Consider the following 47588-nt stretch of genomic DNA (forward strand, 5'->3'; position numbering starts at 1 on the left):
TCTCCACCTGGGCGCGGCCCACTTCTCATTCGTCCTTCACCGACGGTTTTGCCGGGCGCCTAACACCCACACCCCCCCCCCCAAACCCGCGGCCCGCCCCCCCCGGGCCCCCCCCCCCCGACTGCACAAGTACTGCGGGGTTCTGCACTCAGCCCTTGTCGGACTTGAGGGCCTCCATCGCCCGCTCGGTCACATCGGTGACCTTGCCGAGCGCGGAGATGGTGACCACCAGGTTCTGGGCCCGGTAGTAGTCGATGATCGGCTCGGTCTGCGTGTGGTAGACCTCCAGCCGGGTACGCACCGTCTCCTCGGTGTCGTCGTCCCGCTGGTACAGCTCGCCGCCGCAGACGTCGCAGACGCCCTCGGTCTTCGGCGGGTTGTACGTCACGTGGAAGACGTGGGAGCCCTCGTTCCGGCAGATCCGGCGGCCGGCGATGCGCTTGACCACCTCGTCCTCGGGGACCTCCAGGTCCAGGACCGCGTCGAGCTTGGTGCCCTCGTCCTTGAGCATGGCGTCAAGAGCCTCGGCCTGACCCACGTTGCGCGGGAAGCCGTCCAGCAGGAAGCCGTTCTCGGCGTCCGGCTGGGACATGCGGTCCTTGGCCATCCCGATGGTGACCTCGTCCGGAACCAACTGACCTGCGTCCATGAAGGCGCGGGCCCGCTTGCCAAGGTCGGTGCCCTGGCTGATGTTGGCGCGGAAGAGATCGCCCGTGGAGATCTGCGGAATCGACAGGTTCTTGGCAAGGTACGCAGCCTGCGTTCCCTTGCCGGCACCGGGCGGCCCGACGAGGACGATTCGCATCAGCGGAGGAACCCTTCGTAATTGCGCTGCTGGAGCTGGCTCTCGATCTGCTTCACGGTCTCCAGCCCCACACCCACGATGATCAGGATGCTCGTCCCGCCGAACGGGAAGTTGGCGTTCGCACCGCCGAAGCCTGCCAACGCCATCGTCGGCACAAGAGCGATCAGACCCAAGTACAGCGAGCCCGGCCAAGTGATCCTGTTGAGCACGTAGCTCAGGTACTCGGCAGTAGGTCGACCAGCCCGGATACCCGGGATGAACCCACCATACTTCTTCATGTTGTCGGCGACTTCCTCGGGGTTGAACGAAATCGCCACATAGAAGAAGGCGAAGAAGACGATCAACAGGAAGTACGCCGTGATGTAGTACGGGTGGTCGCCCTTGACGAAGTTGTCCTTGATCCAGGTCGCCCAGCCCGCGGTGGAGTTGGAGAACTGGACGATCAGGGCGGGGATGTAGAGCAGCGAAGAAGCGAAGATGACGGGGATCACACCCGCCTGATTCACCTTCAGCGGAATGTACGTCGAGGTACCGCCGTACGACCTGCGGCCGATCATGCGCTTCGCGTACTGCACCGGAATACGGCGCTGGGCCTGCTCGACGAAGACGACGAGGCCCACCATCACGAAGCCGATCAGGATGACGGTGCCGAACTCGATCCAGCCGTCGGCCAGCTTGCCGCTGGTCTTGATGGCCCACAGGGCGCCGGGGAAGCTGGCGGCGATCGAGATGAACATCAGGATCGACATGCCGTTGCCGATGCCGCGGTCGGTGATGAGCTCACCGAGCCACATGACGGCCGCGGTGCCCGCGGTCATCGTGATGACCATCACGATGGTCGTGAAGATCGACTGGTTCGGCACGATCTGGTCGGCGACCGGGCAGCCGCTGAACAGCGCGCCACTGGTGGCGGTGGCCACCAGGCCGGTGCCCTGGAGGATGGCGAGCGCGACGGTCAGATAACGCGTGTACTGCGTGATCTTGGCCTGGCCGGACTGCCCCTCCTTCTTGAGCGCCTCTAGTCGGGGGATGACCACGGTCAGCAGCTGAAGAATGATGCTGGCCGTGATGTACGGCATGATGCCGAGCGCGAAGATCGTGATCTGCAGCAGTGCACCACCGCTGAACATGTTCACCAGGCCGAAGAGGCTGTTGTTGCCCTTGCTGGCCTGATCAACACAGGTCTGGACGTTCTCGTAGCTCACTCCCGGTACCGGGATGTGTGCCCCGAGCCGGTAGAGCACGATGATGCCGAGCGTGAAGAGCAGCTTCTTGCGCAGGTCGGGCGTCTTGAACGCCCGGGCGAACGCGGTGAGCACGGTGCCTCCTGCGACCCCCGCGCAATGCGTAGAGGTGACGGTCTTGAGGATCGACGAATACGTAAAAGTCAAAGTCCCCGGGGCGGGTGCCCAGGGGGGTACCACACAACAACGCACGCCACCTTACCGGCGACCATGCCCCCCTAGGAACGACCAACCGGGGATGCCCCATATGAGAGGCATCCCCGGTCGGATGTTCAGGCCATCGAGTTGTCTCAGACGAGCTCGGTGACGGTGCCGCCGGCGGCGGCAATCTTCTCCTTGGCGGAGCCGGAGACGGCGTCAACCGAAACCTGCAGTGCCACGGAGATCTCGCCCTGTCCGAGGACCTTGACGAGGTGGTTGTTGCGCACCGCACCCTTGGCGACCAGGTCGGCCACGGTGACCTCTCCACCCTCGGGGTAGAGCGTCGCGAGCTTGTCCAGGTTCACGACCTGGTACTCGGTGCGGAACGGGTTCTTGAAGCCCTTGAGCTTCGGGAGACGCATGTGGAGGGGCATCTGCCCACCCTCGAAGCGCTCCGGAACCTGGTAACGGGCCTTGGTGCCCTTGGTGCCACGACCGGCGGTCTTACCCTTGGACGCCTCACCACGACCCACACGGGTCTTGGCGGTCTTGGCGCCCGGGGCGGGCCGGAGGTCATGGGCCTTCAGCGGCTTGTTCTCCGCCATGTCAGTCGACCTCCTCGACCGTCACGAGGTGGCGGACGGTGTGCACCATTCCGCGGAACTCGGGGCGGTCCTCCTTGACAACCACGTCGTGCAGGCGCTTGAGCCCGAGCGAACGCAGGGTGTCGCGGTGGTTCTGCTTGCTGCCGATGTACGACTTCGTCTGCGTGATCTTGAGGCGAGCCATTACGCACCCGCTCCCGCACGTGCACGAAGCAGAGCCGCGGGGGCGACGTCCTCAAGGGGCAGACCGCGGCGGGCCGCGATCTCCTCGGGACGCTGCAGACCCTTGAGGGCCTCCACGGTCGCGTGCACGATGTTGATCGCGTTGTCGGAGCCGAGCGACTTCGACAGGATGTCGTGAACGCCGGCGCACTCCAGAACGGCGCGCACCGGGCCACCGGCGATAACACCGGTACCGGGGGAAGCAGGCTTCAGCAGGACGACGCCCGCAGCCTTCTCGCCCTGGATCGGGTGAGGAATGGTGCCCTGGATGCGCGGAACCTTGAAGAAGTTCTTCTTGGCTTCCTCGACACCCTTGGCGATGGCCGCGGGAACTTCCTTGGCCTTGCCGTAACCGACACCGACGGTGCCGTCACCATCGCCCACCACGACCAGCGCGGTGAAGCTGAAGCGACGACCACCCTTCACAACCTTGGCGACGCGGTTGATCGCGACAACGCGCTCAACGTACGCGGTCTTCTCGGCGGCAGCTGCGCCGCCGTCACGGCCCTTCCGGTCCCGCCGCTCGCCGCCACCGGCACCGCTTCCGCGGCGCTGGGGTCCAGCCATTGGATTTACCTCTCTCTGTTACGTCCGCTGTGCGTAGGAACCGGGCTCAGAACTTCAGACCGGCTTCACGGGCGGCGTCAGCCAGAGCGGCAATCCGCCCGGCGTACTGGTTACCACCGCGGTCAAACACGACGGCCTCGACGCCTGCGGCCTTGGCACGCTCAGCGACCAGGGCGCCGACCTGCTTGGCCTGGGTGCTCTTGTCGCCCTCGCCACCACGGATGGAGACGTCCAGGGTCGACGCCGACGCGAGCGTGTGGCCCGCGATGTCGTCGATGACCTGAGCCACCATGTGGCGGTTGGACCGCGTCACGACCAAGCGCGGACGCTCCGGCGAACCGGAGATGTGCTTGCGGACGCGGATGTGGCGACGCTTGAGGGCGGCACGCTTGTAGGCGTCGCCCTTGGCGATCTTCACGCCGTATGCCATGGCTACTTACCAGCCTTTCCGACCTTGCGGCGGATGACCTCGCCGGCGTACTTGACGCCCTTGGCCTTGTACGGGTCAGGCTTCCGCAGCTTGCGGATCTTGGCCGCGGTCTCGCCGACCTTCTGCTTGTCGATGCCCTCGACGGAGAACTTCGTGGGGGACTCCACCTTGAAGGTGATGCCCTCCGGGGCCTCGATCAGGATCGGGTGGCTGTAGCCCAGGGCGAACTCCAGGTTGGAGCCCTTCGCCTGGACGCGGTAACCGACACCACTGATCTCGAGCGCCTTGGTGTATCCCTGGGTCACACCGGTGATCATGTTCGCCACCAGCGTGCGGGACAGGCCGTGAAGGGCCTTGTTCTGACGCTCGTCGTTCGGGCGGGCGACGTTCAGGACGCCGTCCTCACCCTTGGTGACCTCGATCGGCGACGCGACGGTGTGCGAGAGGGTGCCCTTGGGCCCCTTCACCGCGACCGTGCGGCCATCGATGGTGACGTCCACACCGGCGGGAACCTGGATGGGGAGCTTGCCGATTCGCGACATGAGCTATTCCTCCGTTCCCGACTACCAGACGTAGGCGAGGACTTCCCCACCTACGCCCTTCTTGCTGGCCTGCTGGCCGGTCAGGAGACCGTGGGACGTGGAGATGATCGCCACGCCCAGGCCGCCGAGGACCTTCGGCAGGTTGGTGGACTTTGCGTATACACGCAGACCCGGCTTCGAGATTCGCTTGATGCCGGCGATCGAGCGCTCGCGGTTCGGGCCGAACTTCAGCTCAAGGATGAGGTTCTTACCGACCTCTGCGTCCTCGACCTTCCAGCCGGTGATGAAGCCCTCCTGCTGGAGGATCTCCGCGATGTGCGACTTGATCTTGCTGTGCGGCATCACGACGTCGTCGTGGTACGCCGAGTTCGCGTTACGCAGACGCGTGAGCATGTCTGCGATGGGATCAGTCATGGTCATGAATTGGCCTTCGGCCTCTCTCGCCGGGGTTTCCTGTATGCGCCATCCCTCTCCCCACTCAGTGGCGGGACGGGTGCGGTGCGGGGACCTACGGCGTAGTAAGTCGGTCTTGGGCGGCAGGCGCCCAACCCCACAAGCCTACGGCATGTGAGGGCGGGCTCCTGCCGACCAGATGCTTACCGAGAGCTTCCGTCAATTCCCAACGCCCAAAGGGCGAAGGAGAATTACCAGGAGCTCTTGGTCACGCCCGGCAGCTCGCCACGGTGAGCCATCTCACGAAGGCACACGCGGCACAGGCCGAACTTGCGGTAGACGGAGTGGGGCCGGCCGCAGCGCTGGCAGCGGGTGTACCCGCGGACGCCGAACTTCGGCTTACGGGCGGCCTTAGCGATCAGAGCCTTCTTCGCCACGGTCAGTTCTCCTTGAACGGGAAGCCGAGGTGACGAAGGAGGGCACGACCCTCGTCGTCATTGGTCGCCGTGGTGACCACGGTGATGTCCATGCCCCGGACCCGGTCGATCTTGTCCTGGTCGATCTCGTGGAACATGACCTGCTCCGTGAGACCGAAGGTGTAGTTGCCACGGCCGTCGAACTGCTTCGGCGACAGACCACGGAAGTCACGGATACGCGGCAGCGCGAGCGACAGCGTACGGTCCAGGAACTCCCACATGCGGTCACCGCGGAGGGTGACGTGGCAGCCGATCGGCTGACCCTCGCGCAGCTTGAACTGCGCGATGGACTTGCGGGCCTTGGTGACGGCCGGCTTCTGGCCGGTGATCGTGGTGAGGTCGCGCACGGCGCCGTCGATCAGCTTGGAGTCGCGGGCGGCGTCGCCCACACCCATGTTGACCACGATCTTGACCAGGCCGGGGACCTGCATGACGTTCTCGTACGAGAACTCCTCACGCAGCTTGCCGGCGATTTCCTCGCGGTACTTCGTCTTCAGACGCGGAGTGGTGGTGGTAGCCATCAGATGTCCTCACCCGTCCGCTTGGCAACGCGGATCTTGTTGCCTTCGTCGTCGAAGCGGTAACCGACGCGCGTGACGACCTTGTTGCCGTCCTTCTCCACGACGAGCTGAACGTTGCTCACGTGGATGGGGGCCTCGGTCGTGACAATGCCACCGGTCTGCGAACCGCGAGCGGTCTGGCCGGCCTTGGTGTGCTTCTTGACCCGGTTGACACCCTCGACGAGGACGCGGTCCTGAGCGGGGTAGGCCACGATGACCTTGCCCTGCTTGCCCTTGTCCTTACCGGTGATGACCTGAACCAGGTCGCCCTTCTTGATCTTCATGCTTACAGCACCTCCGGCGCGAGCGAGATGATCTTCATGAACTTCTTCTCGCGCAGTTCCCGGCCCACCGGGCCGAAGATGCGGGTGCCGCGGGGGTCACCGTCGTTCTTCAGAATGACGGCGGCGTTCTCGTCGAAGCGGATGTACGAGCCATCCTGACGGCGACGCTCCTTGACGGTGCGAACGATGACGGCCTTGACGACGTCACCCTTCTTCACGTTGCCACCGGGGATCGCGTCCTTGACGGTGGCGACGATGACGTCACCGATGCCCGCGTAGCGGCGACCCGAACCACCGAGAACACGGATGGTGAGGATTTCCTTCGCACCCGTGTTGTCGGCGACGCGAAGTCGCGACTCCTGCTGGATCACGTCTATCTCCTGATCGTCTGCCGGTTCCCGGCGGGGGCCGCTCCGTCACCGGAACGAGCCCCCGCCGAGCCTGGCGGAACTTGCCTGAGGGGAATGCCCCTCAGGAATTACTTGGCCTTCTCGAGGATCTCGACGACGCGCCACCGCTTCGTGGCGGACAGCGGCCGGGTCTCCATCAGGAGGACGCGGTCGCCGACGCCGGCGGCGTTCTGCTCGTCGTGCGCCTTGAGCTTGTTCGTACGGCGGATGACCTTGCCGTACAGCGCGTGCTTGACACGGTCCTCGACAGCGACGACGACGGTCTTGTCCATCTTGTCGCTGACGACCAGACCCTCACGGGTCTTGCGGAAACCGCGGTCGGTGTTCGTCTCAGTCACAGTCTTCTCGCTCATCAGGCGCTCTCCACCGTCTCGATGCCCAGCTCGCGCTCGCGCATCAGGGTGTAGATCCGGGCGATGTCCTTACGGACGGACTTGAGCCGACCGTGGTTCTCGAGCTGCCCGGTCGCCGCCTGGAAGCGGAGGTTGAACAGCTCTTCCTTGGCCTCGCGGAGCTTGTTGAGGAGCTCCTCGCCGCCCAGTTCGCGCAGCTCGGACGCCTTGGTACCGGCCGACATCACGACTCACCTGCCTCGCGCCGAACGATCCGGCACTTCATCGGAAGCTTGTGAGCAGCGCGGGTGAGCGCCTCACGAGCAATCTTCTCGTTCGGGTAGGACAGCTCGAACATCACCCGACCGGGCTTGACGTTCGCGATCCACCACTCGGGAGAACCCTTACCGGAACCCATGCGGGTCTCGGCCGGCTTCTTCGTCAGGGGGCGGTCCGGGTAGATGTTGATCCAGACCTTGCCGCCACGCTTGATGTGGCGGGTCATCGCGATACGAGCTGCCTCGATCTGGCGGTTCGTCACGTACGCCGGGGTCAGCGCCTGGATGCCGTACTCGCCGAACGCAACCTGCGTGCCACCCTTGGACATACCGCTGCGCTTCGGGTGGTGCTGCTTGCGGTGCTTGACCCTACGGGGGATCAGCATTTCGGTCAGGCCTCCGTTCCGGTGCTCTCGGCAGCCGGAGCGGCAGCGGCGGGAGCCTCGGCCTTGGGGGCCTCGGCAGCCGGAGCCGACTGCTGCTGCGGCTTGCGACCGCGGCCGCCACGCTCGCCACCGCGGCCACCACGGCCGGCCGGGCGGTCAGCGCCGCCACGGGCCGGGCGGTTGCCGGCGCGGGCAGCGGCGTTCTCGGCGCGGACCTCGGCGATGTTCTTGACGTCGCCCTTGTAGATCCAGACCTTCACGCCGATGCGGCCGAAGGTCGTCTTGGCCTCGAAGAAGCCGTAGTCGACGTTCGCGCGGAGCGTGTGCAGGGGCACACGGCCCTCGCGGTAGAACTCCGAGCGGGACATCTCGGCGCCGCCGAGGCGGCCACCGCACTGGATCTTGATGCCCTTGGCGCCGGCCTTCATCGAGGACTGCATGCTCTTACGCATGGCCCGACGGAAGGAGACGCGGGAGGAGAGCTGCTCGGCGACGGCCTGGGCCACCAGCTGAGCGTCCACCTCGGGGTTCTTGACCTCAAGGATGTTCAGCTGGACCTGCTTGCCGGTCAGCTTCTCCAGCTCGCCACGGATGCGGTCGGCCTCGGCGCCGCGGCGGCCGATGACGATGCCCGGGCGGGCGGTGTGGATGTCAACGCGGACGCGGTCGCGGGTGCGCTCGATCTCGACCTTCGAGATGCCGGCCCGCTCCATGCCCTTCGTCATCATGCGACGAATGGCGACGTCTTCCTTGACGTAGTCCTTGTACAGCTTGTCGGCGTACCAACGGGACTTGAAGTCCGTGGTAATGCCGAGCCGGAACCCGTGCGGGTTTACCTTCTGGCCCATTACCGGGTTCCTTCCTTGCTGCTGACGACCACGGTGATGTGGCTGGTCCGCTTACGGATCCGGTAGGCACGGCCCTGAGCACGCGGACGGAACCGCTTCAGGGTCGGGCCCTCGTCCACGTACGCCTCGCTGATGACCAGCGAAGAGGCGTCGGTGTGGTCGTAGTTGTGTGCAGCGTTGGCAATGGCGCTGTCCAGCACCTTGCCAACCGGCACGCTCGCGGCCTGCGGGGCGAAACGCAGGACCGCCTGAGCCTCCGTGGCATCCATGCCACGGATGAGGTCCACCACGCGGCGGGCCTTCATGGGCGTGACGCGGATGTACCGCGCCTGGGCCCTGGCTTCCATGGTTGTCCCTTCGGTGTAAGTCATAGTCAGTCACCCCGCGTTAGCGGCGCTTCGACTTCCGGTCGTCCTTGACGTGGCCGCGGAAGGTGCGAGTCGGCGAGAACTCGCCGAGCTTGTGGCCGACCATCGACTCGGTGACGAACACCGGGACGTGGATCTTGCCGTTGTGCACCGCGATGGTGTGACCCAGCATGGCCGGGACGATCATCGAGCGACGGGACCAGGTCTTGATGACGTTCTTGGTGCCTGCCTCGTTCTGTACGTCCACCTTCTTGATGAGGTGGCCGTCGACGAAGGGCCCCTTCTTGAGACTGCGCGGCATCTAAACCCGCTCCTAGCGCTTCTTGTTCGTCTTGCGGCGGCGGACGATGTACTTGTTCGATGCCTTCTTCGGCGAACGAGTACGACCCTCCTTCTGACCCCACGGCGAGACCGGGTGACGACCACCGGAGGTCTTGCCTTCACCACCACCGTGCGGGTGGTCAACCGGGTTCATCGCGACACCGCGGACGGTCGGGCGAACGCCCTTCCAGCGCATGCGGCCGGCCTTGCCCCAGTTGATGTTCGACTGCTCGGCGTTGCCGACCTCGCCGATGGTGGCGCGGCAGCGGGCGTCGACCAGGCGGATCTCACCCGACGGCATACGAAGGTGGGCCATGGTGCCCTCCTTCGCCAGCAGCTGCACGGAGGCACCCGCGGAACGGGCGAACTTCGCGCCGCCGCCGGGCCGCAGCTCGATGGCGTGGATGGTCGTACCGACCGGGATGTTGCGCAGCGCCAGGTTGTTGCCGGGCTTGATGTCGGCGGCCGGGCCGTTCTCGACACGGTCGCCCTGCGTCAGGCCACGCGGCGCGATGATGTAGCGCTTCTCGCCGTCCGCGTAGTGCAGGAGCGCGATGCGCGCGGTGCGGTTCGGGTCGTACTCGATGTGCGCGACCTTGGCCGGCACGCCGTCCTTGTCGTGACGACGGAAGTCGATCACTCGGTAGGCGCGCTTGTGGCCACCGCCCTGGTGGCGAACGGTCACACGACCGGCGTTGTTACGGCCGCCCTTGCTGTGCAGGGGGCGGACCAGCGACTTCTCCGGCGTGGACCGCGTGATCTCGACAAAGTCGGCGACGCTGGAGCCACGACGGCCCGGGGTCGTCGGCTTGTACTTGCGGATACCCATTTCTCAGTCCTCGTCCGATTCCGGACGACTCGACCTCCGTCAGGAGGTCGGGCCGCCGAAGATGTCGATACGGTCGCCCTCGGCGAGGGTCACGATGGCGCGCTTGGTGTCAGCGCGCTTGCCGAAACCGGTCTTGGTGCGCTTGCGCTTACCCTGCCGGTTGATCGTGTTGACCCCGGTGACCTTGACCGAGAAGACCGCTTCCACGGCCTGCTTGATCTGGGTCTTGTTGGAGCCGGGCGCGACGATGAACGTGTACTTGTTCTCGTCGAGCAGCGCGTAGCTCTTCTCGGAAACGACCGGCTTGACGAGAACGTCGCGCGGGTCCGAGTAGGTCTTGCTGGTAACGGTCGCCTCGCTCATCAGGCGTCGCTCCCTTCGGTCTCAGCGGTCTGGGGGCCAGACACGAAGGACTCGAGGGCGGCCTGGGTGAAGACCACGTCGTCAGAGACGATCACGTCGTACGTGTTCAGCTGGCCCGGCTCCAGGATGTGCACCTGGGGCAGGTTGCGGGCGGACAGCCACGCGGCCTCGTCGGCACGGTCGACGACCAGGAGCAGGTTCTTGCGCTCCGAGATCTTGCCGAACAGCGTCTTGGCGGCCTTCGTGGAGACAGCTCCGTCGACCACGCCGGTGACGACGTGGATGCGGGAGTGACGGGCCCGGTCGGAGAGGGCACCGCGCAGGGCGGCGGCCTTCATCTTCTTCGGGGTCCGCTGCGAGTAGTCACGCGGCTGCGGGCCGTGGACGACGCCACCGCCGGCGAACTGCGGCGCACGGGTCGAACCCTGGCGCGCGCGGCCGGTGCCCTTCTGGCGGTACGGCTTGCGGCCACCACCACGGACTTCGCCGCGGGTCTTGGTCTTGTGCGTGCCCTGACGGGCAGCTGCCAGCTGTGCGACGACGACCTGGTGGATCAGCGGAACGCTGGTCTTCGCGTCGAAGATCTCCGCGGGGAGCTCGACGGTACCGGCCTTGTCGCCTGCCGGCGAAAGGATGTCAATGGTGCTCATTACCTCAAGCCCCCTTGGCCGCGGTACGGACCAGGACGAGGCCGCCGTTCGGACCGGGGACTGCGCCCTTGATGAGGAGCAGACCCTTCTCCGCGTCAACCGCGTGGATGGTCAGGTTCTGGGTGGTGACACGCTCGTTGCCCATGCGACCCGCCATGCGCATGCCCTTGAAGACACGGCCGGGGGTGGCACAGCCACCGATGGAGCCGGGCATACGGTGCACACGGTGGGCACCGTGGGACGCCTTGCCACCCTTGAAGTTGTGACGCTTCATCACACCGGCGAAGCCCTTGCCCTTGCTCTTGCCCGTGACGTCGACCTTGACGCCGGACTCGAACACCTCGGCAGTGACCTCCTGGCCCAGCGTGTACTCGCTGGCGTCAGGGGTGCGGAGCTCCACCAGGTGGCGGCGCGGGGTCACGTCGGCCTTGGCGAAGTGGCCCTTGAGGGGCTTGTTCACCTTGCGGGGGTCGATCTCGCCGAAGGCGATCTGGACTGCCTCGTAGCCGTCGTTGTCGTTGGTGCGGACCTGGGTGACGACGCAGGGCCCGGCCTTGACGACGGTCACCGGGACGACCCGGTTGTTCTCGTCCCAGACCTGGGTCATGCCGAGCTTCTCGCCCAGGACGCCCTTAATGTTCTTAGCCATCTCGCGCGTCACCTCAGAGCTTGATCTCGATGTCGACGCCCGCCGGCAGGTCGAGACGCATCAGCGAGTCAACCGTCTTCGGCGTGGGGTCGAGGATGTCGATGAGGCGCTTGTGCGTGCGCATCTCGAAGTGCTCGCGCGAGTCCTTGTACTTGTGCGGCGACTTGATGACGCAGTACACGTTCTTCTCAGTGGGCAGCGGCACCGGGCCCGCGACCGACGCACCAGTGCGGGTCACCGTCTCGACGATCTTCTTCGCCGAGGAGTCGATGACCTCGTGGTCGTAGGCCTTGAGCCGGATGCGGATCTTCTGTCCCGCCATGGCTACTAGTAGTCCTGTCTCTCATAACGCTCTGGAACCCGGGGGTTCTAATGACTCCACCTCCGACCCACGCGGTCGGGCGTGTCGCATCCCCTCTACGCAGATCTCCCGAAGGATTTCCCAACCAAGGGGGTGCGGGCCCGAGGACCGCAGGACCGGGGGCGAAACACCCACCGGGTGCCTGGCCGGTGCCCCACTGACGCTTCCCGGAAGATTCCCGTACGTCCGACCCGCAAAGGGGTCGACGAGTACTGTGGGACTCGCTTCCGGTCCTCCCGGCGGGAGGCGCGCAGCATTGACACTCAACCGAGCAACCTGGTCAGTGTGCCATACGGGGCCTGAGCCTGGCCAATCGGGCCGAGGATCTTACCTCGCGTGGTCGCTCGGTCAAACGCGGGCGCGCAGCGGGAGCCGTGCCGGGCGGTCCCCACCCTAATTCGGTCGAGCGGTCCGCACCGCCGTGCCTACAGTGACCGGCCGGGCAAGCCGTCGTCACCAGGGGCATCGATCATGCGTACGCACTATCCGCGCACCGCCCATCTGCCCTGGTCCCCCGGGGCCACCTCGGACGACGTGCGGATCGCGGACCTCTCCGGGCTGACCGGCCGCGAGGTCGTGGTCACCGAGAAGCTGGACGGCGAGAACACCACGCTCTACGCCGACGGGCTGCACGCCCGCTCCCTGGACTCGGCGCACCACCCCTCGCGGGGCTGGGTGAAGGCGCTCCAGGGCCGGGTCGGGGCGCGGATCCCCGAGGGGTGGCGGCTCTGCGGCGAGAACATGTTCGCGCGCCACTCGATCCCCTACGAGGAGCTGGAGAGCTTCTTCTACGGCTTCTCCGTCTGGGACGGGGAACACTGCCTGGACTGGGACCGGACCGTGGCGTTCCTGCGGGACCTGGGGATACCGGTGCCGCCGGTGCTGTGGCGCGGCGTGTTCGACGCCCGCGCGGAGAAGGCGCTGCGGGCGCTGAAGCCCGACACCGGCCGGCAGGAGGGATACGTCGTGCGGCCCGCGGACGGTTTTGCCGCGGCGGACTTCCGGCGCCTGGTGGCCAAGTGGGTGCGGCCCGGACACGTGCGGACCGATACGCACTGGATGCACGCCGCCGTCGTGGCGAACGGGCTGGGCCCGGCCGCCGCCCTGTGGGCCGTACGGTCCGGCGCCCCGGTCGACGCGGCCGGGCTGTCCGCCGCCACCGGGACGGACGCGGGGGATGCCGGGGCCGCCGCCGCGATGTGCGACGCCCTCGACGCGGCCGGCCGGACGGGCGAGGACCGGCTGACCGGGGTGCTCTCCGCGCTGCTGCACCGGTCCCGGCGCGCCGGGCTCGCGCCCGCGCTGGCTCCGGCGCTGGGGATGCCGCTCGCCCGCCGCGTCGCGGACCTCGTCGGACTGCACCCCGCGCTGCACCGCCCGTACCCGGACGAGGAGCGCCGCACCGGACTGGTCCGGATGTCCTTCGCCGCCGATCTGCCGCTGCTGCACGCGCTGGCCGCCACGGTGGCGGACACCGCCGAGGCGCACGAGCAGGTGGAGTGGTCGGCGCTGCACGCGGAGGGCGTGCGCGAACCGGCCGGGCTGCGGGAGGCGTTCGCGGATCTGGAACCGGACGCCGCCGACCGCTGCCTGGCGCAGGCCCGTGAGGCGTACGCCCTGGGCCGGGTCACCACCGCCGAGGAGGCCGTCGCCGCGACCTGGCGCTGGCGGGCCGGGGACTTCCCGCGCCTGGTCCACCTGGTGGGCCCGTCCGGCAGCGGCAAGAGCACCTTCGCCCGCACCCTGCCCGGCACCGACACGTACCTCTCGCTCGACGACCTGCGCTCCGCCCGGGGTTCGCGCGCCGACCAGAAGACCAACGGGGACGTGCTGCGCGAGGGGCTCGACCGGCTGGACGCCGCGCTCGCGACGGGCGCCACGGTCGTCTGGGACGCCACCTCGCTCAACGCCCACCAGCGCTCCCTGGTGCACGCGGTGGCCCGGCGCAGGGACGCGTTGCTCACCCATGCCGTGGCGCTGGTGGACGAGGCGGAGCTGATCCGCCGCAACGGGTGCCGCAGCCACCCCGTACCACCCGAGGTGCTCACCTCTCAGCTGCACAGATTCGTACCCCCGTACCCCGGCCAGGCGCACCGCACCTGGTACATCGGCGCGGGCGGAACCGTGGAGGACCGGGCGTAGGACCTTCCGTCCGGACCGGGCCGGGCTCGCGGGGCCCGCGCTCAGGCCCCGTGCTCCGTCCTGTTCCGTCCTGCTCCGAACGAAAGGCCCCTGATGCGTACCAGCGAGGAGATCTACCACCGGGTCCGCTGGGACGCCCGGTTCGACCCGGCGCGCTTCGTGCTGGGCGTGGCGCAGCGCGGGGCCGTGCCCAAGCGGGTGCCGCTGCCCCGCTTCACGCCCGGCGGGGACATCCCCTGGCACCGGGTGCTGTTCTTCGAGGCGGACGGCGAGGTGGTGTGGGACCGGTCCTCGGGCGTGGACCGGATCGACGCCACGGACGCCGGGCGGATACGCGCCCCGCGCCGGCTGCCGTCCCCGTACTTCATCTCCCGTACGCCGCACGCGTTCTCCGCTCCGGAGGCCGCCTGGACGCCGGTGCCCGAGGACCCTCCGGCGCCCGCGCCGGTCGCCCCGCTGACGCTGCTGACCTGGAACACCCTCTGGGACCGCTACGACAGCGACCGCATCGACACCGCCCGGCGCCGACCGCTCCTGCTCGACGCGCTGCGCGCCGCGGACGCCGATGTGATCGCCCTCCAGGAGGCCGAACCGGCGCTGCTCACCCTGCTGCTGGCGGCGCCCTGGGTCCGCGAGGACTACACGTTCTGGGCCGACCCGGCGGGCCGGGACGTCGCCGACTGCGGTCTGCTGCTGCTCAGCCGGGTGCCGGTGCGCGAGGCGGGCCTGCACGCCCTCGGCCCGCACAAGGCGGTCGCGGCGGTCGTCGTGGACGGGCCGGACGGACCGGTCACGGTCGCGGCGACCCATCTCAGCAGCGACCACTCGGCCGACGGCGCCGACCGGCGCGATGCCGAACTGGCCGATCTGGCAACGGGGTTGGCGGCGGTCGAGGGTGATGTGACACTGCTCGGCGACTTCAACGACGGCGGGGACACCCCGCAGGACCGGCTGGGGATGACGGACGCCTGGAGCCGGGTGCACGGCGCGGACGACCGGACACCCACCTTCGACCCGTCGGTCAATCCGCTGGCCGCGGTCTCGTCCCTGACCGGGCGGGTGTCCCGGCTGGACCGGGTGCTGATCCGTCCGGAGCGGCTGCGTCCCGTCTCGGCGGTACTGCTGGGCGATGTGCCTACGGCGGACGGGCTGTACGTCTCGGACCACTTCGGGGTACGCGTGGAACTGGCAGCCGGGGTGGTGCGGGACGCGGCCCGGGTGGCGGCGGAGGAGGCGTGCGCGGCCGATGCCGTGCGCCGGGTGGCCGACGCCCTGCCGGAAGGCTCTGTCCACCTGGCCGGCTCCCGGCGGATGGGCTGCGCGCTGCCCGGCGCGGACGTGGACCTGGTCGCGGCGCTGCCCGGTGCCGTGGATCTGCCGGGGGTACGGGAGCGGCTGGCCGCGGCCCTGCCGGACGCTGTGGACCTGCACGAGGTGACCGGCGCCCGCGTACCGGGCCTGCGCTTCGGCCTCGGCGGCCTGAAGGTGGACCTGGTGACCGTGGCGACGGGCGGTCTCGCCCCGGCCGGGGCGGTGGCCGGGCGCACCAAGCTGGGCGAGGCGGCGGCCACGGCGCTCAGCGCGGTGAGCGACGCGGATGCCGTGCTCGCGGCGGCGGACCCGCACCGGGCGGCGTTCACGGGGCTCGCCCGCGAGGTGAAGGGGTGGGCGCGGGCGCGCGGCCTGGACTCCGCGCCGTGCGGCGGGCTGCCGGGCCTCGCCTGGTCGGTGCTCGCGGCCCGTACCGCCCACGAGTCGGGCGACCTGCCTCCACTCCCCCTGCTCAGGCACTTCTTCGCGACCTGGGCCACCTGGGACTGGGACCGCCCGGTCGGCTCCGGTGGGGCCGGCGGCTCGGACGGGGCCGGCGGACCCAACGGTCCCGACGGCCCCGGTGGGGTCGGTGGGACCGGCGGGACCGGCGGGCCCGGTGAGACCGGCGGGCCCGATGAGACCGGCGGGCCCGATGAGACCGGCGGGCCCGGTGAGACCCGTGAGACCGGTGAGACCGTCTGCCTCAGCAGCGCCAGCGGTCCCGGCGGGACCAATGGGCCCGGCTGCGCCAGCGGCCCCGGCGGACCCAACAGCCCCAACACACTCCCCCTCACCGTCCTCACCCCGACCACCCCCGTCCGCTCCTGCACCACACAGGTATCCCCCGCCGGCCGCGACCTGATCGCCGAGGAGCTCTTCCGCGCCTGGGAGATCCTGGAGTCCGCCGGTGACACCGGCCCCGTACCGCACGACCTGCTCCGCACCCCGCCGCCGCTGCACCTGCGCCACACCGCCTGGGCGATCGTCTCCGTGCGGCGGGGCGCCGACGAGGGACGGCTGCGCGGCCGCCTCCTGGCCCTGCTCGCCGCCCTCGCAAAGGCCGGTTCCCCGGACGCGCACGCCTGGCCCCGCCCGTGCGGCAGCGACACGACCCACGTCCAGTACGCCATCGGCCTGGGCCGTACCCCGCCCGACGGGAACCGGCTCGCGGAGATCGGCGCGGAGTTGCTGCGCGGCATCCCGGAGGCGGGGCTGCGCCGGGCGGACCGCGCCGAGGCGCCGGACCTGCGGTGAGGGCGGCCGGAGCGGGCCTGCCCCTCCCGCCCTGCGAGGATCCGTCCATGAACACGAGCACCACCGCCACCTGGGCCCTGCGCCCCGCCCTGCCCGAGGACATCGAGGCCCTGGCCGAACTCAGGGCCGCCGCGATGCGCCCCGACCTGGAGCGGCTGGGGCGTTACGACGAACACCGCGTACGCCGGCGGATGCGGGACGGCTACGTACCGGGGCACACCTCGGTCGTGGTCGTGGACGGCGAGATCGCCGGGACCGTGACCCTGCGCCCGGTCGACGGCGGGCTGCGGCTGGAGAACTTCTGCCTCTCCCCCGCACTCCACGGGCGCGGCACGGGCACCGCGGTGCTCCGCGCGCTGCTCGCGCGGGCCGACGAGCAGGGTGCCACCGTGCGGCTGGACGTGCTCCGGGGCAGCGCCGCCCGGGCGCTGTACGAACGGCACGGGTTCACCGAGGAGCGCCAGGACCCGATCGATGTGTTCATGGTGCGTCCACCCGCGCGTTGAACCGTCCGGGTCACATCATCGGATATCCAGGCAACCCACCTTCTGGAATCTCCGTCTATCCCCCCGCAGCAGCGGCTCGCCACCCTCCGCGACCTGCATGGATTCGGTACGCAGCACAGGGCCGTCCGGCCGCCCGCTGCGGGGGAAGTGGACGGAGCACGGTGTGACGGATCGACCTGCCTTGCGCGCAGCGCGCCCGGGAATGCCGCGGCGCACCCTGCTGGCGGCGGCCGGCGCGACCGGCCTGGCGGCCCTCAGCGCCTGCACGGCGCCCTCGCCGCCCCGCCGCCGCGATCCGGCCGCGGACCCGATGCCCGGACTGCGGATAAGCACCTCGCACCCGGCCCTGATGATGCAGGTCCTCGCCCACCCGGACGACGACCTGTACTTCATGAACCCGGACACCCAGCAGGCCCTCGACGCCGGAACCCCGCTGGTCTGCGTCTATCTGACCGGCGGCGAGGCCACCGGCATAAACCGCATGCCGGGCCGCCCGGTGCCCGTGCCCGACAAGTCCGCGTACTCCTCCTCGCGCCACCAGGGTCTCCGCCAGGCGTACGCGACCCTGCTCGGCCTCGGCAGGTTCACCCCGTGGCAGAAGTCCGTCATCGAGCTGCACGGCGGCCACCGCGCCGAGATCGACACCCTCACCAACCTCGGCCGCCGGGTCGAGCTGATCTTCATCAACACCGCCATGCACACCACGTACGGGCGGCTGGGCCTGCCCAGCCTCTGGCAGGACCGGCGGCTGGTGCTGCCGACCGTCGTCGCCGACGGCTCGCCGCTCAGGAAGGTGGGTTCGTACACCTACGACGGGCTGATCGACGTACTGGCCGGGCTGTTCGAGCGGTACCGGCCCAGCGTCCTGCACACCATGGACCCGGACCCCGACATCCAGCACAGCAGCGAGGCCGTCCGGCGCCGGGACAGCGAGCAGCAGGGCTACTCCGACCATCCCGACCACACCGCCGCGGCGCTGTTCACCTGGGCGTCGCTGATCCGGTGGGTGGCCCGCACCACTCGGGACGGGGGCCAGGTGCCGAGCTTCGCCACCGCGGCGTTCCGGGCCTACTACAACCGGCACTGGCCGAAGAACCTGCCGCCCGTCGTGCTGGCCGGGAAGGCGTCGCACCTGGTGCCGTACGGCGGCTCCGCGGACTGGCGGTGCGGCAATCCGGCGGGCTGCGGGGACTACAACGTGGGCGGCGACCGGCCGCTGACCAACCGGAAGGGCTGGGTGCGCTCCACCCACTACCGCTACCCGGGCCCCCGCCCCGCCGTCGCCGCCGAACCGGACGACCGGCTCGTCGCCTACGGGGTGCTGGGCCTGCGGGCGGTGCGGTGGCGCGAGAGCGCGCCGGGCAGCGGGGTGTGGGACGCGCCGGACGATCTCGGCGGCGGACCGCTCGCACCGGTGCTCGGGAGCGCGACGCTGCCGGACGGGCGCCATCTGCTCTTCGGGCTGCGGTTCTCGGCGATCGGCGGGCACGGCGCGGACAACGAGCGCGAGATCGTCGCGCTGGAGCAGCGCTCCCCCGGCGGCCCCTTCCGCGCCTGGCAGGGGCTGGGCAACCCGGTGCACGGCCACGACGGCGGGCGCCGGATCGGCGTCCCGGTCGCGGCAGCCGCGCCGGACGGGCGGGTGCACCTCTTCGTACGGAACGCGGAGAAGGGCGTCAGCACCCGGGTACGGGACACGGCCGGCCGGTGGAGCCGGTGGCAGGACATGGGCGGTGGCGAGATCCAGGACGGGCTGAGCGCCGTGGTGGACTCCGAGGGGTGCGTCCATGTCTACGCGGCGGGCCGGTTCGCGGTGCACCACTGGACGCAGGACGCGCCCGGCGAGGCTCTGACCGCGCGCACCCAGATCTCCGGGGTGCCGGTGCCCGGGGACGGCCCGGCCGCGCTGCCCGGGGCGGACGGCACCGTCGAGCTGTTCTACCGGGCGGCGGCGAAGGCCGCCCTGACGACCGTACGGACCGGGGAGACGGCCGACGAGACCGGCATCGACGGATACGGGCGGCTGACCGGGGGCCGGGCGGACCTGGACGGGTACGGGCCGGTGACCGCCGCCGGGTCGGCGGGGGCCCCGGTACTGCTCGGCCGCACCGCCTCGGGCCTCCTCCAGCTCCGTACGCCCGCCGGACGCTCCGTACGGCGGCGCGGGCCGGTGGCGCTGGACGGGCCGGCCCTGCACGTCGGGAAGGACGGACGGCCGACGGTGGTGGCGATGGGCCCGGACGCCCTGCCCTGGCTCTGGCGCCCCTGAACGGTGCCCCCGCCGCACACCACATGATCCGCACATGAAGAAGGGCCCCGGTCCACCGCTCGCGCGGCGGGCCGGGGCCCTTCTCGGTGCTCTGTGCGGAGCAACCAGGTCAGACAGTCAGGTAATTACTTGACGATCTTGGTGACCTGGCCGGCGCCCACGGTCCGGCCACCCTCACGGATGGCGAACTTCAGGCCCTCTTCCATCGCGACAGGCTGGATGAGGTTGACCGTCATGACGGTGTTGTCACCCGGCATGACCATCTCGGTGCCCTCGGGAAGGGTCACCACGCCCGTCACGTCCGTGGTACGGAAGTAGAACTGCGGGCGGTAGTTGTTGAAGAACGGGGTGTGACGGCCACCCTCGTCCTTCGACAGGATGTAGGCCTGGGCCTCGAACTCGGTGTGCGGCGTGACCGAACCGGGCTTGATGATGACCTGGCCGCGCTCGACGTCCTCGCGCTTGATGCCACGGAGGAGCAGACCGACGTTCTCACCGGCCTGGCCCTCGTCGAGCAGCTTGCGGAACATCTCGATGCCGGTGACCGTGGTGGTGGTCTTCTCCTGCTTGATACCGACGATGTCGACGGTCTCGTTGACCTTCAGGATACCGCGCTCGATACGACCGGTGACGACGGTGCCACGACCGGTGATCGTGAAGACGTCCTCGATCGGCATCAGGAACGGCTTGTCGACGTCACGCTCGGGCTGCGGGATGTTCTCGTCGACGGCCTTCATCAGGTCGAGGACGGTCTGGCCCCACTCCTTGTCGCCCTCAAGAGCCTTGAGCGCCGAGACCTTGACGACCGGAAGGTCGTCGCCCGGGAACTCGTACTCGGAGAGGAGCTCACGGACCTCGAGCTCGACGAGCTCCAGGATCTCCTCGTCGTCCACCATGTCGGCCTTGTTCAGGGCGACGACGATGTACGGAACGCCGACCTGGCGGGCCAGGAGCACGTGCTCCTTGGTCTGCGGCATCGGGCCGTCGGTGGCGGCGACCACGAGGATGGCGCCGTCCATCTGCGCGGCACCCGTGATCATGTTCTTGATGTAGTCCGCGTGACCCGGGCAGTCGACGTGCGCGTAGTGACGCGACTCCGTCTGGTACTCGACGTGCGCGATCGAGATCGTGATACCGCGCTGGCGCTCCTCGGGAGCCTTGTCGATCTGGTCGAAGGCCGAGGCCTCGTTCAGGTCCGGGTACGCGTCGTGCAGCACCTTGGTAATGGCGGCCGTGAGGGTCGTCTTACCGTGGTCGATGTGACCGATGGTGCCGATGTTGACGTGCGGCTTAGTCCGCTCGAACTTCGCCTTCGCCACTGGGTCCTCCTGTGGAGTGGTTCTGTACGCCTTGCTTCATCGGCGCCAGGTGATCTTTGCTGGGATGCCGGTGCCGGGGGCAGTCACCGCAGAACTTCCGCTCTGCGACGAATGCCCCACCAGGCTCCGGTGACAAGCCTAAAGCGTGAGCTCGGGAGAGTTACTCGCCCTTGGCCTTCGCGATGATCTCCTCGGCGACGTTCCGCGGAACCTCGGCGTAGGAGTCGAACTGCATCGAGTAGCTTGCGCGACCCGAGGTCTTGCTGCGGAGGTCTCCGACGTAGCCGAACATCTCCGAGAGGGGCACGAGGCCCTTCACGACGCGAGCGCCGCTGCGCTCCTCCATGGCCTGGATCTGGCCACGGCGGGAGTTGAGGTCACCGATGACATCGCCCATGTAGTCCTCGGGCGTGGTGACCTCGACGGCCATCATCGGCTCAAGGAGCACGGGGGACGCCTTGCGAGCACCCTCCTTGAACGCCTGCGAACCGGCGATCTTGAAGGCGAGCTCGGAGGAGTCGACCTCGTGGTAACCACCGTCGAGAAGGGTGACGCGGACGCCCACCATCTCGTAGCCGGCCAGGATGCCGAACTGCATGGCCTCCTGGGCACCCGCGTCCACCGAGGGGATGTACTCACGGGGGATGCGGCCACCGGTGACCTTGTTGACGAACTCGTAGGACGCGTCGCCACCCTCGATGGGCTCAAGGGCGATCTGCACCTTCGCGAACTGGCCGGTACCACCAGTCTGCTTCTTGTGCGTGTAGTCGATGCGCTCGACGGCCTTGCGGATCGTCTCGCGGTACGCGACCTGCGGCTTGCCGACGTTCGCCTCGACGCGGAATTCGCGCTTCATGCGGTCGACGAGCACTTCGAGGTGAAGCTCGCCCATACCACCGATGATGGTCTGGCCGGTCTCCTCGTCGGAGTGCACCTGGAAGGACGGGTCCTCCTCGGAGAGGCGCTGGATGGCGACACCCAGCTTCTCCTGGTCGCCCTTGGACTTGGGCTCGATGGCGACCTGAATGACCGGCGCCGGGAAGTCCATGGACTCCAGGATGACCGGGTTCTTGTCGTCACACAGCGTCTCACCGGTGGTGGTCTGCTTCAGGCCCATGACGGCGATGATGTCACCGGCGCCCACCGACGCGATCTCCTCACGCTTGTTCGCGTGCATGCGGTAGATCTTGCCGATGCGCTCCTTCTTGCCCTTGACGGAGTTCAGCACCGCGGTGCCGGCCTCCAGGCGACCGGAGTAGATCCGGACGAAGGTGAGCTTGCCGAGGTGCGGGTCGCTCGCGATCTTGAACGCCAGGCCGGAGAACGGCTCGTCGTCCGAGGGCTTGCGCTCGATGACCTTCTCCGGGTCCTTGGGGTCGTGGCCTTCGATGGCCTCGACGTCCAGGGGGGAGGGCAGGTAGCGGACGACCGCGTCGAGCAGGGGCTGGACGCCCTTGTTCTTGAACGCGGTGCCACAGAACACCGGGGTGACGGTGACGGAGTCGGCGCCGCCCTTCGATGCGAGGGTGATCCGGCGGATGGCCTCGTGCAGCTGCTCCTGGGTGGGCTCGTTGCCCTCCAGGTACAGCTCCATCATGGCGTCGTCGTTCTCGGCCACGGCCTCAAGGAGCTTGCCGCGCCATTCCTCGGCGGCCTCCTTGAGGTTGTCCGGGATCTCGACGACGTTGTACATCTCGCCCTTGGCGGCCTCTTCCGGGTACACGAAGGCCTGCATCGACACGAGGTCGACGACGCCCGTGAAGTCGGCCTCCGCGCCGATCGGGAGCTGCATGACGATCGGGGTCGCGCCGAGGCGGTCCACGATCATCTGGACGCAGCGCAGGAAGTCGGCACCGGTGCGGTCGAGCTTGTTGACGAAGCAGATACGCGGCACGCCGTAGCGGTCCGCCTGACGCCACACGGTCTCGGACTGCGGCTCGACGCCCGCCACACCGTCGAACACGGTGACGGCGCCGTCGAGGACGCGGAGCGAACGCTCCACCTCGACGGTGAAGTCGACGTGACCCGGGGTGTCGATGATGTTGATGGTGTGGTCAACATCATTGAGCGGCCAGTGGCAGGTCGTCGCGGCGGACGTGATCGTGATGCCGCGCTCCTGCTCCTGCTCCATCCAGTCCATCGTGGCAGCGCCGTCGTGGACCTCACCGATCTTGTACGAGACGCCGGTGTAGAACAGGATCCGCTCAGTGGTGGTCGTCTTGCCCGCGTCGATGTGGGCCATGATCCCGATGTTGCGGACCTTGGCCAGGTCAAGCGAAGTGGTGGCCATAAGGCTCAATCTTCTCTCGGTCTCGATGTGGGTAGCGACTACCAGCGGTAGTGCGCGAAGGCCTTGTTGGACTCGGCCATCTTGTGGGTGTCCTCACGCTTCTTGACAGCAGCGCCAAGACCGTTGGAGGCGTCGAGCAGCTCGTTCATGAGGCGCTCGGTCATGGTCTTCTCACGACGGGCGCGGGAGTAACCCACGAGCCAGCGCAGTGCGAGGGTGGAGGCGCGACCGGGCTTGACCTCGATCGGCACCTGGTAGGTGGCGCCACCGACACGGCGGGACTTGACCTCAAGCGAGGGCTTGACGTTCTCAAGCGCGCGCTTCAGCGTGATGACCGGGTCGTTGCCGGTCTTCTCGCGGAGGCCCTCCATGGCGCCGTACACGATTCGCTCGGCGGTGGAGCGCTTGCCGTCCAGCAGGATCTTGTTGATCAGCGAGGTGACAAGAGGAGAGCTGTAGACCGGGTCGATGATGACCGGGCGCTTCGGGGCGGGGCCCTTACGAGGCATTCTTACTTCTCCTTCTTGGCGCCGTAGCGGCTGCGGGCCTGCTTGCGGTTCTTGACACCCTGGGTGTCGAGCGAGCCGCGGATGATCTTGTAACGAACACCCGGCAGGTCCTTCACACGGCCACCACGCACGAGCACGATGGAGTGCTCCTGCAGGTTGTGTCCCTCACCCGGGATGTAGGCCGTGACCTCGATACCGGAGGTCAGACGCACACGCGCGACCTTACGGAGGGCCGAGTTCGGCTTCTTCGGGGTGGTCGTGAACACACGCGTGCAGACGCCGCGGCGCTGGGGCGAACCCTCGAGCGCGGGCGTCTTGTTCTTCTCGACCTTGTCCTGCCGGCCCTTCCGGACCAGCTGCTGGATCGTAGGCACTACTTCTCCGGTTTCTGTGTGCCGTTCGTGAAACTAACCTGGAACGTCACCGACCCACGCGGTCGGGTGTGTCGAATACTGCAGGCTTCTGCCGCAAGGCAGAAGGAGCGCAGATTGCGGTAGCCACTGACGGACTCGCCATGCGGTTGAGGACACGCACACGAGCCCAGGCACACCCCAGGCACAAGGTCTGAGCGTACCTACCTCGTCGACTCCGGTCAAAACAAATGCTGTCCGCCGCGACACGCCGGACCGTGCGCCCGGCTTGTCCCGACCCGTACCCACGGCTTCCCGCGCCCCAGAGGCCGCCCACAGCCCCGCACAGGGCCTCCGGGCCCCAATCCGGGCCGTCCCGGGGTCCTCCGGCCGGCCGGAGGACAGTGACGTATCACACGCCGGAGGGCGGCCACCCCGTACGAAACGGGGTGACCGCCCTCCGGTCGGTCAAACGACTCGCCTACTGGTTGTACGGACCGTAGTCGTAGTCCTCCAGCGGAACGGCCTGGCCGGAGCCCGTGCCGAACGGCGAGTAGTCGATGTCGTCGTAGCCGACGGCCGAGTACATCGCGGCCTTGGCCTCCTCGGTCGGCTCGACCCGGATGTTGCGGTAACGGGACAGACCCGTACCGGCCGGGATGAGCTTACCGATGATGACGTTCTCCTTGAGGCCGATGAGGCTGTCGGACTTGGCGTTGATCGCCGCATCCGTCAGGACTCGGGTCGTCTCCTGGAAGGAGGCGGCCGACAGCCAGGATTCCGTCGCCAGCGAGGCCTTGGTGATACCCATCAGCTGCGGACGGCCGGAGGCGGGGTGACCGCCCTCGGTGACCACACGACGGTTCTCGGTCTCGAACTTCGAGCGCTCGACGAGCTCGCCCGGCAGCAGCTCCGCGTCGCCGGACTCGATGATCGTCACGCGGCGCAGCATCTGCCGGATGATGATCTCGATGTGCTTGTCGTGGATCGACACGCCCTGCGAGTTGTAGACCTTCTGGACCTCGCCGACCAGGTGGACCTGGACCGCGCGCTGACCGAGGATCCGCAGCACGTCGTGCGGGTTGGTGGCACCCACGGTGAGCTTCTGGCCCACCTCGACGTGGTCGCCCTCGCCCACCAGCAGACGGGCGCGCTTCGAGATCGGGAACGGGATCTCGTCGCTGCCGTCGTCCGGCGTGACCACGAGCTTCTTGGTCTTCTCGGTCTCCTCGATCCGGACCCGGCCCGCGGACTCCGAGATCGGGGCGACACCCTTGGGCGTACGGGCTTCGAAGAGCTCGACGACTCGGGGCAGACCCTGGGTGATGTCGTCACCGGCCACACCACCGGTGTGGAAGGTACGCATCGTCAGCTGGGTACCGGGCTCACCGATGGACTGGGCGGCGATGATGCCGACCGCCTCACCGATGTCGACCAGCTTGCCGGTGGCGAGCGAGCGTCCGTAGCAGAAGGCACAGGTGCCGACCGCGGACTCACAGGTCAGGACCGAACGGGTCTTGACCTCCTCGACGCCGGCGCCCACCAGGGCGTCGATCAGGACGTCACCGAGGTCGACGTTGGCAGGCGCGATGACCTTGCCGTCCACCACGACGTCCTCGGCGAGCATGCGGGCGTAGACCGAGGTCTCGACGTCCTCCGTCTTGCGGAGCACACCGTCCGCGCCCTTGACGGCGATCTTCAGCTTGAGGCCGCGGTCGGTGCCGCAGTCCTCCTCGCGAATGATCACGTCCTGCGAGACGTCCACCAGACGACGGGTCAGGTAACCCGAGTCGGCGGTACGCAGGGCGGTGTCCGCCAGACCCTTACGGGCACCGTGCGTGGAGATGAAGTACTCCAGAACGGTGAGGCCCTCACGGAAGGACGCCTTGATGGGACGCGGGATCGTCTCGTTCTTGGCGTTGGACACCAGACCACGCATACCGGCGATCTGACGCATCTGCATCATGTTTCCTCGGGCACCCGAGTCAACCATCATGAAGATGGGGTTCGTCTTGGGGAAGTTCGCGTTCATCGCCTCGGCAACCTCGTTGGTCGCCTTGGTCCAGATCGCGATGAGCTCCTGCGTGCGCTCGTCCTTGGTGATCAGACCGCGCTCGTACTGCTTCTGGACCTTCTCGTCCTGCGCCTCGTAGCCGGCGACGATCGCCTTCTTGGCCTCGGGGACCACGACGTCGGAGATGGCCACGGTGACACCGGAACGGGTCGCCCAGTGGAAGCCGGCCGCCTTCAGGTTGTCGAGCGTCGCCGCCACGATGACCTTGGGGTAGCGCTCGGCGAGGTCGTTGACGATCTCGGAGAGCTGCTTCTTGCCGACCGAGTAGTCGACGAACGGGTAGTCCTCGGGCAGCAGCTCGTTGAAGAGCGCGCGGCCCAGGGACGTACGCAGCCGGAACGTGTCGCCCTGCTGGTACTCCTGCTCGCCTTCCTCGGCGACCGGCGGCACCCAGCCACGCGGCGGGATGGTGCCCACCGGGAAGCGGATGTCGACCTTCGCCTGGAGCGACAGCTCGCGGGCGTCGAAGGCCATGATCGCCTCGGCCGTGGAGCCGAAGGAGCGGCCCTGGCCGATGACCTTGCGCTCCTCCTCGTCCGTGGTGAGGAAGAACAGGCCCAGCACCATGTCCTGGGTCGGCATGGTGACGGGACGACCGTCGGCCGGCTTCAGGATGTTGTTCGAGGACAGCATCAGGATGCGGGCCTCGGCCTGCGCCTCCGCGGAGAGCGGCAGGTGCACGGCCATCTGGTCACCGTCGAAGTCCGCGTTGAACGCGGTGCAGACGAGCGGGTGGATCTGGATGGCCTTGCCCTCGACCAGCTGCGGCTCGAAGGCCTGGATGCCGAGGCGGTGCAGCGTCGGCGCACGGTTCAGGAGAACCGGGTGCTCGGCGATGACCTCTTCCAGGACGTCGTACACGACCGTGCGGCCGCGCTCGACCATGCGCTTGGCCGACTTGATGTTCTGCGCGTGGTTCAGGTCGACCAGGCGCTTCATCACGAACGGCTTGAAGAGCTCCAGCGCCATGGCCTTCGGCAGACCGCACTGGTGCAGCTTGAGCTGCGGGCCGACGACGATCACGGAACGCGCGGAGTAGTCCACACGCTTACCGAGAAGGTTCTGACGGAATCGACCCTGCTTGCCCTTCAGCATGTCGCTGAGGGACTTGAGCGGGCGGTTGCCGGGACCGGTGACCGGGCGACCACGACGACCGTTGTCGAAGAGGGCGTCAACAGCCTCCTGAAGCATGCGCTTCTCGTTGTTGACGATGATCTCCGGAGCGCCCAGGTCCAGCAGGCGCTTCAGACGGTTGTTGCGGTTGATCACACGGCGGTACAGGTCGTTCAGGTCGGAGGTCGCGAAGCGGCCACCGTCCAGCTGCACCATCGGACGCAGGTCCGGCGGGATGACCGGCACGCAGTCGAGCACCATGCCCTTGGGCTTGTTGCTGGTCTGCAGGAACGCGGAGACGACCTTGAGGCGCTTGAGCGCACGGGTCTTCTTCTGGCCCTTGCCGGTGCGGATGATCTCGCGGAGGCGCTCGGCCTCCTCGTCGAGGTCGAAGGACTCCAGGCGCTTCTGCAGGGCGGCAGCGCCCATGCAGCCGTCGAAGTACGTGCCGAAGCGGTCACGCAGCTCGCGGTAGAGCAGCTCGTCGCCCTCCAGGTCCTGGACCTTGAGGTTCTTGAAGCGGCTCCACACCTCGTCGAGACGGTCGATCTCGCGCTGCGCGCGGTCGCGCAGCTGCTTCATCTCGCGCTCGGCACCTTCGCGCACCTTGCGGCGCACGTCGGCCTTGGCGCCCTCGGCCTCCAGCTCGGCCAGGTCGGTCTCAAGCTTCTTGGCGCGGGCTTCGAGGTCGGCGTCGCGGCGGTTCTCGATCTGCTGACGCTCGACGGAGACGTGCGCCTCCAGCGACGGCAGGTCGCGCGTACGGCGCTCCTCGTCCACGAACGTGATCATGTACGCGGCGAAGTAGATGACCTTTTCCAGGTCCTTCGGCGCGAGGTCGAGGAGGTAGCCCAGGCGCGACGGGACGCCCTTGAAGTACCAGATGTGCGTGACGGGAGCGGCAAGCTCGATGTGGCCCATGCGCTCACGTCGCACCTTGGCGCGCGTGACCTCGACGCCACAGCGCTCACAGATGATGCCCTTGAAGCGGACACGCTTGTACTTGCCGCAGTAGCACTCCCAGTCCCGGGTCGGACCGAAGATCTTCTCGCAGAAGAGTCCGTCCTTTTCGGGCTTGAGCGTGCGGTAGTTGATGGTCTCCGGCTTCTTCACTTCGCCGTGGGACCAGGTCCGGATGTCGTCCGCGGTGGCAAGGCCGATCCGCAGCTCGTCGAAGAAGTTGACGTCGAGCACTTGTCGTCAATCCCTCTTTCGGGGGTTCGAGCCCCCTCGCGTCAGGCGAGAAAACGGGGCACTTCAGCAATGGTCTGAACGGGTCCGGGGAGAGCCGGCCGGATCACTGGGATCCGGCCGGCCAACCCGTCAGACCTCTTCGACGCTGCTCGGCTCGCGCCGGGACAGGTCGATACCGAGCTCCTCCGCCGCGCGGAAGACGTCCTCGTCCGTGTCGCGCATCTCGATGGACATGCCGTCCGAGGACAGCACCTCCACGTTGAGGCAGAGCGACTGCATTTCCTTGATGAGCACCTTGAAGGACTCGGGGATGCCGGGCTCGGGGATGTTCTCGCCCTTGACGATGGCCTCGTAGACCTTCACGCGGCCGGTCACGTCGTCGGACTTGATCGTCAGGAGCTCCTGGAGGGCGTATGCGGCGCCGTATGCCTCAAGGGCCCACACCTCCATCTCACCGAATCGCTGACCACCGAACTGAGCCTTACCACCCAGCGGCTGCTGGGTGATCATGGAGTACGGACCCGTCGAACGAGCGTGCAGCTTGTCGTCGACGAGGTGGTGCAGCTTGAGGATGTACATGTAGCCGACCGAGACCGGGTCCGGGAACGGCTCGCCGGAGCGGCCGTCGAACAGCTTGGCCTTGCCGGAGGGCTGCACCAGGCGGTCGCCGTCGCGGTTCGGGATCGTGGCCTCGAAGAGACCGGAGATCTCGTCCTCGCGCGCACCGTCGAAGACGGGGGTGGCGACGTTGGTGCCGGGGGCGACCTGGTCGGCGCCGATGGCCTGCAGGCGCTTGGCCCACTCGTCACCGAGGCCGGAGACGTCCCAGCCGCGGCTGGCGAGCCAGCCGAGGTGGATCTCCAGGACCTGTCCCGGGTTCATTCGGGACGGGACACCCAGCGGGTTGAGGATGATGTCGACCGGGGTGCCGTCCTCCAGGAACGGCATGTCCTCGATCGGCAGGATCTTCGAGATGACGCCCTTGTTGCCGTGACGGCCGGCGAGCTTGTCACCGTCGGTGATCTTGCGCTTCTGCGCGACGTAGACGCGGACCAGCTGGTTCACGCCCGGCGGCAGCTCGTCGCCCTCTTCGCGGTCGAAGACGCGGACGCCGATGACCTTGCCGATCTCACCGTGCGGCACCTTCAGCGAGGTGTCGCGCACCTCGCGCGCCTTCTCACCGAAGATCGCGCGGAGCAGACGCTCCTCGGGGGTCAGCTCGGTCTCACCCTTGGGCGTGACCTTGCCGACGAGGATGTCGCCGGCGACGACCTCGGCACCGATACGGATGATGCCGCGCTCGTCGAGGTCGGCGAGGACCTCCTCGGAGACGTTCGGGATGTCCCGGGTGATCTCCTCCGGGCCGAGCTTGGTGTCACGGGCGTCGACCTCGTGCTCCTCGATGTGGATCGAGGAGAGGACGTCGTCCTGCACGAGGCGCTGCGACAGGATGATCGCGTCCTCGTAGTTGTGACCCTCCCACGGCATGAACGCCACGAGCAGGTTCTTGCCGAGGGCCATCTCACCGAACTCGGTGGCCGGACCGTCGGCGAGGACCTGGTCGGCGATGACCCGGTCGCCCTCGGAGACGACGACCTTCTGGTTGACCGAGGTGCCCTGGTTGGAGCGCATGAACTTGGCGATGCGGTACGTGGTGTACGTGCCGTCGTCGTTCGTGACGGTGATGTAGTCCGCGGAGACCTCCTGGACCACACCGTCCTTCTCGGCCTTGAGCACGTCGCCGGCGTCGGTGGCGCAGCGGTACTCCATGCCGGTGCCGACGAGCGGGGCCTCGGACTTGATCAGCGGCACCGCCTGACGCATCATGTTCGCGCCCATGAGGGCACGGTTGGCGTCGTCGTGCTCCAGGAACGGGATCATCGCGGTCGCGACGGACACCATCTGGCGCGGCGAGACGTCCATGTAGTCGACGTCCGTGCCGGGCACGTAGTCGACCTCGCCGCCACGGCGGCGGACCAGCACGCGGGACTCGGCGAACCGGAGCTCGTCGGTCAGCGGCGCGTTGGCCTGCGCGATGACGAAGCGGTCCTCCTCGTCGGCGGTCAGGTAGTCGACCTCGTCGGTGACCTGGTCGTCGACGACCTTGCGGTACGGCGTCTCGATGAAGCCGAACGCGTTGATCCGGCCGTAGGAGGCCAGCGAGCCGATCAGACCGATGTTCGGGCCTTCGGGCGTCTCGATCGGGCACATGCGGCCGTAGTGCGAGGGGTGCACGTCACGGACTTCGAAGCCGGCCCGCTCACGGGAGAGACCACCGGGGCCGAGCGCGTTGAGACGACGCTTGTGCGTCAGGCCCGACAGCGGGTTGTTCTGGTCCATGAACTGGGACAGCTGGCTGGTGCCGAAGAACTCCTTGATGGAGGCGACGACCGGCCGGATGTTGATCAGGGTCTGCGGCGTGATCGCCTCGACGTCCTGAGTGGTCATGCGCTCGCGCACGACGCGCTCCATACGGGCGAGACCCGTACGGACCTGGTTCTGGATCAGCTCGCCGACGTTGCGGATGCGACGGTTGCCGAAGTGGTCGATGTCATCGGTCTCGACCATGATCGAGCGGCCGGACTCGCCGACCGTCTCGGTCTCACCGGCGTGCAGCTTGACCAGGTACTTGATCGTCGCGATGACGTCGTCGCTGGTGAGCACACCGGCGTCGAGCGGCTCGTCGGCGCCGAGCTTCTTGTTCACCTTGTAGCGGCCGACCTTCGCGAGGTCGTAGCGCTTCGGGTTGAAGTAGAGGTTCTCCAGCAGCGTCTGAGCGGCCTCACGGGTGGGCGGCTCGCCCGGACGCAGCTTGCGGTAGATGTCGAGCAGCGCGTCGTCCTGGCCCTGGGTGTGGTCCTTCTCCAGGGTGGCGCGCATCGACTCGTACTCGCCGAACTCCTCCAGGATCTGCTCGGTCGTCCAACCGAGAGCCTTCAGGAGAACGGTGACGGACTGCTTGCGCTTGCGGTCGATGCGGACACCGACCATGTCGCGCTTGTCGATCTCCATCTCCAGCCAGGCACCCCGGGACGGGATGATCTTGGCGGAGAAGATGTCCTTGTCGGACGTCTTGTCGATGGAGGAGTCGAAGTAGACACCCGGCGAGCGGACCAGCTGCGACACGACGACACGCTCGGTGCCGTTGATGACGAAGGTGCCCTTGTTGGTCATGAGCGGGAAGTCGCCCATGAAGACCGTCTGGGACTTGATCTCGCCGGTCTCGTTGTTGGTGAACTCGGCGGTGACGAAGAGCGGGGCGGCGAACGTGAAGTCGCGCTCCTTGCACTCGTCGATCGAGTTCTTCGGGGGCTCGAAGCGGTGGTCGCGGAAAGTCAGCGACATCGACCCGGAGAAGTCCTCGATCGGCGAGATCTCCTCGAAGATCTCTTCCAGGCCGGACTTGGTCGGGACGTTCTGTCCACTGTCCAGAGCAGCCTCGACGCGAGCCTTCCATGCGGCATTGCCGAGGAGCCAGTCAAAGCTCTCGGTCTGCAGCGCGAGGAGGTTCGGAACCTCGAGGGGCTCCTTGATCTTTGCAAAGGAGATGCGCAGCGGGGCGGTGCTGGCACCGTTGTTCGTATTCGCGGTCGAGGCGTTGCGCGAGGCGGCCAAGAGGGGGTCCTTCCGAGGGCTCGGACTCACTACGCGCGTACCGGTCCCAAGCCGGACACGGTGACAGTCGGTTCCTGATCCGACCGAATAAGGCCAGGTCAGAGACGATCAGTCATCGGTGCTCAAGCGAGGGCATGCCCCTGGTGACGGGCAGGAGGCAGCTAACAGGCAGCGCAAAGGGTCAGTGTAGCCAAACGGCACACTGATGTCCAGTCGGGGTTCTCAGAGACCCACGTTGCTCTCAACAGCTGTTCTCAACACCTATGGCTAGCCCTTGCGCGTGGTGCGCTCTTCTTTACTGCCCGCTTCGCCCACGATCCATGCCTCGGATTCGGATCGATGTGACGACGCGTCCTGAGAATTGCGCGCCGCGTGCGGTTCGTCAAGGCCCCCCTGCGGGGACAACGCCCCGAGGTCCGCACCCGACCGCCTCCCGGCGCCGGTCGGCCGCTCCGGAGAGGCAACGGCGAAGATCACCATACTCGTCGCCACCGGAAGAGCAAGGCAGCCGCCTCGGGTACGCCGAAGGGCGACCACCCGGATGGGTGATCGCCCTTCGTGTGATGACGTCCGTGCCGTACGGCAGGAGTCGTCAGGAGGAGTCAGCAGACTCCCTGAGTCACTTGACCTCGACGGAAGCGCCGGCGGCCTTGAGGGACTCGGCAGCCTTCTCGGCGGCCTCCTTGGCGACCTTCTCGAGGACCGGCTTCGGGGTGCCGTCGACGAGGTCCTTGGCCTCCTTCAGACCCAGCGAGGTCAGCTCACGCACGACCTTGATGACCTGGATCTTCTTCTCGCCGGCGCCGGTGAGGATGACGTCGAACTCGTCCTGCTCCTCGACGGCCTCGGCAGCGGCACCCGGGCCGGCCGGGCCGGCGACGGCGACGGCCGCGGCGGCGGTGACGTCGAACTTCGCCTCGAAGGCCTTCACGAACTCGGAGAGCTCGATGAGGGTCATCTCTTCGAACTGCGCGAGCAGGTCGTCCTGGGACAGCTTCGCCATGATGGCGTCCTTCCACTAATTCGGCAGGTGCCGGATGTACATGTAGGCGGGCGTACGTTCGGCCCGCTGCGACCGTCTCCCTAGTGGGCGGCGGTCATTGCGCGAGCCGAGTTACTCGGCACCGCCCTGCTCTTCGAGCTTGACGCGAAGCGCCTCCGCGGTGCGGACGAACTTCGACGGCAGCGCCTGGAAGAGCGAAGCAGCCTGAGACTGCTTGCCCTTGAAGGCACCGGCCAGCTTGCTGAGCAGAACCTCGCGGGACTCGAGGTCCGCAAGCTTCTTGATCTCATCGGCGGACAGCGCCTTACCGTCAAGGACACCGCCCTTGATGATCAGGTTCGGGTTCTCCTTGGCGAAGTCACGAAGACCCTTCGCCGACTCCACCGGGTCACCGGTGATGAAGGCAACCGCCGTCGGACCAGTGAACTGGTCGTCCAGCGAAGTGATCCCGGCCTCGTTGGCCGCAATCTTGGTCAGCGTGTTCTTCACCACGGCGTACTGGGCGTTCTCACCGAGCGAACGACGCAGCGTCTTGAGCTGCGCCACGGTGAGACCCCGGTACTCGGTCAGCACAGCGGCGTTCGAGCTGCGGAACTGGTCCGCGAGCTCGGCTACCGCGGCAGCCTTGTCGGGCCTTGCCATGAGCGTCGGCCTCCTTCCGGGTGATGAGGACCGCTCAGAAGGGGCCGGGAAAGACGAAACGCCCCGGCGCAGGCGCCAGGGCGTAGCTCGACCGAACGAATCCGGGAGCTTTCCACAGTCACCTGCGCAGGTCGCCCGTACTCAACGGATCCTTCGGTCACTGTTCCCTCTTGCGAGAGCACAGCAACGACCAGCGGTCTTTGGCTTCTTCAGGAGAGTACGCGACCGGGGCCGCGCCGGGCAAATCCGTCCCGTTCGATGCGGTGGATGAGGTTCAGGACGCGCCCGCCCCCTGCTGCTGCTTCAGGAGCTCGGCGAAGTCGACCGTGTCCGAGGCCGGCGGCTGTTCGACGGAGACCTTCGTCCCGTAGTCGCTGTAGTACACCGTGGAGTTGAGCTCGCCGGTCTTCATCTGGCCGCGCTCGGTCTTCTTGACCAGCAGGTCGTTGTCGTCGACCCAGATGTCGACCGTCTCCGTGGTGATCCCGGCGTCGCTCAGCTGCTTCTTCAGCTGCTCCAGCTGGTCGGCGTCGAGCTCGGAGTTCTTCGCGGTCAGCGCGGCCACGTCGACGGTGCCGGAGTAGTGCGTGGCGGAGACGCCCCGCACGTCCTCCTTGCCGACCTTCTTCACGTCGCCGGAGGCCAGCAGCGACTTCACTCCCTGGTCGGGGGTGGTGTTCTGCATCTGCTGCTTCATCGCCTCGCCGGAGGCACCCGCCATCTTGGCGAGGTCGGCGTAGCCGTAGTTGATCCAGTGCTTGCCGCCGGTCTGCTTCGCGAATCCGTCGCCCATGTTGACGACGTATCCGTCCTTGAAGTAGCGGGCCTGCATCGTGCCGGTGCCGCCGGACTGCTTCATGGCGTCCGCCATGCTGCCGCCGGTGTACGTGATCTCCATGGTGCCGGTGAGACCGTCGGTCCAGTCGATGACACCGGTCTGCTCCATGGACATGGTGGTGCCCATCTGAGTGGTGCCCTCGACCTTCGCGGAGTTCTCCCCGCCGGTCTTCTTCTGCACGTCGAGCAGCGCGGCTATCGGGTCGGCCTTGACGACGCCGCTGCCCTGCTTGTCGCTCTTGCCGCTGTCCGATCCGCTGCAGGCCGCGACCGACGTCAGCGCCGCTGCCGCCGCCACCGACAGACACACGCGTCGCACGGTACTGGTCCTCATGTCAGCTTCCACCCCTCGTTCGGCTCTGTCGGGGCCTCACGCTAACGCACGGGTCCGACAGCGCCTCCGGCAATACGGATACAAGGACGGGCCCCGCACCTCGAAAGGTTGCGGGGCCCGTTCATGTCACACGTGACGCGGCTTGCTGCCGAGCGCTGGGGCTCAGACGGCGGCCGGGTCCTCCTCGACGAGGAGGTTACGGGTGCGGTTGGCGTCCAGCGGGATGCCGGGGCCCATCGTGGTGGCCAGGGTGGCCTTCTTGATGTAGCGGCCCTTGGCGGCGGACGGCTTCAGACGGAGGATCTCCTCCAGCGCCGCTGCGTAGTTCTCCACCAGCTTGGTGTCGTCGAACGACGTCTTGCCGATGATGAAGTGCAGGTTCGAGTGCTTGTCGACGCGGAACTCGATCTTGCCGCCCTTGATGTCGTTGACAGCCTTCACGACGTCGGGGGTGACGGTGCCGGTCTTCGGGTTCGGCATCAGACCACGCGGACCGAGCACGCGGCCGAGGCGGCCGACCTTGCCCATGAGGTCCGGAGTGGCGACGACGGCGTCGAAGTCCAGACGGCCCTTCGCCACCTCGTCGATGAGCTCGTCGGCGCCGACGATGTCGGCTCCAGCGGCTTCCGCGGCCGCAGCACGGTCACCGGTCGCGAAGACCAGGACCCGGGCGGTCTTGCCGGTGCCGTGCGGGAGGTTCACGGTGCCACGGACCATCTGGTCGGCCTTGCGCGGGTCGACACCCAGGCAGAACGCGACCTCGACGGTGCCGTCGAACTTCGTGGAGGCGGTGTCCTTGGCGAGACGGACGGCCTCGAGCGGGGCGTAGTTACGCGCCCGGTCGATCTTGGCGTCCGCAGCGCGGAGGTTCTTGCTGCGCTTCACTTCTACTCCTGTGGTTTCAGAGTGTGGAGTCGTGGTGCGGACCAGCGCTTGGTCCTACCACTGAGGGCGGTGGGGCTGAATCAGCCTTCGACCGTGATGCCCATGGAACGGGCGGTGCCGGCGATGATCTTCGACGCGGCGTCGAGGTCATTGGCGTTCAGGTCGGGGAGCTTCGTCGTGGCGATCTCGCGGACCTGGGCGGCCGTCAGCTTGGCAACCTTGGTCTTGTGCGGCTCGCCGGAGCCCTTGTCCACACCCGCGGCCTTGAGGATCAGCTTCGCGGCCGGCGGAGTCTTGGTCACGAAGGTGAAGGAACGGTCCTCGTAGACCGTGATCTCCACCGGCACGACCATGCCACGCTGCGACTCGGTCGCGGCGTTGTAGGCCTTGCAGAACTCCATGATGTTGACGCCGTGCTGGCCGAGCGCGGGGCCGACCGGCGGGGCCGGGTTGGCCGCACCGGCGTTGATCTGGAGCTTGATAAGCCCCGTGACCTTCTTCTTCTTGGGAGGCATTGCTCTCTCCGGGTCCTAGTGAGAGTGTTTCGCCGCCTTCCGGTCATCCGGATGGAGGCATACCGCACAACGATAACGGGTATAGCTGCGCGACCAAAAACCAAGCAGGTCAGACGGGCTTTGCAGCCGGTCTGACCTGCTCGGTAGGCATGTGTCCAGAGACTGGCGGAATACCGCTAGTTCTTCTGGATCTGGTCGAAGCTGAGCTCGACCGGGGTCTCGCGGCCGAAGATCTCGACGAGACCCTTGACCTTCTTCGAGTCGGCGTTGATCTCGTTGATCGTCGCCTGCAGCGTCGCGAACGGGCCGTCGGTGACGGTGACCGAGTCGCCGACCTCGAAGTCGAGCACCTGAACCTCGACCTTGCGGGCCGGAGCCGGCTTGCCCTCGGCCTCGGCGGCCTCGCGGGCGGCCTTCTCCTCGGCCTCCGGGGCGAGCATCTTGACGATCTCGTCCAGGGTCAGCGGGTACGGGTCGTAGGCGTTGCCCACGAAGCCGGTGACGCCGGGGGTGTTGCGGACGACGCCCCAGGACTCGTTCGTCAGGTCCATGCGCACCAGGACGTAGCCCGGGAGCTTGTTCTGGCGGACGTTCTTGCGCTCGCCGTTCTTGATCTGGACGATCTCTTCCTCGGGCACTTCGGCCTGGTAGATGAAGTCCTCGACGTTGAGCGAGACGGCGCGCTGCTCCAGGTTGGCCTTCACACGCTTCTCGTAACCGGCGTACGTGTGGATGACGTACCACTCGCCGGGAAGGCCGCGCAGCTCGTCGCGCAGGGCGGTGACGGCGTCGACGGGCTCGGCCGGCTCGGCCGCTTCCTCGTCGTCCTCGTCGCTCTCGGATTCGGCGTCGGCCTCCGCGGCCTCTTCCTCTTCCTCGTCCTCGGCGTGCACGGCGGCCTGCTCGGCAGGCTCACCTGCGGCGGCATCGGCAGCTTCGGCCTGGTCCGGCTCCTCGGCGTCCGCCGCCTCGACGATGTCGAGCTCGTCCTCGGCGGACTCGAAGGCGCCCGCCGTCGGCTCGACGGCGTCGTTCAGGTTCGGGTCAGACACGGTGGCTGCTTCTTCCTGGATACAAATGGGTGGAACATGCGAAAGGGGCGCCCATGAGGCGCCCTCCGCGGGATCAGCCGAAGACGTACTTGATGACCCGCTGGAATCCGAAGTCAATCACGGTAACCAGACCGATCATGACGACGACGAAGACAATCACCACACTGGTGTATGTCGTCAGCTGGCTGCGAGTCGGCCAGACGACCTTGCGCAACTCGGCGACGATCTGGCGGTAGAACAGCGCGAGACGGCCCAGAGGGCCCTTCTTTCCGCGCTTGCCGCCCTTCCGGGTCTTCTTCTTCGACTCGGGTACTTCATCCTCGGCATCAGGCATGTCGATGGAGCCCACGGCGTCCGTCACGCTTCTCACCTGATTCCGGGTCATGGCCGTGCCGCGCCCGGTGGAGCCGCACGGCGGTGCATTGAAGTACGTACATGCGCACACATCCTGGCGAAGGAGTGTGTAGCAGGGCCGGAGGGACTTGAACCCCCAACCGCTGGTTTTGGAGACCAGTGCTCTACCAATTGAGCTACGACCCTTTGTGGTTTCCACCAACCTACCGCATCTCCCCGGATGGCCCGGGTGCAGGAACGGTGCGGCTGGTGAAGGCCAACGACAGGTGAGTGTACGTGTTCAGCGGCCCGGCGTCGAACAGATAGCTCCCGACCGCTCCTGGTCGCATGTTGTCCGCATGCTGTCCGAGTCGTGTCCGGTCCCTGAAACCGTTGTGCCGACAGGGATCACGGTCTGGAACCATGGGGACCATGAGCGCTGCAACTTCCCCTTCCGAGCGCCGGGTCTCCGCCCGCATCGGTGCGATCTCCGAGTCCGCCACCCTCGCCGTGGACGCCAAGGCAAAGGCCCTCAAGGCCGCCGGCCGTCCGGTGATCGGCTTCGGTGCCGGTGAGCCCGATTTCCCGACCCCCGGCTACATCGTCGACGCCGCGGTCGAGGCCTGCCGCAACCCGAAGTACCACCGCTACACCCCGGCAGGAGGGCTCCCGGAGCTCAAGTCCGCCATCGCGGAGAAGACGCTGCGCGACTCCGGCTACGAGGTCGACGCCTCGCAGATCCTGGTGACCAACGGCGGGAAGCAGGCCATCTACGAGGCGTTCGCCGCGATCCTCGACCCGGGTGACGAGGTCATCGTCCCCGCCCCGTACTGGACCACCTACCCCGAGTCGATCCGGCTGGCCGGCGGTGTCCCGGTGGAGGTCGTGGCCGACGAGACCACCGGCTACCGGGTCTCCGTCGAGCAGCTGGAGGCGGCGCGCACCGAGCGCACCAAGGTCGTCCTGTTCGTCTCCCCCTCGAACCCGACCGGTGCCGTGTACAGCGAGGCCGACGCCGAGGCGATCGGCCACTGGGCCGTCGCGCACGGCCTGTGGGTGCTGACCGACGAGATCTACGAGCACCTGGTCTACGGGGATGCGAAGTTCACCTCGCTGCCCGCGATCGTGCCCGAGCTGCGTGACAAGTGCATCGTGGTCAACGGCGTCGCCAAGACGTACGCGATGACCGGCTGGCGGGTGGGCTGGATCGTCGGTCCGAAGGACGTCGTCAAGGCCGCGACCAACCTCCAGTCGCACGCCACGTCCAACGTCTCCAACGTGGCCCAGGTCGCCGCGCTGGCCGCCGTCTCCGGGAGCCTGGACGCGGTCGCCGAGATGCGCACCGCCTTCGACCGCCGCCGCAAGCTCATCGTGCGGATGCTCAACGAGATCGACGGCGTGTTCTGCCCGGAGCCCGAGGGCGCGTTCTACGCCTACCCGACGGTGAAGGACCTGCTCGGCAAGGAGATCCGGGGCCGGCGCCCGGCCACCTCGGTCGAGCTGGCGGCGCTGATCCTGGACGAGGCCGAGGTGGCGGTCGTACCGGGCGAGGCCTTCGGCACGCCGGGCTACCTGCGGCTCTCGTACGCGCTGGGCGACGACGACCTCGTCGAGGGCGTCTCGCGGCTCCAGAAGCTGCTGGGCGAGGCCAGGGCCTAGTACGTCCCGCGGTCCCGCGCGAGCGACCCCCCCGGCCGGGCCGGGGGGGTCGCTCGCGCGTTCGGGAGTCAACTCGATGGGGAAAGCGGCTACCGCTCGACCCCGGGTGTGCGGCAGGATCTTGGAATGGAGCGTGATGTACGGCTGTTGCCCAAGGCCCACCTGCACCTGCATTTCACCGGGTCGATGCGGCCGACGACCCTGCTCGAACTCGCCGACAAGTACGGCGTGCACCTGCCCGATGCCCTGACCGGTGGCGAGCCGCCGAAGCTGCGGGCCACGGACGAGCGCGGATGGTTCCGCTTCCAGCGGCTCTACGACATCGCCCGGTCCTGTCTCAGGTCCCCCGAGGACATTCAGCGGCTGGTGCGCGAGACGGCCCAGGAGGACGTCGCGGACGGCTCGGGCTGGCTGGAGATCCAGGTCGACCCCACCTCGTACGCACCGCTGCTCGGCGGGCTGATCCCGGCGATCGAGATCATCCTGGACGCGGTGGACAGCGCCTCGCGCGGGACCGGGCTGCCGATCCGGGTGGTGATCGCGGCGAACCGGATGAAGCATCCGCTGGACGCCCGGACGCTCGCCCGGCTCGCGGTGCGGTACGCGGACCGGGGCGTGGTCGGATTCGGGCTCTCCAACGACGAGCGCCGCGGGATGGCCCGTGACTTCGACCGGGCCTTCGCCATCGCCCGCGAGGGCGGCCTGCTGGCGGCGCCGCACGGCGGTGAGCTGTCCGGCCCCTCCAGCGTCCGGGACTGCCTGGACGACCTCGACGCGGCCCGGATCGGACACGGCGTACGGGCGGCCGAGGATCCCCGGCTGCTGCGCACGCTGGCCGAGCGCCAGGTGACCTGCGAGGTCTGCCCGGCATCGAACGTGGCGCTGGGCGTCTACGAGAAGCCCGCCGACGTACCGCTGCGCAAACTGTTCGAGGCCGGGGTGCCGATGGCGCTGGGCGCGGACGATCCGCTGCTCTTCGGTTCCCGGCTGGCCGCGCAGTACGACCTGGTGCGGCGCCACCACGCGTTCACCGACGAGGAACTGGCCGAGCTGGCCCGGCAGTCGGTCCGGGGCTCCGCCGCACCGGCTCCGGTGCGGACGCGGCTCCTGGCGGGCGTCGACGACTGGCTGGCGAAGCCCGCGGGGTAGGGCTCCGGATCAGGCGCCGACGCCGCGCATCAGCGTGCTCGCCACGGACGCGGCGAACTCGTCGAGGGGCTGCGGCGGCTCTCCGCCCGCCGTGGCCTCGTAGGCGAAGGCGCGTTGTGCGCAGGCCCCCAGCAGCAGCGAAGCGGCCGCGTAGGTGTCCGCGTCGGCGCGGACCCGGCCGGCCGCCTGTTCGGAGCGCAGATAGGCGTCCAGCCCCCTGATGGGCATGTGCGGGCCGGTGCCGAGCTCCCGCATCGCCTCGTTATGGCGTTCCTTGAGCCTGGGCTCGGCGTACAGCGAGGCGGCGATCGGGAAACTCTGCTCGTAGAAGAGCGCGGCCTGGCGGGCGATCTCGGTGAGGTTCTGCTCGACGGTCCGCTCCCCCGCCCCGGGTGACACGACCAGCCGTTTCAGCAGCGGGTTGAGCCTGGGAAGCCGTTCCTTGAGCACGGTCACGAACAGCTCTTCCTTGCTCGCGAAGTGCTTGTAGAGCGCGGCCTCCGAGCAGCCCGCGGCTCTGGCGATCTCCTTGGTGGTGGCGCGGGCCAGGCCGATGGTGAGCATCAGCTGATGGGCGGCGTCGATGATGCGGACGCGGGCCGGCTTCTGCTCCATGCGTACTCCAACGAGGCTTGACGAGGTGGTGAGTATCCACTCACTCTAGGGGTGAGTGAATACTTACCCACCCTGGGAGGGTGCGCAATGAGGATCACGGTGTTCGGCGCCACGGGCGGCGTCGGTCAGGAGATCGTCCGCCAGGCGCTGGCGGCGGGCCACGAGGTGACGGCGGTGGTCCGCGACCCGGCGCGGCTGCCCGTCCCGCTCTCCGACGTCCAGGTCCACACCGTCGCGCGCATGGACGATCCGGAGGCGCTGCGCGAGGCGGTCGCGGGCCGGGACGCGGTGCTCTCCGCGCTGGGCTCGCGCGGCCGGAAGGCGGACGGGGTCGCCGAGCGGCTCACCGGGGCGGTGCTGGCCGCGATGGAAGCGGAGGGGGTACGGCGGCTGCTGGTCGTCAGCGCGGCCCCGGTCGGCCCCCGGCCGGCCGACGACCCGCTGCCGGACCGGCTGGCCCGCAAGGTGATCGGGGCGGTCCTCAAGGAGGTCTACGCGGACCTGACGCTGATGGAGGCCGCGCTGGCCCGGAGCGCGACGGACTGGACGTCCGTACGGCCGCCGAAGCTCACCGACGGGCCGCTGACGGGGAAGTACCGGACGGTCGTCGGCGGCACTCCGCGCAGCGGCCGGACCATCTCGCGGGCCGATGTGGCGCACGCGATGCTGGCGCTGACCGACGACCCGGCGTCGGTGAAGCAGGGCGTGGGCGTGGCGTACTGAACGGGACGGGCCCGCCCCGTCCCCCGCACGGCCTAGAGGCTCACGCCGACCGTCACCGGTTCGTTGACGAGCGTGACGCCGAATGCCTCGCGGACCCCGGCGACGACCTCGCGGGCGAGCGCGAGGAGGTCCTCGGTGGCCGCCTCGCCGCGATTGGTGAGGGCGAGGGTGTGCTTGGTGGAGATACGGGCCGGGCCGGTGCCGTATCCCTTGGTGAAACCGGCCTTGTCGATCAGCCAGGCCGCGGAGGTCTTGACGCGTCCCCCGTCCGCGGGGAAGGCGGGGGGCGTCGTCCCCGGGCCGAGCCGGTCCGCGGCACGGGCGAGGAACACCTCGTACTCCGCCTCCGTCAGGATCGGGTTGGTGAAGAAGGAGCCGGCCGACCAGGTGTCGTGGTCGGCCGGGTCCAGGACCATGCCCTTGCCGGCCCGGAGCCCGAGCACGGTCTCGCGGGCGGCCGCCGCGGGCACCCGCTCGCCCTGTTCGACGCCCATGGCGCGGGCCGTCTCGGCGTACTTCAGCGGCGCGGACAGACCGCCCGCGTCCTCCAGCTCGAAGCGGACCCGCAGCACCACGAAACGGTCGGGTTCGGCCTTGAAACGACTGTGCCGGTACGAGAACGCGCACGCGGCGTTCGCAATGGTGACCGTTTCCTCGGTGTGCCGGTCGTAGGCGACGACCTCCGTGATGGTGGAGGAGACCTCCTGGCCGTACGCGCCGACGTTCTGGATCGGGGTCGCACCCGCGGAGCCCGGGATTCCGGCCAGGCATTCGATGCCCGCGAGACCGGCCTCGACGGTACGGGCCACGGCGTCCGTCCAGATCTCCCCGGCGGCGAGCTCCAGTGCCGTGCCGTCCAGTGCGAAGCCCTCGGTCGCGATGCGCAGGGCGGTGCCGTCGAAGCCCTTGTCGCCGATGACCAGGTTGCTGCCGCCGCCGATGACGAGGAGCGGAGTGCCGCTCCCGTCCGCCTCGCGCACGGCTTCGATCACCTCGGCGTCGGTCGTCGCCGTGAGGAGGCGGGTGGCGGGGCCGCCCAGCCGGAAGGTGGTCAGGGGGGCGAGGGGGGCGTCATGGAGTTCCTGCACGGGGACAAGGGTACGGTCCGTGCCCCGAGCGCTCGGGCGGGGCACGGACCGTACCCGCGCGACCCGCGGCTCGGGCGGCCTCACCGGTCCCCCGCCCGGCACGCGTGAGGGGCACCGCCCATCGGACGGTGCCCCTCGCGTCACGCTCGGCGGCCTCAGCCGAGCCGCACCACGGCGCGGGACATGCCCAGCACCTTCTTGCCCTCGTTCATGGCCGTCAGGTCCACCCGCACCCGCTTGTCGTCCAGCAGGGCGGCCACCTTGCCGCTGACCTCGATCAGTGCGCCGTCGTCGTCGTTCGGCACGACGACCGGCTTGGTGAACCGCACCCCGTACTCGACGACCGCGCCCGGGTCACCGGCCCAGTCCGTGACCACGCGGATCGCCTCGGCCATGGTGAACATGCCGTGCGCGATCACGTCCGGCAGTCCGACCTCGCGGGCGAACTTCTCGTTCCAGTGGATCGGGTTGAAGTCACCGGAAGCGCCCGCGTACTGCACCAGCATCGCCCGGGTCACCCGGAAGGACTGCGCCGGCAGCTCCGTACCGACCTCGACCGACTCGTATGCGACGTTCGCCGTCATCACGCCTCCTCGGCGGCGCGCGCCACCAGCTTCGTCCACGCGGTCACGACGTGCTCACCGGACTCGTCGTGGACCTCGCCACGGACGTCCAGGATGTCGTTGCCCGCCAGGGACTTGATGGCCTCGATCGTCGAGGTGACCGTCAGCCGGTCCCCCGCCCGCACGGGACGCGTGTAGGCGAACTTCTGGTCGCCGTGCACCACCCGGCTGTAGTCCAGACCCAGCTGCGGGTCGTGGATCACCTGCCCGGCCGCCTTGAACGTGATGGAGAAGACGAACGTCGGCGGCGCGATCACATCGCTGTGGCCGAGCGCCTTGGCGGCCTCGGGGTCGACGTACGCCGGATTCGGGTCGCCCACCGCCTCGGCGAACTCACGGATCTTCTCCCGGCCGACCTCGTACGGCGGGGTGGGCGGATAGGTCCGCCCCACGAAGGACTGGTCGAGCGCCATGGGCTCGCTACCTCCTGATGAAAGATGAACAGGCCGAAGAAATGATGAACAGGCCGAAGGACAGCCTTCATACAACGACACGAGGCCGCCCCCAATGGGGACGGCCTCGTGTACGAGCCTGTTTCAGCGCGTTTCGCGGTGCGCAGTGTGCGAGTTGCAGCGCGGGCAGTGCTTCTTCATCTCAAGACGGTCCGGGTTGTTACGCCGGTTCTTCTTGGTGATGTAGTTCCGCTCCTTGCACTCCACGCAGGCCAGCGTGATCTTCGGGCGGACGTCGGTGGCAGCCACGTGAGTGCTCCTTGGACGGACGGATGGACGGATGAACGCAAAAAAGAGTAGCCGATCGAAGGACCGACCCCACAATCGGCTACCGTAAGTAGCGGTGACCGGACTTGAACCGGTGACACAGCGATTATGAGCCGCTTGCTCTACCGACTGAGCTACACCGCTTTGATGACGAGTCCCCCCGCCGAAGCGGGGTTTCCCGATCACCAGAGCCCCAATGCGGAATCGAACCGCAGACCTTCTCCTTACCATGGAGACGCTCTACCGACTGAGCTATTGGGGCGAGCGATGACGACATTACACGCTCCCTCGCCGATCGCCCAAATCCGTTTCGGACCCCCGCCCGGAGCCCTTGATCGACGCCCCGCCGATCCCTTGATCGAGAGCCCCGGGGACCGCCCGCCGGCCGCCTGATCAGCGCCTCGGTCTCCCCGTGGGGCACCATCGTCACGGTCGTACACACCCGCCCCACGCATCCCCAGGGCCACACCGGTACGACTATTCCGCTCCTCCTCGAACCGGGCCGAACGCGCCCCTAGGCTCGACTCACTCTGCGTGATCTTGTCCCCATTCCCAGGAGCGCGATGCCCGACAGCCAGCCGTGGCAGCCGGACGACCATGCCGCCGACGCGGACGGTGCGGCCGGCGGCCCGGAGACCGCCGCCCCGGCCGGCCTGGTGCTCTGCGGCGCCCGGCTCACCGACGGCCGCGTCGTGGACGTACGGCTCGGCGGCGGCCGCATCGAGGCCGTCGGCACGGCGGGCAGTCTGGCCGCCACCGGTCCGCGGCTGGACCTGCGCGGCTATCTGCTGCTCCCCGCCCCCGCCGAACCCCACACCCACAGCGACACCGCGCTCACCGCCGACGGCGCCCCCGGCCCGGCGTCGCACCGCCCGGAGGACATCCGGCGCCGCGCCACCGAGGCCGCCCTGCTCCAGCTCGGCCACGGGGCCACGGCGCTGCGCTCGCACGTGCGGATCGGGGACGTCCGGGGCCTCGCCCCGCTCGAAGCCGTACTGCAGGCCCGCCGCTCGCTGCGCGGACTGGCCGACCTGACCCCGGTCGCGGTGCCCCGGCTGCTCACCGGCATCGCGGGCGCGGGCAACCTGGCCATGCTGCGCGACGCGGTGAAGATGGGTGTCGGTGCGGTCGGCGGCTGCCCGGACCTCGATCCGGACCCGGCGGGGTACGCGGAGGCCGTGCTGGAGGTCGCCGCCGAGCAGGGCTGCCCGGTCGACCTGCACACGGACAGCGACGATCCGGCCCGGCTCGGCCGGCTGGCCGCCATGGCCGGAGGGCTGCGGCCCGGCGTCTCGCTCGGGCCGTGCGCGGGCCTCTCCCGGCTTCCCCCGCAGGCCGCGGCCCGCGCCGCCGACCAGCTGGCCGCGGCCGGGGTGACGGTGATCTGCCTCCCCCAGGGCGGCTGCTGCGGCGCGGAGGGCCGGGGCACCGCTCCCGTGCGGCTGCTGCGGGCGGCCGGGGTGCGGGTCGCGGCGGGCAGCGGGGCGTTGCGGGACCTCACGAACCCGGTCGGCCGCGGTGACCCGCTGGAGGCCGCCTACCTGCTGGCCTCGCAGCACGGGCTGCCGGCCGCGGAGGCGTACGAGGCGGTGTCCTCGGCCGCCAGGACGGCGATGGGGCTGCCCGGGGTCAGGGTCGAGGCGGGCTTTCCGGCCGAGCTGCTCGCGGTGCGTGGGGAGCAGCTGCCGGAGGTGCTCTCGCTCGCCTACAGCCGGGTGGTGGTGCATCGCGGCCGGGTGGTGGCGCGGACGAGCGCGGTGCGCGAGTACTGCGACTCCGAGACCGTCGTCGCCCTCGATCTGCCGCGCCAGGGGAGAACGGATCCCGGTTCCTGCGGCGGGCCCTGAGCGCGGCGGCCCGCCGCGGCGTACGGTCGTGACCATGCGCATTGTCATCGCAGGTGGACATGGTCAGATCGCGCTGCGGTTGGAGCGGCTGCTCACCGCGCGCGGGCACGAGGCCGTCGGCGTCATCCGCAATCCGGACCAGGGCAAGGACCTCCGGGACGCGGGTGCCGAGCCGGTGGTCCTGGATCTCGAATCCTCCTCCGCGCAGGAGGTGGCCGAGGTGCTGCGCGGCGCCGACGCGGTGGTCTTCGCGGCCGGCGCGGGCCCCGACAGCGGCGCGGAACGCAAGGAGACGGTGGATCGCGGGGCGGCGGTGCTCTTCGCCGACGCCGCCGAAATGGCGGGCGTACGGCGCTACGTCGTGGTCTCGTCGATGGGCGCCGACCCCGACCACCCGGGCGACGAGGTCTTCGACGCGTATCTGCGGGCCAAGGGGGCGGCGGACGCGTACGTGCGCTCCAGGACCGGGCTCGACTGGACGATCCTGCGCCCCGGCATGCTGACGAACGACGCGGGCACGGGGACGGTTTTGCTGACCGCGTCGACCGGCCGCGGTCCGGTGCCGCGCGACGACGTGGCGGCGGCGCTGCTGGAGCTGCTGGAGACCCCGGCGACGGCGGGGCTGACGCTGGAACTCATCTCCGGGAACGTGCCGGTGGCGGTCGCGGTGAAGGACATCGCGGGGAACTGACCGGGCGTACGGCCGTGGAGAGCCGTACGCGGGTGGCGGGTTGCCGGCCGGTCAGTCGCGCGGTGCCGGGCGGACGGAGATGCCGTTGCGCTCCAGCAGCGCGGCCGTGACGCCGTCGCCCTCGCGGAGCGCGCCGGTGAACGTACCGTCATAGACCGTTCCGCGCCCGCAGGAAGGGCTGCGCGCCATCAGCAGGGCCTCGGTGCACCCGCTCCGGCGCGCGGCCGCCAGAGCCCGTTCCGCGCCGTCCACGAACTCGTCCGTCACGTCGTGGCCGGTGTCGTCGACGACCCGGGCCCGGCCGTCCAGCACGTCGTGGCCGTCACCGCCGACGATCTCGGCGGGGCGGCGCGGGGTGGGCAGTCCGGCGGAGACCTCGGGGCAGAAGGCCACGGGGCGGCGGTCGCCGATGGCCGCGGTGACCGCGCCGGAGGCCTTGCCACGGCCGTCGAAGCGGCAGGGCACACCCTGTACGCAGGCGCTGACCAGTACGGATTCCATGTCCACGGCCCCTCGCAGCAGAAAACAAAGAAGGCCCCTGCCTGAGACAGGGGCCTTACCATGTGGCGGCGCCAGGGTTCGAACCTGGGTAGGCTGAGCCGGCAGATTTACAGTCTGCTCCCTTTGGCCACTCGGGCACACCGCCAGGGATTGCTGCCTTCGAGAACCGCTTTTTGGCGGCGCTCCGTGGCAACGACGTAAACGATACCCGATGCCCGGGGGTGCTTCGCCACCGGATTGATCAGCGGCCCGATCGGGTGCGGGTGGCTAAGGGCTGTCCCGCAATTCCTGGTGGAACAGCGTGCGGCGTCAGATGCGGTGCATCGCAAGGCGGAGGGACGTCCACATACTGGATGTAT

At 68.4% G+C, this 47588-nt stretch carries 51 protein-coding genes and 4 tRNA genes; 9 read left to right on the forward strand and 46 right to left on the reverse strand.

The genetic code is table 11. The annotated features are described in order from the left end of the window. Positions 1–148: 148 nt before the first annotated feature. From ACGF8B_RS33575 to rpsJ, 23 genes are all read right to left on the reverse strand, one after another. Positions 149–805, reverse strand: coding sequence for an adenylate kinase (locus tag ACGF8B_RS33575; RefSeq protein ID WP_266689127.1), 657 nt, complete (start codon positions 803–805; stop codon positions 149–151). Continuing rightward, positions 805–2124 (reverse strand): preprotein translocase subunit SecY, encoded by a 1320-nt coding sequence (gene secY, locus ACGF8B_RS33580; protein ID WP_093540755.1) that lies wholly within the window; start codon positions 2122–2124, stop codon positions 805–807. Before secY ends, ACGF8B_RS33575 begins: the two co-directional genes overlap by 1 nt. Before the next feature lie 215 nt (positions 2125–2339). Further along, a complete protein-coding gene (gene rplO / locus ACGF8B_RS33585; protein WP_018550610.1) occupies positions 2340–2795 on the reverse strand; it encodes a 50S ribosomal protein L15 in 456 nt (151 codons plus the stop codon). Position 2796: 1 nt separating this feature from the next. Next, complete coding sequence (gene rpmD, locus ACGF8B_RS33590) at positions 2797–2979, reverse strand: 50S ribosomal protein L30 (protein ID WP_018550611.1); 183 nt, start codon at positions 2977–2979, stop codon at positions 2797–2799. After that, positions 2979–3584 carry a 30S ribosomal protein S5 gene (gene rpsE / locus ACGF8B_RS33595; protein ID WP_072485533.1) on the reverse strand — a complete coding sequence of 202 codons (606 nt, stop codon included), beginning with the start codon at positions 3582–3584 and terminating at the stop codon, positions 2979–2981. Before rpsE ends, rpmD begins: the two co-directional genes overlap by 1 nt. A 46-nt stretch (positions 3585–3630) precedes the next feature. After that, positions 3631–4014, reverse strand: a complete 384-nt coding sequence (rplR, locus tag ACGF8B_RS33600; protein WP_093540756.1) for a 50S ribosomal protein L18 — start codon at positions 4012–4014, stop codon at positions 3631–3633. Positions 4015–4016: 2 nt separating this feature from the next. Next, positions 4017–4556, reverse strand: coding sequence for a 50S ribosomal protein L6 (gene rplF, locus ACGF8B_RS33605; protein WP_124716935.1), 540 nt, complete (start codon positions 4554–4556; stop codon positions 4017–4019). A 21-nt stretch (positions 4557–4577) separates the two neighbouring features. Next, the gene (rpsH, locus tag ACGF8B_RS33610) at positions 4578–4976 is read right to left on the reverse strand and encodes a 30S ribosomal protein S8 (RefSeq protein WP_351259462.1); all 399 of its coding nucleotides are present in this window, start codon (positions 4974–4976) and stop codon (positions 4578–4580) included. A gap of 224 nt (positions 4977–5200) precedes the next feature. Further along, positions 5201–5386, reverse strand: a complete 186-nt coding sequence (locus ACGF8B_RS33615; RefSeq protein WP_003948630.1) for a type Z 30S ribosomal protein S14 — start codon at positions 5384–5386, stop codon at positions 5201–5203. A 2-nt stretch (positions 5387–5388) separates the two neighbouring features. Continuing rightward, positions 5389–5946 (reverse strand): 50S ribosomal protein L5, encoded by a 558-nt coding sequence (gene rplE / locus ACGF8B_RS33620; RefSeq protein ID WP_093540759.1) that lies wholly within the window; start codon positions 5944–5946, stop codon positions 5389–5391. Beyond that, positions 5946–6269 carry a 50S ribosomal protein L24 gene (gene rplX, locus ACGF8B_RS33625; protein ID WP_003966949.1) on the reverse strand — a complete coding sequence of 108 codons (324 nt, stop codon included), beginning with the start codon at positions 6267–6269 and terminating at the stop codon, positions 5946–5948. Before rplX ends, rplE begins: the two co-directional genes overlap by 1 nt. A gap of 2 nt (positions 6270–6271) precedes the next feature. Next, the gene (gene rplN, locus ACGF8B_RS33630; protein ID WP_003966950.1) at positions 6272–6640 is read right to left on the reverse strand and encodes a 50S ribosomal protein L14; all 369 of its coding nucleotides are present in this window, start codon (positions 6638–6640) and stop codon (positions 6272–6274) included. A 107-nt stretch (positions 6641–6747) separates the two neighbouring features. Further along, positions 6748–7032: a 30S ribosomal protein S17 gene (rpsQ, locus tag ACGF8B_RS33635; protein ID WP_030977953.1), complete on the reverse strand. Its 285-nt coding sequence runs from the start codon at positions 7030–7032 to the stop codon at positions 6748–6750. Then, positions 7032–7256 carry a 50S ribosomal protein L29 gene (rpmC, locus tag ACGF8B_RS33640; RefSeq protein ID WP_124716937.1) on the reverse strand — a complete coding sequence of 75 codons (225 nt, stop codon included), beginning with the start codon at positions 7254–7256 and terminating at the stop codon, positions 7032–7034. Before rpmC ends, rpsQ begins: the two co-directional genes overlap by 1 nt. Continuing rightward, positions 7256–7675, reverse strand: coding sequence for a 50S ribosomal protein L16 (gene rplP, locus ACGF8B_RS33645; protein ID WP_014047785.1), 420 nt, complete (start codon positions 7673–7675; stop codon positions 7256–7258). Before rplP ends, rpmC begins: the two co-directional genes overlap by 1 nt. Before the next feature lie 5 nt (positions 7676–7680). Further along, the gene (gene rpsC / locus ACGF8B_RS33650) at positions 7681–8523 is read right to left on the reverse strand and encodes a 30S ribosomal protein S3 (protein WP_093540760.1); all 843 of its coding nucleotides are present in this window, start codon (positions 8521–8523) and stop codon (positions 7681–7683) included. Next, complete coding sequence (gene rplV, locus ACGF8B_RS33655) at positions 8523–8870, reverse strand: 50S ribosomal protein L22 (protein ID WP_004571827.1); 348 nt, start codon at positions 8868–8870, stop codon at positions 8523–8525. The genes rpsC and rplV overlap by 1 nt, the downstream gene beginning before the upstream one ends. 40 nt (positions 8871–8910) lie before the next feature. Beyond that, positions 8911–9192, reverse strand: a complete 282-nt coding sequence (gene rpsS / locus ACGF8B_RS33660; protein WP_003966956.1) for a 30S ribosomal protein S19 — start codon at positions 9190–9192, stop codon at positions 8911–8913. A 12-nt stretch (positions 9193–9204) separates the two neighbouring features. Continuing rightward, positions 9205–10041: a 50S ribosomal protein L2 gene (gene rplB / locus ACGF8B_RS33665; protein WP_124716938.1), complete on the reverse strand. Its 837-nt coding sequence runs from the start codon at positions 10039–10041 to the stop codon at positions 9205–9207. Between the two features lie 39 nt (positions 10042–10080). Beyond that, positions 10081–10404 carry a 50S ribosomal protein L23 gene (rplW, locus tag ACGF8B_RS33670; protein ID WP_014154589.1) on the reverse strand — a complete coding sequence of 108 codons (324 nt, stop codon included), beginning with the start codon at positions 10402–10404 and terminating at the stop codon, positions 10081–10083. After that, on the reverse strand, positions 10404–11054 hold the full coding sequence (gene rplD, locus ACGF8B_RS33675) for a 50S ribosomal protein L4 (RefSeq protein ID WP_072485541.1): 651 nt from the start codon (positions 11052–11054) through the stop codon (positions 10404–10406). Before rplD ends, rplW begins: the two co-directional genes overlap by 1 nt. A 4-nt stretch (positions 11055–11058) precedes the next feature. Beyond that, positions 11059–11703, reverse strand: coding sequence for a 50S ribosomal protein L3 (rplC, locus tag ACGF8B_RS33680; RefSeq protein ID WP_072485542.1), 645 nt, complete (start codon positions 11701–11703; stop codon positions 11059–11061). 13 nt (positions 11704–11716) lie between these two features. Next, positions 11717–12025 (reverse strand): 30S ribosomal protein S10, encoded by a 309-nt coding sequence (rpsJ, locus tag ACGF8B_RS33685; RefSeq protein ID WP_003948644.1) that lies wholly within the window; start codon positions 12023–12025, stop codon positions 11717–11719. 510 nt (positions 12026–12535) lie between these two features. Here rpsJ and ACGF8B_RS33690 point away from each other — a divergent pair. From ACGF8B_RS33690 to ACGF8B_RS33705, 4 genes are all read left to right on the forward strand, one after another. After that, positions 12536–14206 carry an RNA ligase family protein gene (locus tag ACGF8B_RS33690; protein ID WP_392745900.1) on the forward strand — a complete coding sequence of 557 codons (1671 nt, stop codon included), beginning with the start codon at positions 12536–12538 and terminating at the stop codon, positions 14204–14206. Positions 14207–14299: 93 nt separating this feature from the next. Further along, the gene (locus ACGF8B_RS33695; protein ID WP_392745902.1) at positions 14300–16774 is read left to right on the forward strand and encodes an RNA repair domain-containing protein; all 2475 of its coding nucleotides are present in this window, start codon (positions 14300–14302) and stop codon (positions 16772–16774) included. 47 nt (positions 16775–16821) lie between these two features. Then, positions 16822–17280, forward strand: coding sequence for a GNAT family N-acetyltransferase (locus tag ACGF8B_RS33700; RefSeq protein ID WP_392745904.1), 459 nt, complete (start codon positions 16822–16824; stop codon positions 17278–17280). Between the two features lie 202 nt (positions 17281–17482). Continuing rightward, positions 17483–19549 carry a PIG-L family deacetylase gene (locus tag ACGF8B_RS33705; RefSeq protein WP_392745946.1) on the forward strand — a complete coding sequence of 689 codons (2067 nt, stop codon included), beginning with the start codon at positions 17483–17485 and terminating at the stop codon, positions 19547–19549. Between the two features lie 125 nt (positions 19550–19674). On the opposite strand, the gene tuf is transcribed toward ACGF8B_RS33705, so the two are convergent. The 14 genes from tuf to ACGF8B_RS33775 all read right to left on the reverse strand — a co-directional run bounded on the left by tuf (position 19675) and on the right by ACGF8B_RS33775 (position 37821). Further along, the gene (gene tuf / locus ACGF8B_RS33710) at positions 19675–20868 is read right to left on the reverse strand and encodes an elongation factor Tu (RefSeq protein WP_266913357.1); all 1194 of its coding nucleotides are present in this window, start codon (positions 20866–20868) and stop codon (positions 19675–19677) included. A gap of 160 nt (positions 20869–21028) precedes the next feature. Continuing rightward, a complete protein-coding gene (gene fusA / locus ACGF8B_RS33715; protein ID WP_392745906.1) occupies positions 21029–23158 on the reverse strand; it encodes an elongation factor G in 2130 nt (709 codons plus the stop codon). A gap of 38 nt (positions 23159–23196) precedes the next feature. Then, a complete protein-coding gene (rpsG, locus tag ACGF8B_RS33720; RefSeq protein WP_007445917.1) occupies positions 23197–23667 on the reverse strand; it encodes a 30S ribosomal protein S7 in 471 nt (156 codons plus the stop codon). Positions 23668–23669: 2 nt separating this feature from the next. Continuing rightward, positions 23670–24041, reverse strand: a complete 372-nt coding sequence (gene rpsL / locus ACGF8B_RS33725; RefSeq protein ID WP_003948652.1) for a 30S ribosomal protein S12 — start codon at positions 24039–24041, stop codon at positions 23670–23672. A 457-nt stretch (positions 24042–24498) separates the two neighbouring features. Continuing rightward, entirely contained in the window at positions 24499–28398 is a 3900-nt protein-coding gene (locus ACGF8B_RS33730) for a DNA-directed RNA polymerase subunit beta' (protein WP_093540768.1), read from the reverse strand. A 129-nt stretch (positions 28399–28527) separates the two neighbouring features. Further along, positions 28528–32013, reverse strand: a complete 3486-nt coding sequence (gene rpoB, locus ACGF8B_RS33735; protein ID WP_392745909.1) for a DNA-directed RNA polymerase subunit beta — start codon at positions 32011–32013, stop codon at positions 28528–28530. A 619-nt stretch (positions 32014–32632) separates the two neighbouring features. Further along, positions 32633–33016, reverse strand: coding sequence for a 50S ribosomal protein L7/L12 (gene rplL, locus ACGF8B_RS33740; RefSeq protein WP_384758737.1), 384 nt, complete (start codon positions 33014–33016; stop codon positions 32633–32635). A gap of 111 nt (positions 33017–33127) precedes the next feature. Next, complete coding sequence (rplJ, locus tag ACGF8B_RS33745; protein ID WP_093540771.1) at positions 33128–33658, reverse strand: 50S ribosomal protein L10; 531 nt, start codon at positions 33656–33658, stop codon at positions 33128–33130. A 274-nt stretch (positions 33659–33932) separates the two neighbouring features. Beyond that, the gene (locus ACGF8B_RS33750) at positions 33933–34829 is read right to left on the reverse strand and encodes a hypothetical protein (RefSeq protein ID WP_392745911.1); all 897 of its coding nucleotides are present in this window, start codon (positions 34827–34829) and stop codon (positions 33933–33935) included. Positions 34830–34991: 162 nt separating this feature from the next. Further along, positions 34992–35714, reverse strand: coding sequence for a 50S ribosomal protein L1 (gene rplA, locus ACGF8B_RS33755; protein WP_365475044.1), 723 nt, complete (start codon positions 35712–35714; stop codon positions 34992–34994). Between the two features lie 80 nt (positions 35715–35794). Continuing rightward, on the reverse strand, positions 35795–36229 hold the full coding sequence (gene rplK, locus ACGF8B_RS33760) for a 50S ribosomal protein L11 (protein WP_003967000.1): 435 nt from the start codon (positions 36227–36229) through the stop codon (positions 35795–35797). 176 nt (positions 36230–36405) lie between these two features. Next, on the reverse strand, positions 36406–37281 hold the full coding sequence (gene nusG / locus ACGF8B_RS33765) for a transcription termination/antitermination protein NusG (protein ID WP_392745912.1): 876 nt from the start codon (positions 37279–37281) through the stop codon (positions 36406–36408). A 73-nt stretch (positions 37282–37354) separates the two neighbouring features. Beyond that, on the reverse strand, positions 37355–37642 hold the full coding sequence (gene secE / locus ACGF8B_RS33770; protein WP_072485564.1) for a preprotein translocase subunit SecE: 288 nt from the start codon (positions 37640–37642) through the stop codon (positions 37355–37357). A gap of 106 nt (positions 37643–37748) precedes the next feature. Beyond that, positions 37749–37821, reverse strand: a tRNA-Trp gene (locus ACGF8B_RS33775). Between the two features lie 225 nt (positions 37822–38046). Here ACGF8B_RS33775 and ACGF8B_RS33780 point away from each other — a divergent pair. Both ACGF8B_RS33780 and ACGF8B_RS33785 read left to right on the forward strand, forming a co-directional pair. Beyond that, positions 38047–39273 (forward strand): pyridoxal phosphate-dependent aminotransferase, encoded by a 1227-nt coding sequence (locus ACGF8B_RS33780; RefSeq protein WP_392745914.1) that lies wholly within the window; start codon positions 38047–38049, stop codon positions 39271–39273. Between the two features lie 126 nt (positions 39274–39399). Then, positions 39400–40422, forward strand: a complete 1023-nt coding sequence (locus tag ACGF8B_RS33785; RefSeq protein WP_392745916.1) for an adenosine deaminase — start codon at positions 39400–39402, stop codon at positions 40420–40422. Between the two features lie 9 nt (positions 40423–40431). Here ACGF8B_RS33785 and ACGF8B_RS33790 read toward each other — a convergent pair whose 3' ends face one another. After that, positions 40432–41037, reverse strand: coding sequence for a TetR/AcrR family transcriptional regulator (locus ACGF8B_RS33790; RefSeq protein ID WP_392745917.1), 606 nt, complete (start codon positions 41035–41037; stop codon positions 40432–40434). An 87-nt stretch (positions 41038–41124) separates the two neighbouring features. On the opposite strand from ACGF8B_RS33790, the gene ACGF8B_RS33795 reads away from it, so the two are divergent. Beyond that, positions 41125–41760, forward strand: coding sequence for an NAD(P)-dependent oxidoreductase (locus tag ACGF8B_RS33795; RefSeq protein ID WP_392745919.1), 636 nt, complete (start codon positions 41125–41127; stop codon positions 41758–41760). 32 nt (positions 41761–41792) lie between these two features. Here the strand turns inward: ACGF8B_RS33795 and ACGF8B_RS33800 are convergent, their stop codons facing one another. From ACGF8B_RS33800 to ACGF8B_RS33825, 6 genes are all read right to left on the reverse strand, one after another. After that, positions 41793–42848: a UDP-N-acetylmuramate dehydrogenase gene (locus tag ACGF8B_RS33800; protein WP_392745921.1), complete on the reverse strand. Its 1056-nt coding sequence runs from the start codon at positions 42846–42848 to the stop codon at positions 41793–41795. A gap of 155 nt (positions 42849–43003) precedes the next feature. Continuing rightward, positions 43004–43432 (reverse strand): MaoC family dehydratase, encoded by a 429-nt coding sequence (locus tag ACGF8B_RS33805; protein ID WP_392745922.1) that lies wholly within the window; start codon positions 43430–43432, stop codon positions 43004–43006. Continuing rightward, positions 43432–43884, reverse strand: a complete 453-nt coding sequence (locus ACGF8B_RS33810) for a MaoC family dehydratase N-terminal domain-containing protein (protein ID WP_259928562.1) — start codon at positions 43882–43884, stop codon at positions 43432–43434. Before ACGF8B_RS33810 ends, ACGF8B_RS33805 begins: the two co-directional genes overlap by 1 nt. A gap of 123 nt (positions 43885–44007) precedes the next feature. Continuing rightward, positions 44008–44172 carry a 50S ribosomal protein L33 gene (rpmG, locus tag ACGF8B_RS33815; protein WP_003956487.1) on the reverse strand — a complete coding sequence of 55 codons (165 nt, stop codon included), beginning with the start codon at positions 44170–44172 and terminating at the stop codon, positions 44008–44010. A gap of 89 nt (positions 44173–44261) precedes the next feature. Then, positions 44262–44334: transfer RNA gene (locus ACGF8B_RS33820), tRNA-Met, on the reverse strand. Between the two features lie 45 nt (positions 44335–44379). Further along, positions 44380–44452: transfer RNA gene (locus ACGF8B_RS33825), tRNA-Thr, on the reverse strand. 301 nt (positions 44453–44753) lie between these two features. On the opposite strand from ACGF8B_RS33825, the gene ACGF8B_RS33830 reads away from it, so the two are divergent. Both ACGF8B_RS33830 and ACGF8B_RS33835 read left to right on the forward strand, forming a co-directional pair. Continuing rightward, a complete protein-coding gene (locus tag ACGF8B_RS33830) occupies positions 44754–46037 on the forward strand; it encodes an amidohydrolase family protein (protein ID WP_392745924.1) in 1284 nt (427 codons plus the stop codon). A gap of 34 nt (positions 46038–46071) precedes the next feature. Then, complete coding sequence (locus ACGF8B_RS33835) at positions 46072–46728, forward strand: SDR family oxidoreductase (RefSeq protein WP_392745925.1); 657 nt, start codon at positions 46072–46074, stop codon at positions 46726–46728. 51 nt (positions 46729–46779) lie between these two features. Here the strand turns inward: ACGF8B_RS33835 and ACGF8B_RS33840 are convergent, their stop codons facing one another. Both ACGF8B_RS33840 and ACGF8B_RS33845 read right to left on the reverse strand, forming a co-directional pair. Next, complete coding sequence (locus ACGF8B_RS33840; RefSeq protein WP_392745927.1) at positions 46780–47229, reverse strand: DUF523 domain-containing protein; 450 nt, start codon at positions 47227–47229, stop codon at positions 46780–46782. A gap of 63 nt (positions 47230–47292) precedes the next feature. After that, positions 47293–47374 (reverse strand) — tRNA-Tyr (locus tag ACGF8B_RS33845). Positions 47375–47588: the final 214 nt, after the last annotated feature.

The sequence above is a fragment of the Streptomyces sp. NPDC047917 genome, from assembly GCF_043204345.1.
GTDB classification, from domain to species: Bacteria; Actinomycetota; Actinomycetes; order Streptomycetales; family Streptomycetaceae; genus Streptomyces; species Streptomyces sanglieri.

Excerpts from the sequence above, each read along its gene's own strand:
- rpmD (WP_018550611.1), bottom strand. The coding sequence starts at position 2,979 with ATGGCTCGCCTCAAGATCACGCAGACGAAGTCGTACATCGGCAGCAAG.
- rpsJ (WP_003948644.1), bottom strand. The coding sequence starts at position 12,025 with ATGGCGGGACAGAAGATCCGCATCCGGCTCAAGGCCTACGACCACGAG.
- ACGF8B_RS33805 (WP_392745922.1), bottom strand. The coding sequence starts at position 43,432 with ATGACGGCGAACGTCGCATACGAGTCGGTCGAGGTCGGTACGGAGCTG.
- ACGF8B_RS33575 (WP_266689127.1), bottom strand. The coding sequence starts at position 805 with ATGCGAATCGTCCTCGTCGGGCCGCCCGGTGCCGGCAAGGGAACGCAG.
- rplB (WP_124716938.1), bottom strand. The coding sequence starts at position 10,041 with ATGGGTATCCGCAAGTACAAGCCGACGACCCCGGGCCGTCGTGGCTCC.
- ACGF8B_RS33790 (WP_392745917.1), bottom strand. The coding sequence starts at position 41,037 with ATGGAGCAGAAGCCGGCCCGCGTCCGCATCATCGACGCCGCCCATCAG.
- rplV (WP_004571827.1), bottom strand. The coding sequence starts at position 8,870 with ATGGAAGCCAGGGCCCAGGCGCGGTACATCCGCGTCACGCCCATGAAG.
- ACGF8B_RS33785 (WP_392745916.1), top strand. The coding sequence starts at position 39,400 with ATGGAGCGTGATGTACGGCTGTTGCCCAAGGCCCACCTGCACCTGCAT.
- ACGF8B_RS33810 (WP_259928562.1), bottom strand. The coding sequence starts at position 43,884 with ATGGCGCTCGACCAGTCCTTCGTGGGGCGGACCTATCCGCCCACCCCG.
- rplR (WP_093540756.1), bottom strand. The coding sequence starts at position 4,014 with ATGGCATACGGCGTGAAGATCGCCAAGGGCGACGCCTACAAGCGTGCC.
- rplX (WP_003966949.1), bottom strand. The coding sequence starts at position 6,269 with ATGAAGATCAAGAAGGGCGACCTGGTTCAGGTCATCACCGGTAAGGAC.
- rplK (WP_003967000.1), bottom strand. The coding sequence starts at position 36,229 with ATGCCTCCCAAGAAGAAGAAGGTCACGGGGCTTATCAAGCTCCAGATC.
- rplJ (WP_093540771.1), bottom strand. The coding sequence starts at position 33,658 with ATGGCAAGGCCCGACAAGGCTGCCGCGGTAGCCGAGCTCGCGGACCAG.
- rplW (WP_014154589.1), bottom strand. The coding sequence starts at position 10,404 with ATGAGCGAGGCGACCGTTACCAGCAAGACCTACTCGGACCCGCGCGAC.
- fusA (WP_392745906.1), bottom strand. The coding sequence starts at position 23,158 with ATGGCCACCACTTCGCTTGACCTGGCCAAGGTCCGCAACATCGGGATC.
- rplD (WP_072485541.1), bottom strand. The coding sequence starts at position 11,054 with ATGAGCACCATTGACATCCTTTCGCCGGCAGGCGACAAGGCCGGTACC.
- ACGF8B_RS33830 (WP_392745924.1), top strand. The coding sequence starts at position 44,754 with ATGCCCGACAGCCAGCCGTGGCAGCCGGACGACCATGCCGCCGACGCG.
- ACGF8B_RS33795 (WP_392745919.1), top strand. The coding sequence starts at position 41,125 with ATGAGGATCACGGTGTTCGGCGCCACGGGCGGCGTCGGTCAGGAGATC.
- ACGF8B_RS33690 (WP_392745900.1), top strand. The coding sequence starts at position 12,536 with ATGCGTACGCACTATCCGCGCACCGCCCATCTGCCCTGGTCCCCCGGG.
- rpsC (WP_093540760.1), bottom strand. The coding sequence starts at position 8,523 with ATGGGCCAGAAGGTAAACCCGCACGGGTTCCGGCTCGGCATTACCACG.
- ACGF8B_RS33705 (WP_392745946.1), top strand. The coding sequence starts at position 17,483 with ATGCCGCGGCGCACCCTGCTGGCGGCGGCCGGCGCGACCGGCCTGGCG.
- rpmC (WP_124716937.1), bottom strand. The coding sequence starts at position 7,256 with ATGTCGGCCGGTACCAAGGCGTCCGAGCTGCGCGAACTGGGCGGCGAG.
- rplL (WP_384758737.1), bottom strand. The coding sequence starts at position 33,016 with ATGGCGAAGCTGTCCCAGGACGACCTGCTCGCGCAGTTCGAAGAGATG.
- rpsQ (WP_030977953.1), bottom strand. The coding sequence starts at position 7,032 with ATGAGCGAGAAGACTGTGACTGAGACGAACACCGACCGCGGTTTCCGC.
- ACGF8B_RS33835 (WP_392745925.1), top strand. The coding sequence starts at position 46,072 with ATGCGCATTGTCATCGCAGGTGGACATGGTCAGATCGCGCTGCGGTTG.
- rplP (WP_014047785.1), bottom strand. The coding sequence starts at position 7,675 with ATGCTGATCCCCCGTAGGGTCAAGCACCGCAAGCAGCACCACCCGAAG.
- rpsH (WP_351259462.1), bottom strand. The coding sequence starts at position 4,976 with ATGACCATGACTGATCCCATCGCAGACATGCTCACGCGTCTGCGTAAC.
- rpsS (WP_003966956.1), bottom strand. The coding sequence starts at position 9,192 with ATGCCGCGCAGTCTCAAGAAGGGGCCCTTCGTCGACGGCCACCTCATC.
- rplF (WP_124716935.1), bottom strand. The coding sequence starts at position 4,556 with ATGTCGCGAATCGGCAAGCTCCCCATCCAGGTTCCCGCCGGTGTGGAC.
- rpsG (WP_007445917.1), bottom strand. The coding sequence starts at position 23,667 with ATGCCTCGTAAGGGCCCCGCCCCGAAGCGCCCGGTCATCATCGACCCG.
- rpsE (WP_072485533.1), bottom strand. The coding sequence starts at position 3,584 with ATGGCTGGACCCCAGCGCCGCGGAAGCGGTGCCGGTGGCGGCGAGCGG.
- ACGF8B_RS33695 (WP_392745902.1), top strand. The coding sequence starts at position 14,300 with ATGCGTACCAGCGAGGAGATCTACCACCGGGTCCGCTGGGACGCCCGG.
- ACGF8B_RS33750 (WP_392745911.1), bottom strand. The coding sequence starts at position 34,829 with ATGAGGACCAGTACCGTGCGACGCGTGTGTCTGTCGGTGGCGGCGGCA.
- ACGF8B_RS33700 (WP_392745904.1), top strand. The coding sequence starts at position 16,822 with ATGAACACGAGCACCACCGCCACCTGGGCCCTGCGCCCCGCCCTGCCC.
- ACGF8B_RS33780 (WP_392745914.1), top strand. The coding sequence starts at position 38,047 with ATGAGCGCTGCAACTTCCCCTTCCGAGCGCCGGGTCTCCGCCCGCATC.
- rplO (WP_018550610.1), bottom strand. The coding sequence starts at position 2,795 with ATGGCGGAGAACAAGCCGCTGAAGGCCCATGACCTCCGGCCCGCCCCG.
- rplC (WP_072485542.1), bottom strand. The coding sequence starts at position 11,703 with ATGGCTAAGAACATTAAGGGCGTCCTGGGCGAGAAGCTCGGCATGACC.
- rplE (WP_093540759.1), bottom strand. The coding sequence starts at position 5,946 with ATGGCTACCACCACCACTCCGCGTCTGAAGACGAAGTACCGCGAGGAA.
- ACGF8B_RS33840 (WP_392745927.1), bottom strand. The coding sequence starts at position 47,229 with ATGGAATCCGTACTGGTCAGCGCCTGCGTACAGGGTGTGCCCTGCCGC.